Consider the following 56,407-nt stretch of genomic DNA (forward strand, 5'->3'; position numbering starts at 1 on the left):
CCAGCATGATACTCAAAAGATCAGGTGTGAAACCGGGCCAGGGAGCATCACTAATGCTCATAATGGAGCCATCAATAAAGCTTTGAACCTCATACCCCTCTTCATGTGCCGGGATGTATATATCATCTCCTCTGCGTTCCAGTTTTATTCCCAACTTTCTAAAAGTCGCCGGGATTATTCCTAAATGATCCCAGGAAACATTTTTAATGGTGATCTCGCTTTTTGTCATTGCAGCCAGCCCTATCCAGGAACCTATCTCTACCATATCGGGCAGCACGGTATGGGTGCAGCCTTCAAGAGCTTCAACCCCCTCTATTTCCAGTAAATTGGAACCAATACCTTTTATATCTGCCCCCATCCTGTTTAGCATTTCACACAACTGTTGCAGATAAGGTTCACAGGCAGCATTGTAAATGGTAGTTTTTCCTTTTGCAAGAACAGCTGCCATCACAATATTGGCAGTACCTGTTACAGAAGCCTCTTCAAGCAACATATAGGTACCTGAAAGTCCTTCTTTTGGAGCTTCTACCCCGTAGAAACGTTCTTCTTTATTATACCTGAATTTAGCTCCCAGCTTGATGAATCCTTCAAAATGGGTATCGAGCCTGCGACGGCCTATTTTATCCCCGCCCGGTCTTGGAATATATCCTTTCCCGAACCTGGCAAGCATTGGCCCCACGATCATAATAGATCCTCTAAGACCACTTCCCTCTTCCTTGAATTTTTGACTTTTTAGATAATCCAGGTCGAGATCGTCACTTTGAAAGGTATAGCTTCCCTTCCCTATCTTTTCAACTTTTACCCCAAGCTGTTTCAGCAGATGGATAAGTTTGTTCACGTCAAGTATATCTGGAATATTGTGGATCGTAACTTTTTCGGGAGTTAACAGTACTGCACAGAGTATTTGTAAAGCTTCATTTTTAGCTCCCTGAGGATTGATCTCTCCCTTTAGGGAATGCCCACCCTCTATTTGAAAAGTTCCCATAAATGATTGTAGGTTTTAATAGCGTTTGCGGCTTCTGGCGCGGTGTGTCTTTTTAACAGGTTTCTTGGGAGCATATTTCTTGTTTCCTCTAAGAAGGTCTGAAGAATCACTCAGGTCCTCTTCGGTATGCTTCACATCTATCCTACCGCCACTTAATTCTCTCAAATGATCAAAGATCACCTTATCATCAACTGTATCTTTGTTCCAGCTTAGATAAGATTTCTTCATATGGTTGGCAATAGTGAAAATAAGGCCTTCCTTTTCGGGGCCGTCTTCCCATTTGTTGGCAACATCGATCATTCTCTTGATATTGTTTCCGTAGAACCTGTACTTCGGAAAATTTTGAGGATAATCCATACGGTCCGGTCTTTCCTCAAGCATCTCGCGGGAAGGTTTTGGGAACGGACTATCAACATCAAGTTTAAAATCGCTGATGATGAATAACTGGTCCCACAGCTTATGCTGAAAATCGGGGACATCCCTCAGGTGAGGGTTCATATTCCCCATGACAGAAATAATCGCCTTGGCAACACGGTTCCTCTCGGTATCATCGGCTATCTCAACGGCGTGTTCCACCATCTTTTGAATATGTCGGCCATATTCCGGAATGATCAAATGACTCCTTTCAGAGTTATATTCTAATTCGTTTGTCAAAATGCTTAGTTATGTTAAGGTGATAATATACTGTAGAAGTTTATCGCCTGCAAATTAATAAAATATATTCAAGGATCACCTCCCTGACAAAATTATTTGGAACCTTAAACCAAAAATTCTATAAAGAGATCACCCCTTCTATCTTAATCCCCACTTCTTTATACTTGGCGATCACCGCATCGGGGTTTTTCATACGCACATTTACTGAAACACTTGTGTACTTTCCATTACGGGACTGCGTGGTCTTGATCACCGCACCCATGTTGTCAAAAATGGTTTGTATTTTCTCAATTTTAACCTCACTGGTAGGGACGATGAATTTATATAAATAGATCGTTGGCCACATCTCTGTATCATGCAACTGGGCCTTTAGTTTTTTGTAAAATTCTTCAGGATCTTTTGCTTCGCTCATAATTCTCTTTCTTCATGTTTTAAAATACAAAGATACATTTAAAGATCTATTTTTTAAATCGGATGCAAATGCCGAAATTTGCCCCGTGAAGACCAGGAAGATAGTTATAACCGGTGGCCCCGGTACAGGAAAGACCTCTGTAATACAGGCCCTGGAAGAAAGCGGGTATTATTGTTTCCACGAAGTTTCCCGTGAGATCATTAGGGAGGCGAAGGAAAAGGGGATCGATCAAATGTTCCTGGAAGAACCCCTGCTCTTCAGTGAAATGCTACTGGAAGGAAGGATTAAACAGCACCGGGAAGCTGAAAATACTGGTGGCAATCTGGTCTTTCTTGACCGCGGAGTACCAGATGTGGTGGCTTATATGAATTACTCCGGAAATGATTATCCCCCGGTGTTTAACCGTGTTTGCAAGGAATTCCTCTACGACGAGGTTTTTATCCTGCCTCCCTGGAAGCAGATCTATACTGAAGACGATGAACGTTATGAGTCTTATGAACAAGCCGTGGCCATTCATGACCACCTTGCTCAAAGCTACCATTACCATGGCTACAGGCCCATGGAAGTTCCCTGTGGAAGTATAGAAGACCGTACCTCATTCATCCTTGACCACCTTGTCTAATCCTGAAGCAATATTAAAAAAGTACTGGGGGTTTGACACTTTCAGGCCTTTACAAAAGGAGATCATTTCTGAAGCTCTCACCGGCAAAGATGTGGTGGCTTTGTTACCTACAGGCGGTGGTAAATCCCTCTGTTTCCAGGTACCCGCCCTACTCAAACCCGGGATCTGTATTGTGGTTTCCCCTCTCATCGCCCTTATGGAAGACCAGGTGAACGCACTACAGGCAAAAGATATCAAAGCCATGGCACTTACCGGCGGAATTCCGTTTGCTGAGGTTGACACGATGCTCGATAATTGTATCTACGGAAATTATAAATTTCTCTACCTCTCCCCCGAGCGCCTTCAACAGGAACTTGTGCAGGAACGTATCCGGCAAATGGATGTTAACCTCATTGCCGTAGACGAAGCCCACTGTATTTCCCAATGGGGCCACGATTTCAGGCCGGCCTACCGCAATATTGCTTTACTTCGGGGGCTGAAACCTGAAGTACCTGTAATGGCTCTTACGGCCACTGCAACACAAACAGTGGTAAAGGATATGGCCACGCAGCTGGAATTAAAAGACCCGGCAATTCTTCAGAAATCATTCCTGCGGGAGAATCTTGCCTATATGGTAAAAGAGGTTCAGGACAAGAATTACTACCTGGAACAACTGCTGCAGGAACATTCAGATTCCGGGATCATCTATGTAAGGAGCCGAAAGGCAACCATTGAGATCGCTGAATTCCTTCAGAAAAAAGGTGTTTCCGCCACCTCTTTTCACGGCGGACTTCAAAAGGACGAAAAATCAAAAAGACTACAGAGCTGGCTAAAAGACGAACACCGAATTATGGTTGCCACCAGCGCTTTCGGGATGGGTATAGACAAACCCGATGTGGGAACAGTGGTACACATGAACCTTCCCGAGAGCCTGGAGAGTTACTTCCAGGAAGCGGGAAGGGCAGGCAGGAATGGTAAGGCAGCCAAAGCAGTGATCCTGACGAACCAAAGTGATATTCCCCTTTTAAAGAACCAGTTTTTGAATACGCTTCCTTCCGTAGAAATGATCAAACTGGTCTTTCGTAAACTGGTTGCTTATTTCAGGGTCGCCTATGGAGAAGGAGAAGGCACCGTACATCATTTTAATTTCTACGAATTCTGCAGTAAGTATGAACTTAATACCCTGCAGGCCTATAACGCCATCTTACTGCTTGACAGAACCAGCGTGCTGAGTCTTTCTGAGCAGTTTCAGAAAAAAACAAAGATCAGGTTTGCGGTAACCAGCCGGCAGCTGTCATTCTACCTTGAAGCAAACCCTAAATTCGAAGCGGTTACCAAAGCAATACTTCGCACCTATGGAGGTGTTTTTGATGCCCCTGTGGAGATAAATCTTCAAATTGTGTGCAACAAGGCGGGTACGACCCAACCTGAAGCGGCGAAACTACTGGAACGGCTTCAACATGAAAATATAGCCGAGTTTGAGCATGACCAGCATGATACCCGTGTTACTTTCCTGGTGCCACGGGAAGACGACATCACTATCAATCCGCTCATTCCCTACATCAGGTTACAAATAGACACCAAAAAGGAAAAGATAAACGAGGTCCTGAAATATGTGGGCAATAATAACCGTTGCAGAAGTGAGCAGTTGCTCCAATACTTCGGGGAGACAAGGACCTCGCCTTGTGGAATTTGTTCTGTATGTAAACCTTCCGAAGAAAAACTTACCCGTGAGCTCATGAAAAAGATCTATTTTAAGATCATTGGTCTGCTGGAAGAAAAAGAGCATAGTTCCCGCGAATTCACAGAAAAACTTGAATTTTCAGAAAAGCACGTTTTAAAAGTACTGCAGGTACTGGTAGAGAAAGGGGCTTTGGAGATCACCGCCGGAAATAAATACAAACTGAAACATCTATGAGAAAATTAAGAATCGTCTTCATGGGTACACCCGATTTTGCGGTACAGACCTTAAAAAGTATTGTGGAAGCAGGATATGAGGTCGTAGGAGTGGTTACCGCTCCAGATAAACCCGCCGGAAGGGGAAGAAAGTTACAGGAATCTGCCGTCAAAAAATATGCTGTTAAAAACGACCTGAAGGTTTTGCAGCCAACAAATTTAAAATCAGCGGGGTTCCTGGAGGAACTTAAGAACCTCAAGGCAAATTTGCAGGTAGTGGTAGCCTTCAGGATGCTGCCAAAGGTGGTATGGGAAATGCCTGAGTTTGGCACTTTAAATCTTCATGCCTCCCTCCTTCCCCAATACCGTGGTGCTGCACCTATCAACTGGGCGATCATTAACGGTGAAAGGGAAACGGGTGTCTCTACCTTCTTTATAGATGAGAAGATCGATACCGGGGAAATGATCCTGCAGGAAAAGGTGGAAATAGATCCTGCAGAAAATGCCGGAAGCCTGCATGATAAATTAATGGATACCGGAGCAAACCTTGTACTGGATACGCTCAGGTCTATTGAAAAGGGCAATTTAAAGACCACTTCTCAAAAAGATGCGGCTAATCTTAAACCCGCTCCTAAACTTACACGTGAGAATACCCGCATAAACTGGGAAAAACCATTGGACGAAACCTATAACTTCATTAGGGGTTTAAGTCCATACCCTGTAGCCTGGACAGAATTGATGAATGGTGACGAACCAATGATGCTTAAAGTATATGGAGCCACTAAACAGGAAGAAGAACATTCTGAAGAAACAGGAAAGATTCTCGAAGCAGATAAGGAAGTGAAAATTGCAGTTCCCGGAGGTTATATTATTCTGAAGGAAGTTCAACTCCCCGGAAAAAGAAAAATGGCCGTTAAAGATCTTCTGAACGGATATAAATTTTCCCCAACTGCAAAAGTTCTGTAAACCCTTATAGACACTGAAAAGAGAGCATTTCGATAAAAATCAACAAAGGTTATCAACAATTTAGCGAAGTTATTAACAATTCTTCTCATTTCCCTTGCCATTACTTGCATGGCAAAGATTTCCATATAAATTTGTAGAGCATATTAATAAAAGTTTAACCAACAACTATTAAAAACTCGAATTATGAACAAAACAGATTTAATCGATGCAATGGCAGAAAACGCCGGAATTTCCAAAGCTGCAGCAAAGAAGGCTTTAGAATCTTTTCTTGGTAACGTAGAAAAGTCCCTTAAAAAAGGAGACCGCGTTTCTTTAGTAGGTTTTGGATCTTGGTCAGTATCTAAAAGAGCTGCAAGAGAAGGAAGAAACCCACAAACCGGAAAGACAATCAAGATCGCCGCTAAGAATGTGGTTAAATTTAAGGCAGGAGCTGACCTACAGAAGGCTGTAAACTAGTTTTACCTTAAACGCTAAAAAAATATTAAACTCTCCCAATTGGGAGAGTTTTTTTGTTAAATAATGTCAAGTCTCATTTGAACCTGATGATTAATTTTTTAGATTTAGAAGAAAGATTGCAAAATCAGGAAAATTATGACTACACTAAAACCCGCCAAAGGACATTTATTAATTGCAGAGCCATCCATCACCGGAGATCTTTCCTTTAACCGGTCGGTGGTTTTGCTTGCTGATCACACAGAGAGCGGTTCTATTGGATTTATCCTGAACAAAGTGCTCGATTTCACACTTCAAGATCTTATCCCTGATATCAAGGGTAACTTCAGAGTTTATAATGGAGGGCCTGTTGAACAGGATAATCTTTATTTTATTCATAAAGTTCCGGACCTGATCCCTGACAGTATTGAAATAGCTGCCGGAATTTACTGGGGTGGCAACTTTGAAGTAGTCAAAGGTCTGATTAACGAGGATCTAATTACAGAGAATGAAATTAAATTTTTCCTGGGCTATTCCGGCTGGGATTGTGAGCAGCTTAACGAAGAACTCAATGCACACACATGGGTAGTTACAGAGAATAAGGATCACAAGGATATTCTCAACAGGAAACCACGTACGTTCTGGAAAGATAAGATGATGCAATTGGGCGGCAGTTACGTGATCTGGTCCAATGCCCCTGAAAATCCTTCCTACAACTAAACGAGCCTCGCCTGCACATTTAATTTGGAGAGCAGATCTTTTGCTACCTCCATTTTAAATTCCTTTTTCCTGTATTTACTTACAGGTTGAATTCCCATGACCACATTTGTAATGAACAACTCATCTGCCTTTTGCAGTTCAAAAGGAGAGATCGATTCTTCAACGAGAGTATAACTATCCAGTTTTTTTGTGATCTCTACTATCTTACCTCTAATTATCCCTTTTAAACAACCATCTGTCACCGGCGGGGTCTTTATTACATTTCCCTTAACCAGGAAAAGATTGCCATTCAAAGCTTCAATAACACTTTTGTGCTCATTGAGCAAAAGACAATTTGCGTAATCGTTTTCTGCGGCAAAGATGCTCCCCAATACATTGATAGCTTTGTTGTTGGTCTTTACCCCTGAGAGAAGCCCACTATTTACATAATGGTCCTTAAAAAGTTCCACCTCGTAAAATTCATCATTCAGTAAGTAGAACGGATCAGGAAGTGGTTCAGCGATCGCAACATATTCTATATCATTAGTTTGAGGACGATAAAAACCACCTTCTTTTCGATAGACGGAAAACCTGATCCTCGCAGGGGAGTCCTGTAGATTATTGGCTTCTAACAGGTCTTGAATCTCCTGCTCCAGGAACTCGGGTGAAAAAGAAGAAGGGATCTCCATTCTCATGATCCTCATGGAAGCCATTAATCTAAAGTAGTGGTCTTCCCAAAAAATGAGTTTCCCATTAATTGCCCTAATGGTTTCAAATACTGAATCCCCATAGTTGAAGCCCCGGTTTTTCACAGAGAGGACGGCTTCACTGGAAGCCACAATTTTTCCGTTTACATTGGTCATAAAAAAAGCCCGTTTTTGAACGGGCAAAGGTACTATTTATAATAGGATTTTCTAAACGGAGCCAAGGACTTGTTTAAGGTCTGAGATCATATTCTCCCAAAGCATTTTTCCCTCGTCTACCTCACCTTCTTCGGCAAAATCTGTTACCATAATGGAGACGTCCTTCGTAATCTCGTCAACCTGAATACGAAGTTCAAAATAATAAGGTTCATCCTCGTCTGCCATCCAACGGAATTTCACTCTCTCCCCATTCTTCTTGCTGAGAAGTTTAGCTTGTTCCTCGCTTCCATCCCATATGAAGGTGAACATTTCCCCACGGGAATTCACATTGTCAGCATACCATTCACTTAGTCCCGAAGGAGTTGATATATAATTATACAGTAAAGAGGGGGAAGCCTGGATTGGAAACTCCATTTCATACTTTATCTTGTCGTCCATTCTTCGGTTTTAATTGTTTCGGGCAATATAATTATTAATTGTGAACCCCGAAAAAAATCAAAATAAATATTTTTACAAAAGATAGTTTGCTACACGGTATTTTGTTTTTATATTTGCACCCGCTAAAAGAAACCAGATGCCTTACAGGCAAAGGTTTCAGGCGATATGGCGAGGTAGCTCAGTTGGTTACCCGCCCGTACCGAACAGTACGTTCGGGCGGGGAGCGTCGGATTCAAAACGATAAATAATGGCGAGGTAGCTCAGTTGGTTAGAGCGTCGGATTCATAACCCGGAGGTCACGAGTTCAAATCTCGTTCTCGCTACACCTCAAAAAAGCCCCTTTTAGGGGCTTTTTTATTCATTTTATTTATTGAACCGTGTCTCTTGAAAAACGGTGGTGTGGGAAAACTAAACGCTTCTCACCTAAGGAGAAGATCACTTCGCCTCTTTTAAAAAATCCCTGAGAATATATTGCAGGATACCCCCGTTACGATAATAGGCAACTTCGATCTCAGAATCAAGTCGCGATTTGGTCTTGAACTCAATTTTTTCACCCGATTCCTTTTCAGCGACCACATGGATAATCTTACCGGGGTGCAGTTCATCTGCAATTCCTGTAAAACTGAATTTTTCACGGCCTTCTATTCCGAGAGATTCTGAAGTTTGCCCGTCCATAAATTCCAGAGGCATCACTCCCATTTGCATAAGGTTACTGCGGTGAATACGTTCAAAACTTTCTGCAAGGACTATTTTTATCCCCAAAAGATTGGTGCCCTTTGCAGCCCAGTCCCTCGAAGAACCGCTACCATATTCCTTTCCGGCAATAACGATCAACGGGGTTTTATCTTCAGCATACTTCATGGCAGCATCAAATACCGTCATGGTCTCATTGGTGGGGAAATAAGTAGAATATCCACCTTCCTTGTCAGTGATCCTGTTCTTGATCCTTACATTGGCAAAGGTACCCCGCATCATCACTTCATGATTTCCTCTACGGGAACCATAGGAATTAAAATTCCTCAACTCCACTCCCTGGTTTTTCAGATATTTCCCTGCCGCAGAATTCTCTCCGAATGCTCCGGCAGGAGAAATATGATCAGTAGTAACAGAGTCCCCCAATAATAACAGGATTCGCGCATCCTTAATATCCTGGAGATCTTCAGGGGTTTCAGAAAGATCCTTAAAGAATGGAACTTCTTTAATATAAGTGGAATCATCTTCCCATACGTACTGCTTACCTTCTGCAGTAACAAGGTTTTTCCATTGGTCTTCCCCTTCAAAGATCACGTCGTATACCTCTTTAAAATCCTCCACCCGCATACTGTCCTTAATGGTTTGGTTGATTTCTTCCTGGGTAGGCCATATGTCTTTAAGATGAACCGGCAGGCCATTTGGATCGTATCCCAAAGGATCATTGATAAGATCAATATCTACACGGCCCACTAATGCGTAGGCGACCACCAGCATAGGCGACATTAGGAAATTCATTTTCACCTGGGGATGGACCCGGGCCTCAAAATTGCGGTTTCCTGATAAAACCGAAGCAACCACCAGTTCATTTTCATCAACCGCATCTGCGATATGTTTAGGGAGCGGTCCGCTATTCCCAATACATGAAGTACAACCGTAACCAACAGTGTGGAACCTGAGGGCATCCAGATCTTCAGACAAACCTGACCGATCCAAATAGGTGGTAACTACTTTCGAACCGGGAGCCAGACTGGTCTTAACCCAGGATTTGGTGCGCAGTCCCCTCTCCAGTGCCTTACGGGCAACCAAACCTGCCCCAACCATCACGGCCGGGTTAGAGGTGTTGGTGCAACTGGTAATTGCGGCAATAACAATATTTCCATCACTAAGATGGTATTCGGCATTTTTGTATTTTATTTTTACAGAACGAAGTGCTCTTTCATTTTCTACTGTCACTTCCGGGGAACCATGTTCTTCATTGTCCGTGAACTGGGTTTGAGAGCCTCCCTCTGCAAGCCAGCGGTTTTCCTGCCGGTCTTCTAAGGGAATATAATGTCTCAGGAATTCTTCTTTTAGCAATTCCTGAAACTTGACAGCCAGATCTTCTACAAAGATCTTGTCCTGCGGCCTTTTTGGCCCGGAAACAGTAGGTCGTAAACTACTCAGGTCCAGTTCTGCAATTTCGGAATACTCAATATTTTCATTCCCGGTTCGCCAAAGGAGATTGTCCTCACAATATTCCCGCACCAGCGCGATCTGCTCCTGAGACCTGTTGGTCTTTTCCATATAATCCAGTGTCTGGTTATCTATAGGGAAATAAGTCACCGTACATCCAAATTCCGGAGACATATTGGAGATGGTCGCCCTGTCTGTCACTGTGAGATGATCCAGGCCTTCCCCAAATACTTCCACAAATTTTCCCACTACCCCCACATCGCGTAAAAGTCTTGTGATGGTAAGCACCATATCTGTAGCGGTACATCCTTCCGGTATTTTACCGGTTAGCTTAAGTCCTACCACCTGGGGACAGGTAAAGTATACAGGTTGGCCCAGCATGGCTGCTTCGGCCTCTATTCCTCCTACTCCCCAGCCCAGGACACCAATCCCGTTCACCATTGGGGTATGGGAATCTAAACCTACCAGGCTATCAGGGAAAGCCCAGCCATCTCTTTGCATAACCCCTTTAGCGAGGTATTCAAGGTTCACCTGGTGACAAATTCCCATTCCGGGAGGTACTACTGTGAAATTATTAAGACCTTTCTGACCCCACTTGAGCAGTTTATACCGTTCACTGTTACGCTCATATTCGCGTTCCACATTTTTGCTTTCGGAATAATTTGTTCCGAAGAAATCTACCTGGACCGAATGGTCAATAACAAGATCTACAGGAATAACCGGGTTGATCTTGGTACCGTCACCTCCTTTTCTGGTCACTTCAGATCTTAAAGAAGCTATATCTACCACCGAAGGTACACCGGTAAAATCCTGCATAAGCACACGGGCAGGTTTGAAAGGAATTTCCTTGTCGGTGCCTTCAGAAGCCCAGTTTGAAAGCGTATCCAGATGTTCATCTGTAATAGCAAAACCATCGTGATTTCTTAATGCATTTTCAAGTAAGATTCGAATGGAAAAGGGCAGCCTGCCAACATTTACACCCTTATCTTCAAGTTTTCTCAGTGAGGCAATCTTATAATCCATAGTCTTACTTTTTAAGTTAATATTTATTCTTCTTAATCGGGCAATTAGTTTTTTTTCAATTAGCTGCGTTAGGGAGAAAACTAAAGATAAGAAGAAGCTGATTAAATCCCGACCTATTTCACTTTTTTCATAACAAAAGAGCGGTAAATGTTTGACAGCAGATGAAGCGTTTAATTCGTTCCGGGCCCAATGATGGAAAAATTTATTTTTCAAAAGGAGTTAAAATCAAGGCTGATCTAAAAGAATTTCCATGTGCAAAATTTTTAATTTCTTTCCTAAAGAAAATGTAAATTGTAATCAGGAAAAATCACCTGAAACCTGTTCCATTTCAAATGAAAAATCATCAGCTAATCCTGTTGTTTCTCATAGCTTCAGCTTTGGTCAACTGCAATAATAAACCGCAAACTCAATATCCAATGGAAGAAAAGGAAAACCTGCCAAAAGAATCAGAGAAAGACACAACTCCCCGAGTGACAGGGATAGGAGGAATCTTCTATTTTTCCGAAGACCCGCAGGAAGCAAGAGAATGGTATTCCAAAAATTTAGGATTGGAGACTAACGAATGGGGGTCATCCTTTGAATTCAGAAATGCACATAGACCCGAAGAAATAAATTATTTACAATGGAGCCCTTTTAAACAAGGGAGTGAATATTTTGCGCCTTCCAAAAAAGAATTCATGATCAATTACCGGGTTCAAAATATTGAAGGCCTGGTCAGGAAACTTAATGAAAATGGGGTGACTATTATTGATTCAATTGAAGAATTCGATTACGGTAAATTTGTTCACATCATGGATCACGAAGGCAATAAAATTGAATTATGGGAACCTGTTGACAGTGTCTTTACTGCAATGGGAGGAAAAACAACGAAATAGAATAAACCAATCCAATACTTAAAATGAAAAAAATTTTCTTTTATACTGCAATGCTGGGCATCATGATCTCTTGTGAGAAGAATCCTGAGGCTGAACTCGACCAGGCCCAGGAAACTGTAACAAAAATATATCTTCAGGAACAAAAGATGAGTGCGGGAGAAGTTTCCCAACAGGAACACAGGAGGCAGGTAGATTCCCTCTATAAAGAATTAGAAAGGCTGAATGAGAATCTTAATGAGGAAGAAAGGGAGCAGCTGGAAGCATTTGCCCGTGAAAGATTTCTCAAGCTTTTTCCGAAAAACGCTTCCGCTGAATAAATTTTTGTAAGGTTAAACCAGGATCAACCATTTATCCAAACTTCATTTTTTACTCCCGGAAAAATATTTTTTCTGAAATGAGCGGTGAGGATTCAGGTGAAAAATCGCCTGAATTCCTATTGCCGAAAATTTTTTAATTTTCTGAAATGCCCTTATCTTATAGGAAAATTACAAAATGAAAAAAAAGAGATTAGGAAATACGGGATTATACATTCCACCAATTGTCTTTGGAGGCAATGTTTTTGGCTGGACACTAGATGAACAGCAATCATTTGATATCCTTGACAGGGTGCTTGCGATGGGATTCAATACCATTGACACTGCCGACTCCTATTCCCATTGGGCTCCCGGCAACAAAGGCGGGGAATCTGAAACCATTATTGGAAAATGGATGAAAGCACGGAAAAACCGTGACCAGATCATTATTGCAACCAAGGTAGGTTCCAATCCCGGGAAAGAAGGAAGAGATGTTTCCAAAGAATATATTTTAAGAGCTGCGGAAGAATCCCTGCAACGCCTGCAGACAGATTATATAGACCTGTATTTTACCCACTGGGACAACGAATCTATGCCTGTGGAGGAAACATTGGCAGCATATAAACAATTAATTGACGAAGGAAAAATTGGACATATAGGTGCTTCCAATTTGAGCCCGGAAAGAATTCATGAATCGATGGCAGCGGCATCTGAGAATCATCTGCCTAAATACGAAGTCCTGCAACCGGAGTATAGCCTTATGGAACGAAAAAAGTTTGAAGAGGGATACTGGGAAATTGCGAAGGAATATGATCTGGGGGTTCTCTCCTATTTCTCGCTGGCCAGTGGATTCCTAACCGGTAAATACCGAAAACAGGAAGATATAAAGGGTGACCGCACCCATATCGTGAAAGATTATTTCAGTGAAAAAGGCCACAGGATCTTAGAAGTTCTTGACAACTTATCCAAAGACAACAATACCTCTAACGCAGCAGTAGCCTTAGCCTGGATCATGCAACGTCCCTGCATAACGGCTCCCATTGCAAGCGCAACAAAACCAAAACATTTAGAAGCTTTTAAAGATGCGGTAAGCCTGCAACTTTCACAGGAAGAGATAAACCGGCTGAACGAGGTAAGCGGGTAAAAAATTAAAGTTTATCGAAAAAAATCCTATTCATATCGCAATGACTCAATAGGGTCTTGTTTTGCTGCTTTTGCAGCCGGGTAACTTCCGGCGAGGACGGCTACGAGAATGGTAATGGCGGTTGCCCAAATAATGGCCATCCACGGGGTCGTGAAATCGAATCCGGCGGCTGAAGAGACCGCAAAACCTATCAAAATCCCCAGGATGATCCCAAAGAATCCTCCCAACTGACCTATGATCAAGGTCTCAATAAAAAATTGGGTTGCGATTGTATTCTTTTTCGCACCTAAAGCTTTCCTTACCCCTATCTCACGGGTTCTTTCACTTACTGATACCAGCATGATGTTCATGAGCGCGATAGAGGACCCGAAAATGGTAATAATAGAGATCACCCACGCGGCGAGATTCAGGTACCGGGTAATTGAAAATATCCTGTTGATTAGATCGTCACTACGGGACATTCCGAAATTGTTCTCTTCCACCGGGTTTAATCCGCGAATATTTCTGAACGTCAAAATGGCTTCATCCTGCGCTGCTTCAAGAAATTCCTTGTTTTCAACTTTCACGCTGATATTATAGTTGATATTGGGATCTGTATAAATTGACCTTGCCACCTGTATAGGAATGAGTACTCTGAGGTCCTGATTGTTCCCAAAGGTAGAACCTTTGGATTCCAGAACTCCCACCACTCTAAATTTAACCCCTCTTATGGAAATTATCTTATTCAGGGGATCCTGCCCTTTAAAAAGTCCTTCTACGAAATCTGAACCCAAAATGGCTACACGATTGTTGTTCTCAATATCAAAAATGGTAAAGTCCCGTCCATTATCCACATTTAATCCAGAGTTGGAGGCAAAATTTTCGTTGATACCCAACACCCTGACTTCAGGATCTGTTTTCTCGTTCTCATATTTTACTTCCGCAGAAGAGGTGCCCGTAAAAGAGATAGAGGTACGGGTATATGGGTATTCATATTTTTCCTTGAATTCCTTCACTTCCCGGTAACCCAGAATAGGATTAACCTTTTCCCTGCCGTTGCCTCCCCCGCCATTCACTCTTATTTGCGAGTCATAGCGCTGCAGGTTGAAGGTGTTGGCTCCCATAGAGGCAAAATCACTGGTAATGGTATTTTCAAGCGCAGACACGGCGCTAAGGATACCCACAAGGGCTGTGATACCAATTGCGATGATCATTACGGTGAGGATCGTTCGCAAGAGCTGACTTTTTATAGAAAAAAAAGCGATCCTTATGTTCTCTTTCAGGAGTGGAAACATTCGACAGGTTAAATATGACCATTAGACGCAGAGAGTAACAGGATGTTACACCCTGCCAGTGGAAATATAAAGTCTTACCTGCCGTGGTCCTCTTTAAAATCTCCCGGGATTCCTTTATTTTTCGGATATTTGCCATTCAGGAAAAATTAAAGAAATGGCACAGAAACCTTCTATCCCAAAGGGCACCCGGGATTTTTCACCGGCAGAAGTAGCAAAACGAAACTACATCATAGAGAACATTAGGAACCAGTTCCAAAATTTCGGATTTCAACCTATTGAAACCCCAAGTTTTGAGAACTCAGATACCCTAATGGGAAAATACGGGGAAGAAGGGGATCGTCTCATCTTTAAGATCCTTAACTCGGGTGATTTCCTTAAGAAAGCAGATCCTGCTGCTTACGATGAAAGGGACAGTCTTAAGATCACCTCTTCTATAAGCGAAAAAGCTTTGCGGTATGATCTTACAGTACCTTTCGCCAGGTACGTGGTGCAGCACCGCAATGAGTTGGAATTCCCTTTTAAGCGTTACCAGATACAACCCGTGTGGAGGGCAGACAGGCCTCAAAAAGGCCGTTTCAGGGAGTTTTACCAGTGTGATGCAGATGTGGTGGGAAGTACCAGCCTGTGGCAGGAAGTGGAGTTCGTGCAGTTATATGACGCAGTATTTACGGCACTGGGACTGGAAGGCGTGACCATTAAGATCAATAACAGGAAGGTCCTTTCGGGTTTTGCTGAAGTGATAGGGGAATCTGAAAAGTTGATCGATTTCACTATAGCACTTGATAAACTTGATAAGATCGGGGTAGATGGTGTAAAAAAGGAAATGCAGGAAAAAGGCATTTCTTCGGAAGCCATTAAAAAAATAGAGGAAGTCTTCAATTTGAAAGGAGATTTTTCTGAGAAGATTGGGGTGCTGAAAAATATCCTGTCAAGTTCAGAGATCGGGAAAAAAGGGATCAGGGAATTGGAATTCATTGCTGAAGCAATCGAAGAACTGAAACTGGAAACCGCTAAACTTGACCTGGATGTTACTCTTGCCCGTGGACTCAATTATTATACGGGAGCTATCTTTGAAGTAGCTGCGCCAGATGACGTTCAAATAGGTTCCATTGGTGGTGGTGGCCGTTATGATGACCTGACAGGGATCTTTGGTTTGAACGATGTGAGCGGTGTAGGAATCTCTTTTGGCCTTGACCGTATTTACCTGGTTCTCGAGGAGCTGGATCTCTTCCCTGAAGCCGTTTCAGGAAATATAAAAGCCCTTTTTATAAATTTCGGGGAGAACGAAAGCATGTATTGCCTCAAGGCGATCAAGGAACTCAGAAAAGCCGGGATCGCTTCAGAACTTTATCCTGATGATGCAAAAATGAAAAAACAGATGACCCATGCCAACCGCAGGGAAATACCATTTGTCATCCTTGCAGGGCAGGATGAAATGGATAAAGGTGAATTCACGGTAAAAACCATGCGCACCGGCGAGCAGGATACACTGTCATTAGAAAAACTAGTGGAAAAGATCAGAGACCTTTAATGCCAGGGAAGAGATTCTATAATGTGAAATAACCGGAACTTCTAGTTTTCCAGGTGCTTTTCAAAAAACCCGTACAACTCCCCTTTGGTGATCACAGCTCCCTGTTGAATTAGGGCGAAGATATCTTTATTGCGATCCTCGCTTATGGCTTTTGCCGAGGTATAAAGAGAAACCTGGTCATGCATTAAATTTTGCTGCAGCCAGTTGTAACCATGACGGGTAGTAACATCAACGGTTTCATTTTCTATCTTGATAGCAATGAGGTTGATCGTAACCTCGGTTATCTTGAAGAGGTATATTTGATTGGGTGAAATATGTTCCAGGAATTTCGCCTGGTTCAATACCCCTTCCCAAACCAGGTCGCTGAAGACATCCAGTTCTTCCTCTGCCACTTTTGATTTATTGATCTTGATATCTTCCCACTCATCTGAGGTGATAGACTGGGATGCCAAAAAGTTAATGAATTCCTGATGTAATTCTTCAAACTGTTCTTTGGTTAATCGGGCGTATTTCATGTGGTCTGTAATTCTTTAGAAAATTTTCGGAAAGGTCAAATTTGGTCAAACTCTTTCCGCAGGGAAATAAAAAAGCCTACTTCAAAAGAAGCAGGCTTAATATTATCTGGTAAAGCGATTATGCTTCTGCAACAACATCAAAGTTGAAGTTGGATACCACTTCACGGTGGAAACGCAAGGTAGCTTCATACTGCCCTAAACGTTTGATGTTCCCCCCTGCGATAGAGATATACTTCTTCTCGATCTCAACACCTTCCTTAGCCAAAGCATCAGCAAGGTCCTGATTGGTCACAGAACCGTAGATCTTGTCTCCGGCACCTGCCTTAGCTGTTAATTTGATTTCCAAATTATTCAGCTTATCAGCTTGCTTTTGAGCATCTTCGATCTCTTTTTTCTCTTTATAAGAACGTTGCTTTATAGTTTCATCCAAAACCTTTCTTGCAGAAGGAGTTGCCAGTATGGCAAGACCCTGCGGGATCAAAAAGTTTCTCCCGTATCCAGGTTTTACTGATACAACATCATCCTTAAATCCTACGTTCTCTACGTCTTTTCTTAATATCAATTCCATAATAGCCCCTTTTTATTTTAGTAAATCGCCAACATAAGGCATTAATGCTAAATGACGTGCACGTTTCACGGCAACAGCCACTTTTCTTTGATACTTCAAAGAAGTTCCTGTTAAACGACGAGGCAATAATTTTCCTTGTTCATTTACGAAGCTCATTAAGAAATCAGGGTCTTTATAATCGATATACTTGATACCTGATCTTTTGAAGCGACAATACTTCTTAGCTTTGTTTGTCTCAATATTCAACGGGGTAAGATACCTGATCTCCCCATCTTTCTTTCCTTTCGCTTGTTGTTCTATAGATGACATAACTTACGCTTTTTCTTTGTTTCTATTTCTTCTCTTTTCAGCCCATGCTACAGCGTACTTATCCAGACTAACTGTTAGATAACGCATCATTCGCTCATCTCTCCGGAATTCAACTTCCAAAGGATTGATTGCTTCACCCGGAGCAGTGAATTCAAATAAGTGGTAAAAACCACTTTTCTTGTGTTGAATTGGGTAAGCTAGTTTTTTTAGCCCCCAGTTTTCTTTTGATATCATCTTGGCACCGTTAGAAACAAGAAAATCTTCGTATTTCTTAACTGTTTCCTTTATCTGGTCATCAGATAAAACGGGATTCAAGATGAAAACAGTTTCATAATGATTCATAAAAATTTACTTTAAATTAAATTGGCTGCAAAAGTAGCACTAATATTTCTATTTTCAAAGCAACTTCTAAGGCGCCGAAAGGCCCTTTTAATCGCTGAAATTCAGTTTTCCTTTTATTTGTAAGATTTTTTCATTATTATTGCTAGTACTAACCTATAAATTCAGTGGAAGAAGTATTACTTAAATGCGCGGTAGTTGACGATTCAAGTCTGCAGCGCCTGTCTATTGTCAAGCTGATAAAAGATCATCCAAATCTTAAGCTTGTCGCCGAATACAATAATGCCATTGAAACCAAGAATGGCTTGTTGGACACGGAAGTTGACCTTATTTTCCTGGATATTGAAATGCCAATCCTATCTGGTTTTGACCTTTTAGACGATCTGCCCAATAAACCACAGATCATCTTTGTAACGGGAAAAACCAAATACGCCTTCAAAGCTTTTGATTATGATGCAGTAGATTATCTGCACAAACCTATCTCGAAAGAACGTTTTTTGAATGCGGTTTCAAAATCCATTAACCTTTACCGGTTAAAACATGAAGGTGCTCCCCCTGAAGATGATAATTACATCTTTGTAAAGAGCAACCTGAAGAACAGAAAGGTCTTCCTGAACAAACTAAAGTATATTGAAGCTTTAGGAGATTACGTGAAGTTCGTCACAGAAAAAGATAACTTCGTGGTACTGGCTACCATGAAATCTTTCGAGACCCAGCTTCCTGCAAACAAATTTTTACGTATTCACAAATCCTACATTGTGAATCTTGACAAGATTGAGCGCTACAACAGCCGGAATATTGAGATTGACAAACAGCAAATTCCGTTAAGCCGCCACAAGAAGTCAAACCTTATTGAAGCCCTGGCCGCAAATCAATAAGGATCAATATTTATCACTACCCTTACACTTTTAAATCCTCCAATAGCCCTGAAGCTTTGAAGGATCTTTTCGACTACCTGTTTGGTCTTTCCTAAAGACTGCTTTTGCGGTATCTTTAGAAGGATATTCTTGTAGTACTCATTCCTGATCCTCGCTACCGGCGGGAATTCAGGACCCAGTACGTTTTCCTTAAATGAATTTCTTAAGGATACCGCAAGCCAGTCTGCCCCTTCATTCACCCTTGAATAGTCCCGTCCTTTCAGGGTGATCCTTATCAATCTGTAGAAAGGAGGATATTTATACTGTCTTCGCTCCTCAAGCTGTTCCTTGTACATGTCTGCAAAACTATTAGTAGACACCTGCTGCACTATCTGGTGGTGTGGATTATAGGTCTGAATAAGCACTAATCCCTGTTTCTCTGTTCTTCCAGCTCTTCCCGCTACCTGCAACATCAGCTGAAAGCTTCTTTCATGTGCGCGGAAATCGGGGAAGTTCAGGAGTGAATCTGCATTCATGATCCCCACCAGTCGTACATTCCGAAAATCAAGGCCTTTGGTGATCATCTGGGTTCCTACCAGGATATTGAGTTCTCCTCCTTCAAAGGCGGCAATGATCTTTTCGTAACCGTGTTTCCCACGCGTGGTATCCAGATCCATCCGGCCAATCTTATGCCCCGGAAACAAAGCTTTCAGTTCTGTCTCCACCTTTTCTGTACCAAAGCCTTTGGTAGAGATCTCCACGCTTCCGCAGGCCATACATTTTTGCTGAAGCGCCATGTGATATCCGCAGTAATGACAACGTAACTGATTATTATGACTGTGGAAGGTGAGGCTAACATCACAGTTGGGACATTGCGGGGAGTGGCCACAGGTATTACATTCCATGACCGGACTGAAGCCACGGCGATTCTGGAAAAGGATCACCTGCTCCCCATTTTCTAGAGTTTCTCTGATCTCCCCGAGCAAACGGTCAGAAAAATGGCCTGTCATCCTTTTTTTTCTGTGCTTTTCCTTTATATCCACGATCTCGATCTCGGGTAGCAGAACATCCCCGTACCTCCGGTTTAAATTCACCAGGGAATATTTAGCGTGTTGGGCATTGAAATAAGATTCAAGCGAAGGCGTTGCAGAGCCCAACAACACCTTGGCATTATGCAGGGATCCAAGTACCACAGCCGCATCCCTTGCGTGGTACCTTGGCGCGGGATCATACTGTTTAAATGTCGATTCATGTTCTTCATCAACCACTATGAGGCCCAGAGTGGCAAAAGGAAGAAAGATACTGGAGCGAACCCCTATCACCACACGGGCTTTTTCGCTGTTATTTAAAACATTCTGATAAACCTCCACTCGTTCATTCACCGAATACTTGCTGTGAAAAACAGCGACTTTATCTCCAAAATAATTCTGAAGCCTGGAAATAAGCTGGGCAGTTAGGGCTATCTCCGGCAAAAGGTACAATACCTGTTTTCCTTCTGCCACCACTTTCTCAATTAGCTGAACATATATCTCTGTTTTACCTGAAGAAGTAATGCCGTGCAGCAGGCAGACGTTTTCTGTTTCAAAAGATTGACTGATCTCCTCCAGTGCCAGCTCCTGATACTCATTAAGGGCAAGAGGAGCCTCTACTTGTCCCCCTTCGTATTGTATTCGCTGAGTTTGAATATAGTGCTCCTTCAGCACGTTTTTATCAATAAGTGCTTTAATAACTCCTGCGGAAGACTTGCTTTCTTTACTGAGAGAGGAAACCTTAACAGGCTTTTTATCTTTTGCGGTAAGGGAGAACAGGGTGAAGATCACCTCCTTCTGTTTTGGCGCCCTCTGAAGATCATCCAGTAATCTATGCATCGCATCCTCTTCCTGGTATCTTTCATGCAGACGAACATAACGTTCTGTTTTGGGTTTATACTGTTCGTAGATCTCCTGATTAACCACAACTACCTTTTTCTCGACCAGTCGGTTTATCACCGGAAGAACGGTCTTCTTGTCAAGCACCTGGATAATCTCATTTATCTTCATCGTGGATTGCCGCTGGAGTGCCTCGTATAGCAGGAATTCATCATCTGTCAACGAATCCTCATCCACCCGCGCATCTTTTAAAAGTTCCACTTTGGTTTCACTTTCCAGCAAAAAAGCGCTGGGCACAGCAGCCCGAAGCACTTCCCCTTCAGTACACATATAATAGGAAGCTATCCATTGCCAGAACTTTAGTTGCACCCCCGTGACCAGTGGTTCCTTATCCAGGATCTGTTCAATAGGTTTGGCTTCATAAATCTTAGGATCCTCCTGGTGTACCGCCGCTACAAATCCGGTATAGATCTTTGACTTCCCAAAGGGTACCGCCACCCGCATTCCCGGTCTCAGGAATTCAGCTTCGGCTTGAGTAATGCTGTATGTAAAATGCTTTTCAAGAGGTAAAGGCAGTATTACGTTAATGAAATGAGGCATATTCTCGGGAAGATTTGAAACAAAAATAAAGGGTTTTGGGGACAAAAAAATAAACCATCCTAAAAAGAATGGTTTATTACAATGTTTTCCTTAAAAGCTTCTATTTGGATAACAGGTCATTTTTAAGACCGTCATCTGCAGGACGATTGGATAACCAGATCCCGAAAAGTGCTTTTTTAAATTCCTTACCGGCAACCACTCCCTTTTGCTCGCCGTTCTTGTAAGCTACTACACCACCTTGTGAAGGAAGGTAAACCAGGTCAAATATATCATTCTTCTTTATATCTTCCCTAAAGAAACCAAGCATGGTATTGATCTCATCCTGTATAGGAGCCGTATTCCCATTTGTGGAATTTTCAAAACCTTCAGTCACTGCATCTACCATTTTATCACTTGAGATCAATTTGGAAACGATGTGAAGTTTTATTGACATGGGCTTTTCTGAATTAAGCACCACGTTCGCGTCACTGGACTTTTCACTCAGGTAAAGGCCGGCAGCATATAAGTCTATCCATAATTTTTCTCTCACCCCTGCTCCATTGAGCGTTAGGGTCTTTCCGTGGAAAGTTTCACTTGCAGGCAGTTCTGCACCTCCAACCTTCATCTGTGCAGTAGCAGTAGAAGCTACCACCATCGCCATCAATAATAAAAAGTGTTTTTTCATAGTTATAGTTTAAGTAATAATATTATTTTTTTCTTAGTTTGATCAAAGAAGCATTTAACTCGAATCCCAGCAGCAATATATTAGAATTAATCCATATATACACCATAAGGATTAGTAAGGCACCAATTGAGCCGTATAATTCGTTATAAGCCGAAAAATTCTCAATATACAATCCAAACAGGAATGTGGTGACAATGATCAAAAATGTACTAAATAAGGCACCAACAGAAAAGAACCGGCTTAATCTTCCTTCTTTTGTCCCATAATAATACAAAGTTGCTATCGCAATATATACCATGCTCACAAAAACAATATACCTGCCAATATCAGCCCATATTACCGAATCATCTACAACCCCGAGACTTTTTAAGTCTTCTGTAAGAAAGGTAAGGTAAATGGTTACTACAACAGTAGTTAGCAATAATAGCGCCAGAATTATTGATACCCCTACAGCGATGATATACTGCCGTATGATCGATCTGTTTACACGGGTATGATAAGAAAACTCAAATCCCGTAAATACCGCATTCACCCCATTTGCCATTAAGAAAATAGAAAGCAAAAAGACCAGGGAAAGAAGCCCTCCCCTTTTCCTGGCAGCAATGTCATAGAAGATATCATTAAAGAATCCCGTAGTTTCTGGTGGAAGCAGGGAATCGACAAAATCCAGGAACTGTATCTGGAAATCATCAATAAAATTAATAAATGGGATAAGGTTAAGAATGAACAGCAGAAACGGAAATAAGGCCATAAAGAAACTGAACGAGATCGCACTGGCCCTGGCAGAAAATGTGCCTTTGACGATCCCCGCATAAAAGATGATTGCAAGATCATATAAGGAAAGACCTACCATTCCGGGAAGGATGATTCCTTTGGCCTTGGAAGATAACCAATGACCAATTGAATCCTTCTCTTTCTTTTTTACCTCCTCCTCGCTCATTAACTATACTGCCTTTAGACTGAGATCAAGGTTATGCACAGAATGAGTCAATGCTCCACTGGAGATATAGTCGACCCCACATTCGGCATAAACACGGGAAGTCTCGAGGGTGATCCCCCCGCTCGATTCTGTTTGGCATTTACCGTCTATCATAGCCACTGCCTTCCGGGTTTGTTCATAGGTAAAGTTATCAAGCAGGATACGGTATATACTTTCTGAAGCAAGTATTTCTCTTATTTCCTCAAGATTTCGGGCTTCTACTATGATCTTTAGGTCCAGATCATTTTCCTTTAAGTAGGTTTGGGTTTTTTTAATGGCTTTTGTAATACCCCCGGCGAAATCAATATGATTGTCTTTTAACATGATCATGTCATATAATGCAAACCTATGGTTCTCCCCCCCTCCTATTTTGACCGCCCATTTTTCAATGGCCCTTATCCCCGGTGTGGTCTTTCTGGTATCAAGGATCTTTGTTTGGGTCCCTTCGAGCCTGTCAACAAATCTCCGGGTCTTTGTAGCGATGGCGCTCATTCGCTGCATTGCATTAAGAACCAGTCGTTCGGCTTTCAATATAGATCTTGATGCACCCTGAACATAAAAAACAATATCCCCTCTTTTTATACGGCTTCCGTCTTCCATAAGAACCTCCATGGTCATGGCAGGGTCTACCTTTTCGAACACCCGCCTTGCAAAATCAACTCCCGCAACTATTCCTTCATCTTTGACCAGAAGTTTAGCCTTTCCCATGGCTTCCGCAGGAATACAAGCCAATGAACTGTGATCGCCGCTACCAATATCTTCCCTGAGGGAATTTTCAATAATTATTTCAATTTCCTTTTCAAATTGTTCTTTTGAGATCATTGCAGTCCTTATTTTTGCTAAAGTTACAAAGTAAACACTAATTTAACATCATGACCATTAAATTGCTGGCCATAGGAAAAACCGACGATCCCGCCCTGCAGGGACTTATCGAAACCTATGTGAAAAGACTGGAGCACTACAACAAATTTGAGCTTGAGATCATCCCCGATCTTAAAAAGACCAAAAGCCTTACCCGGGAGCAGCAAAAGGTCATGGAAGGCAAACTGATGCTCAATAAAATAACGCCCTCAGACTTCCTGGTCCTCCTGGATGAAAACGGGAAACAATATTCTTCAGAGGGATTTTCAGAATACCTCCAAAAAAGGCTTAACAGCGGGATGAAGCAATTGATTTTTATAATAGGTGGGCCCTACGGTTTTTCCGAAGAAGTCTATGCCCGGGCCAATGGTAAATTATCCCTCTCAAAAATGACCTTTTCACACCAGATGGTAAGACTGTTCTTTACCGAGCAGCTATACCGTGCCTTTACCATTTTAAAGAACGAACCTTATCACCATAAATAATTATGACTTCAGAAAACTCAAAAGTCCGACTGGTCTTCGCCACCAATAATCCTAATAAGATAAGAGAAATAGGGACTCTTATTCCTCCGCATTTTGAGATCCTGTCACTGGAGGACATTGGCTGTAAAGAAGACATCCCTGAAACAGCAGACACTATAGAAGGGAATGCTTTTCAAAAGGCAAATTACATTAAAGAAAACTATGGGTATGACTGCTTCGCAGATGATACGGGACTGGAAGTAGAGGTGCTGGATGGCGCTCCAGGTGTTCATTCTGCCCGTTATGCTGGTGAAGAAAGGAACAACGAAGCCAATATTGACCGGCTCCTGAAGGAATTAAAAGATAAAAATAACAGGGATGCCCGTTTTAAAACAGTTATCGCTTTGATCCTTGAGGGGAAGAAATACAGTTTTACCGGAATATGTTCGGGAACTATCATTTCTGAAAGGAGAGGAAAAGAAGGATTTGGCTATGATCCTGTGTTTCAACCAGAAGGATATTCGCGCACATTTGCAGAAATGAGCCTGAATGAAAAGTCCAAACTAAGTCATCGCGGCCGCGCAACCCGCCAATTGGTTGACTTTCTTAGCCAAAAGACCTCCTGAATTTTTATGCTATAAGCTGCTAACTTATCCGTACCTTTGCCGCTTATTAGATATTTATGAACAAATTTGAATTATTAGGATTGAATGACGCTTTATTACAGGCTATCGAAGACATGGGCTTCGAAAGTCCGAGTGAAGTTCAGGAAAAAGCAATCCCTATTTTATTACAGCAGGAGACCGATATGGTGGCTCTTGCCCAGACAGGAACCGGAAAAACCGCAGCATTTGGTTTCCCGCTTATCCAGAAGATCGACACGAATAGTAAGAGAACACAAGGGCTTATTCTTTCCCCAACCCGTGAACTTTGTTTACAGATCACCAATGAGTTAAAGAACTACTCGAAACATTTCAAAGGTCTTAATACCGTTGCCATCTATGGTGGAGCGAGTATCACAGACCAGGCGAGCCAGATAAGGAAAGGGGCACAGATCATTGTCGCCACTCCCGGGCGTATGCAGGATATGGTTAACAGGAAACTGGTAGATATATCTTCTATTGAATACTGCATCCTTGATGAGGCAGATGAAATGTTGAACATGGGCTTCTTTGAAGACATTACGGCAATTTTGTCTCACACACCTGCTGAAAAAAGCACCTGGTTATTTTCGGCTACTATGCCGAAAGAAGTTTCTATCATCGCGAAGAAATTTATGCGTACTCCTGTAGAAATTACAGTAGGAACAAAAAACATGGGAACGTCAAACGTTTCCCACGAATATTATTTGGTGAATGCGAGAGATCGTTATTCAGCACTTAAACGGCTGGCAGATGCGAATCCCGATATCTTTTCGGTGATCTTTTGCCGTACAAAAAGGGATACCCAAAAGGTAGCCGAACAATTGATCGAAGACGGTTATAATGCTGCTGCCCTTCACGGGGACCTGAGCCAAAACCAGCGTGACCTGGTGATGAAAAGTTTCCGTGCGAGACAGATCCAGATGCTGGTAGCTACAGACGTTGCTGCCCGTGGGATTGATGTTGAAGACATCACACACGTGATCAACTACCAGTTGCCCGACGAGATCGAAACTTACACTCACCGAAGCGGACGTACAGGAAGAGCCGGAAAAAGCGGAGTTTCCATGGTCATTGTCTCCAAAAGTGAAGCACGAAAGATCAAGAGTATTGAAAGGATAATAGGTCAGAAATTTGAAAGGAAAGATATTCCTGATGGTAGGGAGATCTGTGAAGTACAGCTTTTCCATCTTGCCAACGAGATCAGCAAAACTGAGATCAACCACGAGATAGACCGTTACCTTCCAAGTATCAACGAATTATTTGAAGGGCTTTCAAAAGAAGAACTTTTGAAGAAGTTCTTCTCTGTTGAATTCACCAGGTTCTACAATTACTACAATAATGCCCAGGATCTTAACGCAAAAGTTTCAGGTGACGTAGCAGAAGATGAAGGAGATTCAACGAGATTCTTCATCAATGTTGGCGCAAAAGATGATTTTGACTGGATGAGCCTTAAGGACTTCCTTAAAGCTACTCTTGACCTTGGAAGAGATGATGTTAACCGTGTAGAGGTCAAAGACAGTTTCTCATTTTTCAATGTACCCAGCGAAAAAGCTAATGAAGTTCTTGCCATTTTTGAAGACTTTAAACTTCACGGCCGCAACATTAATGTGGAGGTGACGAAGAAGAGCTCAGGAAAGGACCGCGGAAGAAAAAAGAGCTTTAGAGGTGATGATGACCGTAAAGGTCGCAGCTTCGATAAACCATCTGGCGGGAGAAGTAAAAGAAGATCATCAGATGCACCCTCAGGAGGCCGAAGAAGATCCTCTGATGACGGAGGTGCTGGAAACAAAAGCAAAAAAAGCGGAGGAAGAAGCAATAGTATTGCAAGCTCAATCAACAGGCGACGTTCAAAAAAATAAGGCCTGAAAGCAGTTTGGTACAGTTTTTAGGAACTATAATGCATCCTAACGAATAGCATGAAACATTTTTTCGCCCCTCTTTTTTTCCTCATTGGTTTTCTGTCTTATGGGCAGGATACCACCACTGTGGTTACCGGAAAGGTTCTGAATGCAGCCAATGATATCCCTATTGAAAATGCACACATCGTGAATTTGAATCAGGTGAAAGGGGCTATCACCTCTCCTGAAGGGGATTTTGAGATTCCGGCTGCCGTAAATGATACCTTATATTTCTCTTATCTTGGATTCAAACCAATTCGGGTGAGGGTGACCAATGACTGGTTAAAATACGGAGTGGTAAAAGTGAAGATGACCGAACTGGGGATAGCTCTTGAAGAAGTGGTGGTGAGCCCCATTCAATTGACAGGTTACCTGGAGATAGATGCCAAGAACATTCCTATTTACGAGAATTACCGATACAGTATTTCGGGACTGGATAAAGGTTATGAAGGGGGTGACAGGAGCCCGGGCGCAGTTTCAAAGGTACTGGGCGCCGTGTTTAACCCTGCAGATGCCCTTTATAATATCTTCGGAAAGCAACCTAAACAAATGAGGAAGCTACGGGAAATGAAACAGGATGACGAGATAAGACAACTTCTGCAAAGTAAGTTTGACCGTCAAACCCTTATGGCTGTATTACAAATTGACAGGATGGATATTGATGAAGTGCTTAGAAGGTGTAATTACTCCAAAGACTTTATAAATTCTGCCAATGATCTGCAGATCCTTGATGCCATGAGTGGCTGTTACGAAGAATACAAGGTACTTAACAGGTAATCGTTCCTGTGACAAAAATATGATCCGGTAGTGAAAGCTTCCGGATTTTTTTATTCAATTTTTTTCAACTTTCGAATGGTAAATTTGAGGTCCGGTAACCATTAAAGGTATTAAGACTTTTTCTCAAGCAGGTTCTTGAGATTCTCAAGGCCGGCTTCAAAATCTTTACCCAGAGCCCGGTCCATTCCGTAGAAAAGCATCATGACCGATGCGGGGAATTTATGAGTACCCCTTACTCCCCAAACCATTTTGGTGCGGTTTGGCTCCACTTCCTTTACCGCCATATAATTCATGGAAAGTGATTTGTAAGGCCGTAGAAACAACAGTTGGGTCTCCAGCAACTTTCCCTCCCTCACTTTGGTTATCTTTTGGATACCTTCAACAGTATTGGTTCCTTTCCAGTAAGATGAAGCGCCTTCTTTCCCGTCTTCTCCCTTGAATTTAATGAGATATTGTGGGTCATTCAGGAACCAGGGCATCCATAAAGGCTGCTTTTTAAGCTGTCTTATAAAAGCATAAACTTCTGCCTTGGGCTTGTTGATAACCACCGTTCTGCTTAGGTCGTATTCTTTCCGGGACCAGGCATGGAGAAAGGCTACGAAAGTGATAAGCCCAATAATAACATAAAAGAAAAGCGTCATACCTTTTTCTAAACGGGTTCTAAATGTAATTAATTAATGTGATGCCTGAAAGCGTCTGATAATTTCCTCTGAATTTTTTATGGTCTTCTTTGCCCACTCCATTCTCTTAAAGAATTTTTCATCTTCAGATAACTGCCAGTTCACATTACTTCTTCTTAATCTGAAGGTTATCTCCTGTAAAATGATCGCTGCTGAAACTGATATGTTCAAACTTTCGGTAAATCCGTACATGGGAATTTGAATGAATTCATCGGCTTTTTCCATAACTTCTTCTGAAAGTCCGTCTGTTTCTGTTCCAAAGAAAAGAGCCGCGGGTCTTGTGATGTCAAAATCCTGAAGCGGAATCCCCCGATGCGGCGAGGTAGCTACTATTCTGTAATCTTTATGCCTTAGATCGGCAAGACAAGCCTCTGAGGAATTATAACGGTTAATATCCACCCACTTCTGTGCCCCCATGGCGATCTCGCGGTCAATTTTTTTCACATTCACCTCTTCGACCACATGGATATTCTGTATTCCAAAAACGTCGCAACTTCTTATTACCGCACTGGTATTGTGAAGCTGGTAAACATCTTGAGTAGCCACGGTAATATGGTTCGTTCTCTGCTCAACTACCTTTTTAAAAAGCTCCTGTCTTCTAGGTGTAAGAAATGATTCCAGGTATTCGAGCAGTTGGGGGTTCAGGTCCATGTCGCAAAAATATGAAATCTGCCTGAATAAAGGCTGTATCCTGCCCCCATATAGTGGTCATTGCTGCTATGATTTTTCAAAAATTTTACTTACATTTTTCTCTACAAATTCTACAGAAAATGAAAAAAATTGTGGTTCTCACCGGTGCGGGTGTAAGTGCAGAAAGCGGCATCAATACCTTTAGGGATGCTAACGGCCTCTGGGAAGGCCATGACGTGATGGATGTTGCGACCCCAATGGGGTGGGAACGAAATCAGGAAATGGTATTGGATTTCTACAACCAACGCCGCAGGCAGTTAAAAGAAGTACAACCCAATCCTGCCCACAATGCACTTAAGGCATTGGAGGAAAAATACGAGGTCCATATCATAACCCAAAATGTAGATGACCTGCATGAAAGAGCCGGAAGCAGGAATGTGGTGCACCTGCACGGAGAACTCAATAAAGCCCGCAGCACTTTTGATGAGAACCTGGTCATGGACTGGGAAGGGGACATCAAACCCGGTGACTTCTGTGAGCACAACCACCAGTTGAGGCCTCATGTGGTATGGTTTGGAGAGGCGGTCCCTATGATGGAAAAGGCCATAGATATTACTTCGGAAGCTGATATCCTTATAATAATAGGTACTTCCATGCAGGTATATCCTGCAGCCGGACTCATAGATTTTATCAGGGAAGGTACCCCGGTATATTTCATTGATCCAAAACCCTCAGTTGCGGAAAATAAAAATCTGAAGGTTTTTTCTGAAAAGGCTTCAGTAGGCGTTCCCAGGTTGGTAGAGAAGCTTTTGGAGCAGGAATGATCTCACCGGAGTATTACCGGAAAAATAAGCTTTTGCAGATTGACCTGAAGCTGTATCTTTACCCTTTAATTCTATAAAAGAGACCAATGACGGCCCTGCAAGCTATTTCCCCTATTGACGGTAGGTATTACGAAAAAACAAAAGGACTCATCTCCTACTTTAGTGAGGAAGCCCTTATCAGGTATCGGGTGAAGGTTGAAATTGAGTATTTCATCGCACTCTGGAAACTGGGACTTCCGCAGTTAAAAAAGGTAGATCCCGCTGTCTTTCCAAAACTCAGGGATATTTATAAAGATTTCTCATTAGAAGAGGCCCGGGAGGTCAAAGAGATCGAAAAGGTTACCAATCACGACGTAAAAGCTGTTGAATATTTCATCAAAGACAGGTTTGAAAAACTGGATTTGTCTGACTATAAAGAATTTATACATTTTGGGCTTACTTCCCAAGATATTAACAACACAGCGGTTCCTTTAAGCATCAAGGATGCTATGGCAAAGGTATACCTTCCTGCACTTGATGAACTTGTAAATAAATTGAATGAGCTTTCAACTGACTGGGAGAGTATCCCCATGTTAGCCCGTACCCATGGACAACCTGCCTCTCCTACCCGCTTAGGTAAGGAGATCAAAGTTTTTGTAATAAGGCTTCAGGAACAAATGAAATTTTTAGCCAAAATTCCTTTTGCCGCTAAATTTGGCGGTGCCACAGGGAATTTCAATGCCCATAAAGTTGCCTATCCACTTATAGACTGGAAGAAATTTGGGACAGATTATGTGGAGGGAACCCTGGGATTATACCATTCCTTTCCTACCACCCAGATCGAACATTACGATCATATGGCTTCTCTTTTTGATGCCTTGAAAAGGATCAACACCATCATTCTAGACCTTGATAAGGATATCTGGTCTTATGTATCTATGGATTATTTCAAACAAAGGATCAAAAAGGGGGAAGTTGGATCCTCGGCTATGCCGCATAAAGTGAATCCAATTGATTTTGAGAACAGCGAAGGGAACCTGGGGATTGCTAATGCCCTTTTTGAACATCTTGCTGCCAAACTTCCGGTTAGTAGATTACAGCGGGATTTAACGGACAGTACAGTTCTAAGGAGCATAGGAGTACCTTTTGGGCATACCCTCATTGGTTTTGCTTCCACTCTTAAAGGTTTGAATAAATTGTTGCTGAATGAAGCCAAAATTGATGCCGATCTGGAAAATAACTGGGCTGTAGTGGCAGAAGCCATTCAAACCATATTGAGAAGAGAGGCTTATCCGCAGCCGTATGAAGCGCTTAAAGGTCTTACCCGTACCAACGAAACGATCAATAAAGAAAGTATTTCAAAATTCATCGATCAGCTGGATGTTTCCGAAGAAATAAAACAGGAACTCAAGATGATCACTCCACAGAATTACACGGGGATATAAAAAAAGGCTGTTAAAATTTGAACAGCCTTTGATTTTTCTTTTTCAATAAGATTTAATCTTTGAACATTCCACCCAGAGGTGGCAGTCCCTGCACATCAAGCTCTCCTTTCTCGAAAGACTTGAGAAGCCTGATCAAGGAATCAGGATTCATATCGTCACCGGTCACCCGGGCAATTCCGAAACCTTTTTCCTCATCAGAACCAAAAACAATGAGTTCATCAATAGCATCTTCCTCGCCCATGTAATAGAGTTCGGCCCTTTTGTCTCCGCCCCCGTAGCGCATTAATTGTTTGTATTTTCCTGATTTAAGGATCTCAGCCAGTTTTTGTTTTTCTTCTTCATAGACGGCCTGGTTCTCCATTTTTTTAGGAAAACCCAGTAGATTTACCTTTTTAATCGTTTGGAGTGTAGCTTTTTGCTCGGCATTTAATTTTGAATTGTCCCCTGTCAACAAACTGGCAGGTATATCAAAAGCGATAAATTCATTACTGTTCTGGTTCTCCACGTAATATTCCTGAAGAGTTGTCTCATTGTTACAGGAAACAAGCCCAAGGCTTAGAAGGACCAATATTAAAATTGCCTTTTTCATGACTAATTGGTTTCAACGTTCTTTAATTCGTCCCCTCCCGGTATTTTAAAATCATTGGCCAGTTTTGATACCTGGGCCAGGTTGATCTCGCCGGTAATATTCAGGATAACTGAAAGAGGTTTATTTTTTTCCTCCCCTTCCATATACATGAACAACTGGCTCACGTAATCATCGGTCTTACCGGGTTTGTAATAGAACTTTACGGTCTTGCCATCTTCAGTAACTCTCATTAATTCCTGCAGTTTACCCGATTTTAAATAAGCGGCTACATCAGTTGACATTTGCTGCCGCACATTATCCTTGGTGGTTGAAAAAACACGCATTTCCTGCAGATTCTCGATAAGGTCTATGTAAGCCTGGGTTTCAGGATCGTCTGCATTAAGATCGATCTTAGTCAATAACTTGAACATTTTACTGGTTATGACTACAGCATCCACTTCTTTCATATTCTCATATTTTTCGAAGTTCTGAGCACCTGAAAGAAAGGGCATTAATAAGGCCAATAAGGCGAAGGTTAACTTTTTCATGATTATTTTTTTAAGGGTTTTTGGTGATTTTATTTGTTGTATCGTTAAATTCCTGAAGGTATCCAAGGTCTTCAGTTCCGGTATTCATATAGGTGGAGATCATCTCCAGGGCTTCTTTGGTTTTTTGCATGGCCAGCTCGGGATCGTCATAAGTACCAAATTCATTTACCCGGTTATTTTGCTGAACCACAACTCCCATTAAAATGACTATTGAGGCGGCAACCGCTACCAACGAGTAGACCCTTTTTCTTCCCCAACTTACATAGCTCACTTTACCTTCAAAAATTTCTTCTCTTGCGCTTCCGAAGTAGCTGAACAAGGGAGCATATTCCAGAAGATGGGGCGCTACATTGCCTGAAGTGAAGTAGGCCTGCAGCCTGGCTTCTTCTTTTAGAGAAGTCTCTGCTTCAAGATACTTCTCCAACAGCCGTTCAATTGCTTTTAATTCCATAGCGGTGTCTTTTAATCATTTCTTCTTTTATTTTTTTGCGGGCGCGGCTTAAAGCTACCCTTATCGCTGTTTCTTTCATATTTGTCATCTCAGCGATCTCTTCATAATCATATTGTTCAACTTCCCTTAACTGGATGAGAATCTTTTGTTGCTCTGGCAACTGTTCGATCACTTTTTTGACCCAGTCAAGATCATCCCGCACCTCCACTTTATGTTGAAGAGAAGACTCCCCACTATCATAATTACTGTGTACAATGCGCAGGTTGTTGTTTTGCTTAAGCTTTAACTGGTCGAGACAGTAATTTTTAGTTACCGTCATGGCAAAAGCTTCCAGGTTGTTATACGAACTCAACTGCTTTTTTCGACTCCATAATTTCAACATCACCTCCTGGGTCGCATCTTCAGCAGCCTCTTTGGAGACCAGGAGCCTTAGGGCAAGCCTGTACATCTTGTCCTGCACCGGTTTCATGAGATCTATGAACGTATGCTGTTTCATTTTTGATTGGTTGGTGGAGGCTTTTTTACTGCCTCTTACCCTTACGACGGTTACTATTCAATTTTGTTACCAAATAATTCCAAATTTTATTTTTTTCCGAGTAAATTTAATGGCCATCTAAATATACAATTATGAGACAAACCTCTTACCTGCTGCTTTCCCTCTTTCTTCTTCTTGGTTTCACCGCCTGTCATGATGATATGGATGATGTTCTGAGACCGGCAAGTTCCCTGGAAATAAAAAGATTTATCTGGAGAGGCATGAATGATGTTTACCTTTATAAAGAGGATGTACCAGATCTTGCAGATTCCAGGTTCGCTAACCAGCAGGAACTGGATGATTTCCTAAAAACCTTCTCTTCCCCTGAGGACCTTTTCTATAACGGACTGGTGGCAGAGCAGGACGATTTCAGTTTTCTGGTGGAAGATTACCTTGAACTGGAGCGCTCCCTGGACGGTATTAATGTTACCAATGGGATGCAATTCGGGCTTATTCGTTACACCTCCACTTCCGAAGAAGTCTTAGGATATGTGCGTTATGTGCTACCGGGTACATCTGCGGAAGAAAAAGGGATCCAAAGAGGCGACTATTTTAATACTGTTGATGGGGTGCAACTAACGGCAGATAATTTTTCCCGACTTCTGGAACCGGCTACCTATACCATAGGATTGGCCAAAATTGAAGGTGATGTGATCTCTTCAACCGGAGAAACTGTGACCCTTGAAAAACATGAATATACCACCAATCCCGTTTATATTGCGACCACCATCGACACTCCCGAAGGTAAGATAGGATACCTGATGTATAACGGCTTTACCGGAAATTTTGATAAGGTGTTGAATGAGACATTCGGAATGTTCAAGACAGAAGGTATTACAGATCTTGTGGTAGACCTAAGGTACAACAGCGGCGGCTCTGTTGAATCTGCCAAGGACCTTGGGAGTATGATAACGGGGCAAATTAATGATGAGATATTTTATACTGAGCAATGGAACCAGGATTACCAGACCTATCTGGAAGAAAACCAACCTGAATCGCTGGAAAACCGGTTTGACAACAGGATATCCAACGGCAACACCATCAACAGCCTGGGCCTTAACAGGGTTTATGTGATCACCACCCTTCGTACTGCCTCTGCCAGTGAATTGCTAATCAACGGGCTGTCCCCTTACATAGAGGTGGTACAGGTTGGGGAGCGAACCGTTGGAAAATTCCAGGCCTCCACTACGCTTTACGATTCACCCGACTTTAGGCGGAAAGATGCGAACACCGGTCACACTTATGCCATACAGCCATTGATCTACAAAACCGTCAATGCATCAGGATATACAGATTTTCACGAAGGATTGCTCCCGGATATTGAACTTAAGGAGGATATTAGAAACCTGGGGGTTCTGGGTGATCCCGAAGAACCACTTTTACAGGCTGCACTCAATGCAATTCAGGGCCTTCCGCAGCAATTCTCAACTCAGAATCACCTCTTTAATGAGATAGTCGGAGAAAGCGGAATGAAGGATCTGTTATATCAAAAAATGTTTACAAAAGAGGGATTACCGTTATCTGCCCAAGAAGTAATGAATTAACACTTTTTTAAGAAAAAATTTTGGAAGCTATTTCCGATTGGATTAGCTTTAGGACTTTAAATAAAAAACTGAAAATGAAGAAATTATTTTTACCTGTGTTTATGGCCGGGCTACTCTTTACCTCCTGCGCCAAGGATGAGATCGACAAGGAAGTAGAAAAGGTGGAAGAAAATCCTGTTGAGACAGAAAATACTGAAGTAGAGAGCTTTATATACCGGGGAATGAACAACATTTACCTTTATAAATCTGAAGTTCCTGCTCTGGCTGATGATTATTTTAGTTCTGTTGCTGAAAAGAATGAATTCCTGATCGCAGCGAACAGTCCTGAAGACCTTTTCGAAGATCTCCAGGCCTCCCATGACCGCTTCAGCTTTATGACCAGTGATTATGTGGCTTTGGGAAAACTTCTTGGTTCCGGGGTCGCAAAATCCAATGGGATGGATTACGGACTGTATGTATTTTCCAATGCTCCTGATAATATATTTGGCTGGGTTCGATATGTTCTGCCTGGTACTTCAGCAGAAGAACAAGGAGTGAAAAGAGGGGATCTCTTTACGGAAATAGATGGCCAAAAATTAACTGTTGATAATTACAGGAATCTTTTGGGACAAGACAGTTATTCCCTTAGGATCGCTGAGATTTCTGAAAATACGATCTCTGATACAGATAAGGTAGTGGATCTGGTAAAAGTTGAAATGACTGAAGATCCCATATTTCTTTCTGAGGTACTTGAAATAGAAGACAAGAAAATCGGGTATCTTATGTACAACAGTTTTACGCCTAGTTTTGACAGTAAACTTAATGGGGCCTTTCTCGACTTAAAGGCCCAGGGAGTTACCCACCTTATTCTTGACTTAAGGTACAACAGTGGTGGTAACGGAGAATCTGCTGTGGACCTTGCGAGTATGATCACCGGGCAGTTCAACGGGAAAGTGATGACCACGTATGTTTATAACGATGATTACCAGGATTATTATGAGAACAATGCACCCCACGTGCTGGTGAGCCTTTTCAATGATGAAATCAGAACGGGAGAAGCCATTAACAGTTTAGGTCTTACTGAGGTGTATGTTCTAACCACCAAAAGTTCTGCTTCTGCCAGTGAATTCGTGATCAACGGTCTAAATCCCTATATCGAGGTAATACAGATTGGTGAAAATACCAGTGGAAAATACCAGGGTTCTTACACTCTACATGACTCACCTAATTTCTCACTTACTGATAGCAACGGAAAGTTTCATGCCAACCCAAATCATACCTATGCTATTCAACCATTAGTGGTTAAATATGCCAACAGTGTGGGTACGACCGATTTTGTGAACGGGCTTGCTCCAGATATGAAAGTGGAGGAAGACCTTAATGATCTGGGAGTTCTGGGAGATCCTTCCGAAAAATTGTTACAGGCAGCTATTAATGCCATTCTTGGAAATCCTCAGGAAGAAATGTCGGCTACAGCAAAAAAAGCCATGGATAAATTCAAATTTATTGGAGAAAGCAAAATGTTCAGGCCAAATTACCAGAGACTGTACCTTGATGAACTTCCTCCCCTTCCTATCCAGGAATAGAAAAAATATTTCTTTAGTTAAAAAAAATCCCGCAAAGGCGGGATTTTTTTATAACCAGATCTTTTGAAAATTTCTATTCATTAAAATAGATCCCGTTTGGATTGATCCCGGTTTCAAAAGAGCCGGTTAGATTTCCGGAGAGATCATAGATCAAAAGTCTTCCGTTGCCCGTGAAGTCTGTAGTGGCTGAGGTAGCAAAGATCCTTGAATCTTTAACCTCAAAACCATATAAAACCGCAACATTTTCCATGGAGAAAAGAGGAACATCGGGAAGTTGTTCTTCGCTGGTATCCAGGGAATAAACTTCTTTTCCAACAGTATAATACAGGGAGCCTTCATCAAATCTCAATTTGGAAGGATGATCGGTTATATTGGGAAAGTTATACTCCTTTGTTGAAGTTAGGTCTGAAAGATCAAATTTACTGATCCTGCCTGCAGTCTCGTTCTGGGTATAGGCAGGTAAGCCGCTGGCCAACACCCACAAATTGCCATTTTGGATAAGCAGCGATTCAGGTTGATCTCCCACCATGAGGGTTTCTTCAACATTTAAGGTTGCAGCATTGATGACAGATACAATATTATTAAAATTGTACCCTCCAACATGTGCCACGTACACCTTTCCGTTTTCAGAAACCACTCTATCAGGTCCTTCCGCAACACTTACAGATCCTTCTACTGCAAAACTCCGTGCATCGATCACTCTTACGAAGTCGTCATCAGGATCATAGCCATCTCCCCAATTGGTTACAAAAGCTTTTCCTTCAGAAAAGGTGATAAAACGGGGATTTTCAAGACCGGTTGATATCGTCGCAATACGGCTAAAGGTTTTTCTGTCAACTACCTCGATCGTATTTGAAACATTCAGCACCACAAAGGCCATATCTTCAAAAAACCCAATACTTTGAGCGACATCTCCCAAGGGCAAACCTTCATTTTCATTTTGAAATACAGTGTGGGTGATATTTTCCATTTCTGGATCAAGGTAGGATACCGAAGAATTCCCCGAACCATAATTCCCTTCATTCAGGATAAATGTCCCATTAGAAAAATCCTCCCCTTCTTTTTCGGGCAGACCGGGTTCATCTTCTGTACTGCAGGATAAGAATCCAGTAATTAAAACCAGTAATAGTAAATATTTGTTTTTCATCATGATTAAAATTTAAAGGTTAGTTTGGTGTTATAGGATCGCCCTGGCATGGGTCGTGAAGGCATGCTATGATAATTCACATCCCAAAGATTTAGTACCTCTACCCCCAGGCTAATAGTTTTCAATAGGTCATAATCCACTCCAATATTGGAAAGCAGATAACTGTCCAGAGAATAATTATTATCTGAAGAGGTATATACCCTGCCTGTATTCAAGAACTGGTAGAAGGCTGAAAATTTCCTGAATCCATACCCTGCTGAAGCCGTCAATTTATGCCGGGGAACATAGATCAACATTTTTCCCGTGGTTTGATCTTCTGAATGGGTGTAGGCGTAGGTTCCGGAGAAGAGAAATTGATGTTCCCCATATTCTTTTTCCCATGCGGCCACTGCTTCCAGCCCATAGTTGCGAACGCTTTTTGTATTTTCCGGTTTCCACAGCCCATCGGCACCCGGGATCCAACGCAAAAGATTGTCGATCTCCATCACAAAACCGGTAAGACTGATTTTCAGATCTTTTAATTCAAGGTCCTGGCCAATTTCTGCCTGTAAGGATTTTTCTGGTTCCAACTCCCGGTTCCCGCCTGCATACCAGAAAAGGTCGTTAAAAGTCGGGATCCTGTAGTTTTTTGAAAAATTCAGTTTTACCCGGTAAGAATCGGTAACCTCATATCCCGAACTCAGTGAAAATAGCAATGGAGAATCATAGGAATCGGTAATTTCTTTGCGGCCGCTTATTTGGTACCTGAAGCGGTCAAGTTCATGTGAAAAAAGAAACCCCAACGAGCCCGTAGTTCTTTCCTGCTCCCCAATATTGGTGCCTTCTCCTGTAGTATGATCCAAATGTGCGATTCCGCTTATTACAATATCCGGAGTCAGCTCATAAGCCAGGTCGTACTTGACAATGCCGGTTTTTGCATTTCCGTACACATGAGCCTCCTGCTCCCTGTTCTCATAGTACCTGTACTTTTCGTCCAGATATGCCAGTCTAAGGTTGGAAGTAAAACTGTTGAACAAACCTTTCCACTCCAAAAGATTCCTGCTGTTGACATCTTCAAACCTGCTTTTCGAAGGCGCCGTAAGGGTGCCGGAAAATCCTCTGCCACCGTCATAGTATTGAGTGTAAAGTTTCAGGGTGTTTTTTTCGTCCAGAATGTGGGCGATGGCCGCATTAAACCCTTTATTTTTGAAATCGCCGTTGACATTGGCCTTTTCTCCATCAGGGTAATTAAAATCATTGTCACTACTGTGTCGGGAAAACTGGAGCTGCACATTTGTATCTTCGGAAGAAAAATCACCATGATAGTCCCCGAAAAAAGTATTAAAACTTCCGTATTTCAGTCTTAGTTCATTTTTAAATCCTTTACCAAACCTGAAGCTGTTGTTCAGGTGAACACTCCCGCCTATTGCGCCGCTTCCGTACAGCACACTTCCACCACCCGACCGTATACCTATGTGATCATACCCCGAAGCAAATAAAGTATTGAAATCTGTTTGCCCGGTGAATTGAGAATTGATGTTGATCCCGTTCCAGATCACGGCGGTTTGGGAAGCGGTGGTCCCCCTGAAGGAAGCAGATGCTACCATGCCGGGACCGTTCTCCTTGAAATGAATAGGACTGTTGAATTTTAGCACAGACATCAGCGAAGGCTGATTATGTTCCAATACAGAATCCTTTAAAACCGTTACGGTATTCCCCGGGGAATTCTTATAAAGCCTCACATCGCTGAGTACAATCTCGGCGAGTAGATTTACAGAATCATTTTGCGCAAACACGGGTGCCCCCTGCAGCAAAAGAAAAAATAAGATGTAGAAATTTCGTTTTTTCATCATCCACCGGCTTTTTTCCCGAAAGCCAAAGGTTTTAAAAGGTTGCATTTGGCAGGTCTCCTGGCTCGCGTCCTTTTGTTTACCTTCCCATCCCTAAAGACAGTGGTATGAAGTTTACAAAGGCATCCCGAAATCACGGGACTAAGCTTACAGTTGCGGGAACAGCTCAGGCTTGTTTGAAGTAAGATTTTAGAAGTTAGAATTTAAGTAATTCTTGTTTTTAAAATCTCTTCGGAAGTTGTTGTTTTACGTACCTCGTAATTCGTACTTCTAACTTCAACTTCCCCTGATTCCCTTTTAATCGACGTTTTTTATTTCTGAAATTATCAGAAAACGATCGAACCAAAATTCAGGCACTAAAGTAAACATTTCAGTTTATCCCGCTTAGAAAAAATTAAATAATCTTACTTTTGAGGCTCAAATGAAACGATATTCCTACATAATCCTGCTGTTCACCCTCACCTCCATAATAAGTTGCAAAACCAAGGAACGTGAAGAGGAAAACATCCTAGAATCAGGGGTAGAGATCCCGGTAAAGTATGCTTCAGGGCTTTCGATCAAAGACCATGGGGATTTCCTGTTGATCTCGGTTAAGAACCCCTGGCCAAAGGCTGATAAGACCTACCGTTATTTACTTGCTGAAGAAAACGCAGAAATACCTGAAGGACTTCAATACGACCAAAAGGTGAACATCCCCGTAAAAAAAATTGTGGTCACTTCTACCACCCATATCCCTTCTCTTGAGATCCTGAATGAGGAGGAAAAACTTACAGGTTTCCCCGGGCTGGAATATATTTCTTCGGAAAAGACCCGGAATTTGATATCTGAAGGAAGGATAAGGGAACTGGGCAGGAATGAAGCCCTCAATACCGAAGCTCTTCTGGACCTTCGGCCCGATGTGGTGGTTGGTTTCTCCATTGACGGAAGCAACAAAAGTTTCAATACCATTCAAAAAAGCAGAATTCCGGTGATCTTTAATGCCGACTGGACCGAGAACTCACCACTGGGCAAAGCCGAATGGATCAAATTCTTCGGGGCGCTCTTCGGAAAGACCCAGGAAGCAGAAGCCTTTTTTGAAGAGGTAGAAAAAGAATATCTTGACGCAAAGAAACTTGCCCAAAAAGCAGAAGAAAGACCCACCGTTTTAACCGGCGCAATGTACAAGGACCAGTGGTTCTTACCGGCGGGAAACAGCTGGCAGGCCAGTTTCCTTAAAGACGCCAATGCAGATTACCTTTTTAAGGACACCGAAGGCACCGGGAGTCTCTCCCTTTCTATTGAAACCGTTCTGGCTCGTGCAGCTAATGCCGAGTTTTGGGTAGGCCCGGCCCAGTTTGGAAAGTATGAGGAATTGGAAGCCGCTTCCTCGCATTACGGGGAATTTTTGGCATTTCAGAACAAAAATATTTTTACCTTCAGCAGTGAAAAAGGCGAAACCGGAGGTGTTATTTTTTATGAACTGGCCCCTAACCGGCCAGATCTTGTTTTGAAAGATCTCATCTCGATTTTTCACCCTCAACTGTTACCCGATTATAAAACCACTTTTTATAAACCTCTGGAATAATTGCAGAATACCCGCGCCTATAAGATCAGCCTGTTGCTACTGCTGCTAGTCACCTTAGCTGTATGGTTCCTGAACATTAGTTTAGGGTCTGTAAGTATACCATTTGACGAGGTGCTAGCGGTGCTTTTTTCTTCGGAGAGAAGTGAAAGTAACTGGCAGTATATCATTATGGAATACAGGATCCCGAAAGCCCTTACTTCTGTACTGGCAGGATCTGGGCTGGCGGTGAGCGGAATGTTGATGCAAACCATGTTCAGGAATCCCCTGGCAGGCCCGTATGTTCTCGGGTTGAGCAGCGGCGCCAGCCTTGGAGTTGCGCTGGTATTAATGGGCGCTTCCCTCTTCGGGGGATTGGCCACCGTCGCGATCTTTTCCAGCTGGGGATTGGTTATCGCTTCAAGCGTAGGCAGCTTACTGGTGTTGCTGGCCGTTATGCTGGCTTCAATCCGTTTAAAAGATACTATGGCCATCCTTATCATTGGATTGATGTTCGCCAGCTTAAGTTCGGCAGTGGTAAGCGTTCTGGCCTATTTTAGTCCGGCGTCGCAGCTGCAGCAATATGTTTTCTGGTCCTACGGAAGTGTGGGTGACCTCTCGTGGAATGAATTGGGGGTGTTGTTCTTTTTCTGGGTGTTGGGAACCGGCCTGGCCGTTTTCAGTATAAAGAACCTTAATACCCTATTGCTGGGGGAGCAATATGCCAAAAGTCTTGGCATGAACATAAGCAGGAACCGGGCGATCCTCATAATCTCCACCAGTTTTTTAGCGGGGAGTATCACTGCTTTCGCTGGCCCTATAGCCTTTGTGGGACTAGCGGTTCCCCATTTGATAAGACAGGTCATCCCAGTGAATGACCATAAAATATTATTACCTGCAGTAATTCTTGGTGGCGCCATTCTAATGCTGCTTTGTGACATTGTTGCGCAGTTGCCGGGGAGCGAGCACACATTACCTATCAACGCGATCACTTCCCTCGTAGGTGCACCGGTAGTGATTTGGCTCCTGGTTCGTAAAAGAAAATTCCTGTTCTAAAATGGAAAATTTGACATCAAATATTGTCCTTAGAACCGAAGATCTGAAGATCGGGTTTGAAAAGAAGCACCTGCAAACGGTGATCGCTTCGGGGATAAATATTGATGTAAAAGAAGGGGAACTGGTGGCGGTCATTGGGGTAAACGGGGTGGGAAAATCCACTTTTCTGAGGACCATAAGCGGGGTGCAACCTGCACTGGCCGGTAAAGTCTTCATCAATGCTGAAGACAGAAATAATATCCCTCCGGCAAGACTGGCAGCTCTTATTAGTCTCGTTTTAACTGAACAACCCCTTTCCAAAAACCTGGGGGTAGCCGAACTGGCAGCTCTCGGTCGGCAGCCATACACCAACTGGCTTGGCACTCTTTCCGAAGAAGACAGAAAAAAAGTGAAACATGCGCTAAACCTGGTTAAGATTGACCACATTCTGCACAAAAAATGTTACGAACTTAGTGACGGCCAATTCCAAAAGGTTTTGATCGCCCGGGCGCTGGCCCAGGATACGTCAATCATGATTCTGGATGAACCTACCTCCCATCTCGATATGTACCACAAGGCACAGGTATTGAAACTCCTTAAGGAACTAAGCGTAACCACCAAAAAAGCCATTATTTTTGCTACCCACGAGATCAACCTGGCTTTGCAGCTGTGCGACAGGATAATCCTTATGAAACCTGATGGCGTCATTGAAGGCAGTCCTTCTGAGCTGATCGAAAAAAGAGCTTTTGAAAGCATTTTTCCTTCAGACCTTATCTTTTTTGATCCCTCCACCCAATCCTTCAGAATAAAAACCTGAAAACAGTATCTTTGAAGAAACCGGTTATTTATGAATGAACTCTCTCTCATTGGAATTTCCTTCCTCATCCTGCTCTTTGGAGGTCTAATTGGTTTTCTCATTAGTAATTTCAGGAATAAGGGGGTGCAAAATACCCTTAGAGAAAGGAATAATCAGGTAAACCTTCAGTTTGAGAATTATAAGGAGCAGATCCAGCAACAGGTGATCCAGCTGAAGGAGCAAAGCAAGGAAACCAAAGAAGCTATCGAAAAGCAATTTTTGGATGCCTGTAAGGAGCGGGAAATGATAAGGGAGGAAAAGGAAATTTTCAGGAACCAGCTTACCCAAAGAAATTCTGAATTACAGAATTTGCAGGAAAAACTGGAGGAGCAAAAAGGCGAAGTAGAGAAACTTCAGGAGAAATTCACCAAAGAATTTGAGAACCTCGCGAATAAGATCCTGGATCAGAAGTCAGAAAAGTTTACCACTCTCAATAAAGAGAATATTCAGAGTATTTTGAGTCCGTTGCAGGAAAAGATCAAAACCTTTGAAGAAAAGGTCGAAAAGAATTCAAATGATTTTATTGAACGACATGCACAGCTGGGAAAACAGCTGCAGTTCCTGAATGAGCAAAATATAAAAATTAGTGAGGAGGCCAATAATCTTACACGGGCTCTAAAAGGCGAAAACAAGACACAGGGAAATTGGGGAGAACTTATCCTGGAACGGGTACTGGAAAAATCAGGGCTGGTGAAAGACAGGGAGTATTTTGTTCAGAAAGCTCATCAAACAGAAGAGGGTGGCAAATTACTGCCAGATGTAGTACTGCACTTACCCGGGGACAAACGAATGGTGATCGATTCTAAGGTTTCCCTGGTGGCCTATGAAAAATATGTGAATGAGGAGGACGAGATGGCACGGGCAAAATGCCTTAAAGAACACCTGCGGTCACTGAACAACCACATCCTTGAACTCAGTTCAAAAAAATATGAAGACCTGTACAAGATGGAGTCTCCGGATTTTGTCCTGATGTTCATTCCCGTAGAACCTGCCCTCTACCTTGCCCAAAATTTTGATAATTCTTTCTTTTATACGGCTTTTCAAAAGAACATATTACTGGTCAGCCCAACTACCCTTCTCTCGGTCTTACGGACAATAGATACTTTGTGGAGTAATGAAAAGCAGCAACAAAATGCGATCGAGATCGCAAATCACGCTTCGTCACTGTACCACAAATTTAAGATCCTGCTTGATGACCTGGAAACGGTTGGAAATAGATTAAGTTCAACTTCTACCGCCTATGAAACCGCGATGAAGAAGTTAACAGGTCAACAAAACCTCATCAAGGATATCGACAAACTTGAAGCACTGGGAATCTCCCCAAAACAAAAACTTTCTCAAAAATGGATCTCCAGGGCAGAGGCAGGAAACGGAGAAGAACCCCAAAATCTCTTGAACTAACCGCTTATGAAAAAATACTTTTTTACCGCTCTACTTTTCAACTTTTTGATCCTAACCGGCACTGCTCAAAATGGCTATTTTCCAACTTCGGGAGAATGGCAGAAAAAAGAAGCGGCTGAATACGGAGTGAACCTCACAAAAGTCATTGAGTTCGCAGAAAATAACGAATATTCCGAGTCCAGAGATCTGCGACAGGCGATCCTTAAGGGATTCATGAATGAACCCTATCACGAGCTGCTGGGACCGGTAAAACGTCGTGGCGGACCTGCCGGTCTTATTATAAAAGACGGGTATATTATAGGGGAATGGGGAGATACAGAAAGGGTGGACATGACCTTTAGTGTGACGAAAAGCTTTCTGTCAACCACGGCTTTGATCGCGTTGCAACAAGATCTTATTGATGATGTGAATGATCTGGCGAAGAAATACGTGTGGGACGACACTTTTGAAGGGCCCCACAACAGCAGGATCACATGGAAACATTTGCTCCAACAGACTTCAGACTGGAGTGGAGAACTCTGGGGTAGTCATGACTGGGCAGACAGACCGGCAAAAGATGAAAGTATCGATCAATGGCGAGGCAGAAAACTCAATGACCCGGGCACTTTTTACAAGTACAATGATGTACGGGTAAATGTGCTTGCCTATTCCTTGCTGCATGTTTTCAGAAAGCCGCTTCCACAGGTTTTAAAAGAAAAGATCATGGATCCCATTGGGGCATCCTCCACCTGGCGCTGGTATGGTTATGAAAATTCCTGGGTAACCATAGATGGTCTAAAAATGCAATCGGTTAGCGGAGGAGGTCATTCCGGCGGGGGCATGTTTATCAATACCAAAGATATGGCCCGGTTCGGGCTTCTGTTCCTTAACAATGGGGAATGGAGCGGCAAACAGCTTATTTCTGAGGATCTGATTTCTGAAGCCATGGAACCTTCCACAGTAAACCCCAGATACGGCTACATGTGGTGGCTTAACGCTACAAATTGGGAGAAGGTACCCGAACATGTTTTTTACGCAGCAGGTTTTGGAGGGAATTTCATAATTATTGACCGCAAAGAAAACCTCGTGGTGGTGACCCGATGGCTGGAGCCATCAAAAATTGAAGATTTCATGAATCTTCTTTATGAAAATCTATAACTAAAAACCAATGAGAAAAAAATTTAAGTCTATTGACGAATCGCGGGTAACCATTTCTGAACTCATGCTCCCCTCCCACTCCAACTTCAACGGAAAAATACATGGGGGCTATGTTTTGTCATTATTGGACCAGATCGCTTTTGCCTGCGCCTCAAAACATTCTGAAGTATATTGTGTTACGGCGAGTGTGGACACCGTAGATTTCCTGAAACCTATTGAGATAGGCGAGCTGGTGACCATGAAAGCTTCTGTGAATTTCGTAGGTTCCAGTTCGATGCTAATCGGGATTAGGGTAGAAGCTGAAAATATCCAGACTGGAGAAGTAAAACACTGTAATTCCTCTTATTTTACGATGGTTGCTAAAGACAGCGAGGGGAATTCTGTACCTGTACCGGGGCTGATCCTGAAATCTTCTGATGACATAAGAAGGTTTGCGAAAAGCATTAAACGTTATGACAACAAGAAAAAGCGCCGAACAGAATTCCATGAAACAGATTTTGTTTCTGAAGAACACCTGCATATCGTCGAAGGCTACAACGTACAAATAGAGCTATAATTGAAATTTAACGGGTTCATAATTACCCTGCTCCTGGCGATAATTGTCGCCTACCTCCTGCCCCGTGGGCCTGAGGTTCTGCCTTTAAAAACAATAACTGATATTGGTATAGGCCTTATCTTTTTCTTCTATGGCCTTAAATTGTCCCCGGCTGAATTTAAACTTGGGTTTTACAATTATAAGGTACATATCCTTATCCAGCTAAGTACATTTATTCTTTTTCCACTGCTGGTTTTGATCTTTATCCCATTCTTTGAAGGCGGTACAGATTCTGACCTATGGCTGGCTCTTTTTTTTCTGGGAGCCTTGCCATCTACAGTGAGTTCTTCTATTGTGATGGTCTCCCTCGCAAAAGGAAATATTCCAACTGCCATTTTCAACGCCAGTCTCTCGGGTCTGATAGGTGTGGTAGTAACGCCTCTTTGGATGTCCTTGTTTTTGAAAGGCTCAGCGGATTTCGAATTTTTAAGTGTCTTTCAGAAGCTTTTCCTGCAGGTTATCCTGCCATTGGTAATTGGATTGTTTCTTCAACGATTCTTCGGAGGCATGGCTCGAAAAAACAGTACCCGAATCAGCTTTTTTGACAAGTCGGTGATCGTCCTGATCGTCTACTCCAGTTTCAGCGCGGCATTTTCTTCCAAACTTTTTTCCTCTGTGGCACTCCCTGAACTACTGAAACTTACAGTGCTGGTTATTGTTTTATTCTTTGTGGTATACTTCGGAATTGGATACGTCTCCAAACTTATGAATTTGAGCACAGAAGACCGAATCACTGCCAAATTTGCGGGCACCAAAAAATCCCTGGTCCACGGTTCAGTAATGGTTAAGATCATTTTTGGAAACAGCGCCAGCAATGCCCTCTTCCTGCTGCCAATCATGCTATACCACATTCTGCAGTTATTGGTGATCGCGGTTTTTGCCGAAAGGTACCGCTTACGCGATACCAGTGAAGCAGCTAAAAACCTTAAAATCTAGCAATAGTTTCCTCTTTTCTTTTCCTCTTTTTTGTGAAAAACTTGATAAATGGTTAAAACCATTTATATTTAAACAACAACCCTTTAGCCCCGGGTTTAAACCCGGGGCTACCATAAGCACCGAATCATCTGAACCGTTTCAACGGTTTATTCATTGTAATCAAAAATTTATCTATGTCTCATTCATTTAACAAGATTTGGATCCACGCTATTTGGGCAACTAAGGAAAGGCAACCCTTAATTAAACCTTCAATTGAGAAAAGAGTTCATAATATGATTAGCGAGCAACTATGCGAAATGGAATGTTCCGTAAGAATCATAAATGGCATGCCAGACCATGTTCATTGTTTATTCCTGCTCAATTCTCAAAAATCCATTTCAGAAGTAATTAAACAGATTAAGGGAAGCAGTTCTCATTTCATTAACCACAACAACTTTATATCCCAAAAGTTTGCATGGCAGACCGGTTATGCCGCATTTTCCGTTTCCGAATCGGTGATCGAAAAAGTTTCTGATTACATACAAAATCAAAAATCTCATCATCAAAAGAAATCCTTTCAGCAGGAATATCAAGAAATTTTAGTACTCTACGGCTTTAATAATAAATAGAATAGGTCGCAAAAAAATTTTGAGAGGGAGCGGTGTAGACTCCGGTTTCTAATATTATTCCTTTAGCAGAAATAATATTTAAAACCGTAAAAATTCAGCTACAGAAGCTACATTAATGGTGAAGAGTATCCACCCCATCACGAGCAACAGTCCGCCAAGGGGTGTTACAGGTCCCAGAAATGCCATTTTTCGATCTCTTGACGAACTAAGTACGAGTCCATAAATACTAAAGGAAAAGAAGAATACCCCCAGGATGAGAAACCATCCCATAAGATTTTGAGAGAAACCTATAAAAGGGAAGATCACTCCTGATAGAATAAGTAATAAGGCGTGATACATTTGGTATTTCACACCGGTCTCAAAACTTTTCAACTGCTCCTGTGTCAAAAATTTCTTAAGGCCATGAGCACCAAAAGCACCAAAAATGACCGCAAGGGCACCGTATATTCCGCCTATGATCAATACTGCTTCTTTCATACTTTTTAAGGTTTGATTCGTGTAAAAATAAGAATGCCACCTTGAACCAGGTGGCATTCTTCAAAAATTTATTTTATTACTATTTAGTCAGGTACATCTTTCTTCTCGAATACAGCTCATAAAAGACATCGTCTTTCAGGCTGTCAATGAAGAGGATACTTTCTCCTGTACTTTTCATCTCAGGTCCCAGCTGTTTGTTCACATGTGGGAATTTATTAAAAGAGAATACCGGTTGCTTAATGGCATAACCATCAAGTTTGGTACTGTATTCAAAATCAGTCACCTTGTTTTCACCAAGCATCACTTTGGTAGCATAATTCACGTAAGGTTGACCGTAAGCTTTTGCTATGAAAGGCACTGTACGTGAAGCACGTGGATTGGCTTCAATGATAAACACTTTGTCATCTTTAATGGCAAACTGAATGTTTATTAATCCAACGGTGTTCAGCGCAAGAGCGATCTTTTTGGTGTGATCAACTATTTGCTGCATTACCAGGTCACCAAGGTTGAATGGAGGTAAAGTCGCATTTGAGTCTCCCGAATGAATCCCACAAGGCTCTATGTGTTCCATGATCCCAATGATCTGTACGGTTTCCCCGTCGCAAATGGCATCGGCTTCTGCTTCTATCGCACCGTCAAGATAGTGGTCCAGAAGCAATTTATTGTTAGGTATCTTCCGAAGAAGATCAACCACGGTCTCTTCAAGATCTTTTTTATTGATCACGATCTTCATTCCCTGACCTCCCAGCACGTATGAAGGACGTACGAGAATAGGAAAATCAAGTTCATCTGCAAGTGCCAGGGCTTCATCAGCCGTTTCTGCCACTCCAAATTCAGGATAAGGGATATCATTCTTTTGAAGTAGTTTGGAGAAGGATCCACGGTCTTCGGCAAGGTCGAGGGAATGGTAACTGGTCCCCATGATCTTTATTCCGTAGCGATCCAGTTTCTCGGCAAGTTTTAGAGCGGTTTGGCCTCCCAGCTGCACTATCACCCCTTCAGGTTTTTCATGCCGAATGATGTCATAGATATGCTCCCAGAAAACCGGTTCGAAATATAATTTATCGGCTACGTCAAAATCGGTAGAGACAGTCTCGGGGTTACAGTTGATCATGATGGTTTCATAGCCACATTCATTAGCTGCCAAAACTCCGTGGACACAACAATAGTCAAATTCTATCCCCTGTCCTATTCGGTTAGGACCCGATCCCAATACTACAATTTTCTTCTTATCTGTAACCTTACTGTCGTTTTCCACATATCGCTTTCCTTCTTTTGTCTGGATTTCAGCCTCAAAAGTGGAATAATAATAAGGTGTCTCTGCTTTAAATTCTGCCGCACAAGTATCTACCAGTTTGTAGATCCTTTTCACCCCAAGCTCTTCTCTACGTGAATACACCTGGCTTTCAAGGCAGCCCACCATGTAAGCGATCTGCCTGTCTGCAAAACCTTTTTGTTTCGCTTCCAGCAACAGATCCTTTGGCAAAGTGTCTATCCTGTACTTAGAGATCTCGACTTCAAGTGCGTACAATTCCTCATATTGCTTGAGGAACCACATGTCAATTTTTGTGATCTCGTGGATCCTGCTGAGGGTAATTCCCAGTTGAATAGCATCATATATTACAAAGACCCGATCCCAGCTTGGATTCTTAAGTTTGTCGATGATCTGGTCGTAATTGGTATATCCTTTCCCGTCAGCTCCAAGTCCGTTACGTTTTATCTCCAGCGACTGCGTAGCTTTATGCAAGGCTTCCTGGAAAGAACGCCCAATTCCCATCACTTCTCCTACAGACTTCATCTGTAGTCCAAGGGTACGGTCACTTCCTTCGAATTTATCAAAGTTCCACCGAGGTATTTTCACGATCACATAATCCAGGGTTGGCTCAAAAAGAGCAGAGGTAGATTTGGTGATCTGGTTTTCAAGCTCATCCAGGTGATATCCAATGGCCAGTTTTGCAGCGATCTTTGCTATCGGGTATCCGGTAGCCTTTGATGCAAGGGCTGAAGATCTTGATGTTCTGGGATTGATCTCAATGGCCATGATCTCTTCCTTTTCATCAGGGCTTACCGCAAACTGTACATTACAGCCTCCCGCGAAGTCTCCAATATTCCGCATCATTTTGATGGCCAGATCCCTCATCCTTTGGAAACAGGTATCACTAAGGGTCATTGCCGGTGCAACGGTAATAGAGTCTCCTGTGTGGATTCCCATGGGATCCATGTTCTCAATAGAACAAATGATCACCACATTATCGTTTTTATCACGCAGTAGTTCCAGTTCATATTCTTTCCACCCGAGCAATGCCTTATCGATCAAAACTTCATGGATAGGTGAAGCCTCGAGACCTGCTGTTAACAGTTCATCAAAATCTTCTTCACTATGCACAAAGGAGGCACCGCTTCCACCAAGTGTAAATGAAGCTCTAATTACCAGCGGAAATCCAAATTCCTGGGCCACTTCCTTACCCTTAAGAAAAGAAGTCACTGTTTGAGCTGGGGCCACACCTACACCTAAGCGTACCATCAACTGCTTAAATTTTTCCCTGTCTTCGGTAATGTTTATCGCGTCTATATCGACCCCAATCAACTTAACATTAAAGTCCTGCCATATTCCTTTTTCCTCTGCTTCTATACAAAGGTTCAGTGCAGTTTGTCCACCCATGGTGGGTAGCACCGCGTCAATATCGGGATGGTCCTTCAGGATTCCAACAATTGATTTTGTTGTAAGAGGTTTTAGATACACATGATCTGCCATTGAAGGATCGGTCATGATAGTGGCAGGATTTGAATTGATCAATACCGTTTCAATACCTTCTTCTCGCAACGATTTGAGGGCCTGTGCCCCGGCATAATCAAATTCACAGGCCTGGCCTATAATAATTGGACCAGAACCTATGATCAGTATTTTCTTTAGGTTTTCGTTCTTTGGCATTAGAAAAAAATTTGTGTGGTGTTTGTAAAAATAAGAACCTATAGGGTATAAAAAAAGGCGCTACCTTAAAAAGTAGCACCTTTAATATTTTCGGGAATTATCATTTAGTGTTTATGCCTGTTTTCAGAGGAAACCGATAATTTCTTTCTTCCTTTGGCTCTTCTACGTGCAAGTACTTTTCTTCCGTTAACACTCGCCATACGTTCTCTGAAACCGTGCTTGTTTTTTCTTTTCCTCTTTGATGGTTGAAACGTTCTTTTCATGATAATTTATCTTTAATCTTCTTTGAAATCGCTTTGAAAAATTGTTATAAGACCTCTCCTTAAAACTGCGGGCAAATATACAAAGAGTTTTTACTCCCGCAAACCCTTATATAAAATAATTTCCAATTGTTTTTCTTACCTTTGCGGCCTTCAAAACTACATAAAAAAATGTTCAATAAAATTTTCAAATTAATCATTGCCGGGATACTTATTTTGGTGTCCATCTGGCAATTTGTTGAAGGAAACATAGGTAACGGTATTTTCTTAGTTCTTCTGGCCGGGATCTTCATATTTTTATATTACAAGAATGAAATGATCCTGATGGCTTTTTTAAGGCTAAGAAAGCAGGATTTTCCAGGTGCTAAAAAATGGCTTGATAAAATCAAGGACCCCGAAAAAGCATTGACCCAAAAACAACAGGGGTACTATTGGTACCTTCACGGACTTATGGTTTCACAGACCAACATGACCCAGGCTGAAAAATACTTCAAACGCGCCATCAAATTAGGACTCTCCATGAGCCAGGATCTGGCTATGGCGAAACTAAATCTTGCCGGGATCGCCATGACCAAACGCAGAAAAAGAGAAGCCCAGATGCTTCTACAGGAAGCCAAAAAACTGGATAAGCACAAAATGCTGGATGAGCAGATAAAGATGATGAAGCAGCAAATGAAGAAGATCTAGAAAACATCTATTTTATAAATCACCAGTCCTACAAAATGATGCGGTATTTCATCTAGTATCTAGGTTGTTAATCGAATAAATTTGAGCTGAAGAAACCTTTCGCCTACATTCGTGAAAAGTTATAGGTCCCCCTCAAAAATGTCGAGATTAATTCTCTTATTTATTTTTTTCATATCCGTATCAGTTTTTGGTCAGCACGATCAGGTCTCCTTTTCTGAAGCAATTTCCACTCACCTTCCCAAGTATAAAATAAAAGCAAACAAAGCTTATCGAACCCACAATGTGGAACGTGCTGAATTTCTGTTTGATTCCCTGGTAAATTACTGTTTAAAAGGCAGCAAACTGGATAATTTCAAAGTAAGAGACCTTAAAAAGAAGGTGGTTCAGCTAGATGAGTTCAAAAAACCCGTTTACCTCATCACATATGCATCATGGGTTATACCTACTGAAGGAGAGATACCTGCACTAAACAAACTGGCTGCAAAATATAACGATCAGGTAGATTTCGTAATTCTCTTTTGGGACAACCGGACCACGACCAAAGAACTCGCAAAAAAATATCATAAGAATATTAAAGTCCTCTACGTTGATGAAATGCAGAACAATAGTTCTTATGTGGTTAAAATGATGAAACATTCCCTCGGCTTCCCTACCACCTTTCTTCTCGATAAAGAGAAACGGATCACGGACATAAGACGAAGTGTCTCTCACCCATACGGAATAGAATTTGAACGCTCGTTCGATCTTAATTATGATTCCTTCTCCAAAGCGATCTCTCTACTGCTCATAAATGAAAGCAGTCGCTATTCGAATAATACTAAGGAAAGTCTTACCCCTTAAAAACTTCGGTGTAGCACAAAAATCAGTGTCAAAACCTGAAGGGTTTCTTTTCAGGGCTTCCAATAAACCTCTTTAAAAAGAATTAGATAAACTATCTTATGGAAGGTAACCCCATGTTCCTGTTGACCTCGTCCTACTCAGGAGCTGCATAATAACCATCCTGAGGCAATTCTATTTGGTATTCCTTTCCTGACTTATTATTGAGATGAGTTTCCCTCAACCACGGATTGTGGAGTTTCAGTATCTTATAATTGATATTATATTTTTTAGCAAACTGAGCGAAATCAGTAACTGCCGTATCGACCTTTACCTTGTAATTAGGAACCGGCTGATACAGATCTTTGGGTCTGAAATTGAATCCATATTTCTGGGGATGGTTCAGGATCTCCTTTAAGGCGAGTATCCTGAAAACATATCTTCCCGTTTCCTCTCCCAGGAGCAAATCGTAATAATCTTTAACATCCTGTCTTTCGCGTTGCCGGTCCACTCCGTAATTTCCTGCATTATAGGCCGCTGCTGCCAGTGTCCAGCTTCCGAAGCGTTCTTTTGATTTTTTAAGGTAATCTGCTGCTACCCTGGTTGACTTTTCAAGATGGTAGCGTTCATCTACATTGTCATTAATCTCGAGGCCATATTCTTTCCCGGTAGCTTCCATTATTTGCCAGAAACCGCGGGCACCTGCAGGTGATACCGCGTTTGTGAGTCCGCTCTCTATCACCGCCAGATATTTAAAATCATCGGGCACACCGTATTCTGCAAGAATTGGTTCAATAACCGGAAAATATTTATTGGCCCGCTTGATCATAAGCAAGGTGTTGGATTGCCAGTAGGTGTTAACGAGCAATTCACGGTCCATGCGCTCATAGATATCAGGGATCTCCACAGGTACAGATTCGCCTGCAAATTCAAGATCCTCCGGCATAGCGAGGGCATAGACATTATAATCATTGATCATTTTCTTCTCCTGGTTCTCATCGCTGGGAGCATCCTGTACGGCATTAATACCTAAACCAACTGCCACCATCAGACTTCCTCCTATAAGTATGTTCTTCAATTCCATTCCTAATTATTTATAGATTTATCTTTTTTTTCTTCAACTGCCCTGTTAATATTATTTCTTCCAGATTTTCATTGAACCACTTAAAGCGATTAAGGATCATAATGTGGGTACCTTCGGGAACAGTTATGCATCCCTTGATGTATTTATAAGGAAATATCTCATCCCTATCGCCGTGTATATGTATAACTCCAGGTATTGGTTCGGGCTGGTCCCAGCACACCATTTTTTCAATGGCCCAATCCAGGTAACGGGTATCTGTGATCGACATGTACTTTTTATAAAGCTCCAGGCGCTTCTTTACAAAGTCCCCAACGGCTATCCTCTCAAAAGCATCCAGGTGGCCAACCAAAGAGGTAGGTAACACTCTGAAAAGCCCGGTAAACCGCGCATACCTCATTCTACGTGGCAATTCCTGTTCCGTTTTTACACTTGAAATAATAATTACCCTTTTGGTCTTTATGAAATCGGCCATTTCCTGCACGATAACTCCACCGAAAGAAACTCCTATCAAAACAGGGTCTTCATGTTTTACGCGTTCGCACATTCTGTAGGCATAATCTTTAAGATCCTCTTTAGGCTTTGGCAGGAGCCAGTCCAACCAATGGATCTTGAATCGGTCTTCGGGCAACCTAATCTTTTCAAAGATGGTAGGATTTGCTGCCAGGCCAGGCATGCAATAGACATGAATAACAGGGGATTTCTTCATTTTTTACAGCGCTTCGGGCTGAAAATTCGCACAAAAAGGTTAACTTTATCTTCAAATTTAAAGGAAATTCTTTGCCTCCTGTAAATTTTAAGACAAATTTTTTCTTCCCTAAATCCCGACTGCCAATATTGGCTTCGGAAACATTCAAAAATGCCTTAATTAAACGTGGCTGATTTTTTGATAATAAAAAAGTAAATACATGGAAACCATGAATACCGAATTGACTATAATAGACAATGAGTTCTTACGCCAGTTTGAGTGTGAACTGGATGGGGAACTTGCAAAGATTGAATACGCACAGCAAGACCGAAAGATCTTCCTTACCAAACTGGTAATGAGTGATGAACTTAAAGAAAAAGGTTACCTGGAACCATTCATCACCGAGGTGCTTGAATACCTACGTGAAAAGGGAACCCGGGTAATGCCTACCAGCCCGGCCGTAGCCAGGTTCATGAGGAAACATCGCAGAAAATATAAGGATATGCTACCAGTTGGTATTAATATCTAAACCGCAGCAGGCTCTTTTTCATAGCTAAACCTTACAAGCCCATCCTCATCAATCTTTTCAAGAATGATATTGTGAAGGGTGTTTACCAATTCGGGGTTCCAGGGGGTCTTCACTTTTACATAATTCTCTGTGAATCCATGAATATAACCCTCCTTGTTCTCGCCTTCGAACAGAACGGTTTTTGATTTCCCTAACTGTGATTCATAGAAAGCTCTTCTTTTCTTAGCTGATAGTCCACGCAACATCTTACTACGCTTTTTCCTCACTTTTAAAGGTACTACCTCCTCCATCTCTGCAGCAAGAGTGTCACTCCTTTCAGAATAAGTGAATACATGAAGGTAAGATACTTCCAGTTCATTCAGGAAATTATAGGTTTCCAGGAATTGCTCATTAGTTTCACCGGGGAATCCAACGATCACATCCACACCAATACAGGCGTCGGGCATGGCTTCCTTTATACGGGTTACCCTGTCAACATATAACTCTCTCATATAACGCCTACGCATGGCTTTGAGGATCTCATTGCTACCGCTTTGCAGGGGAATGTGAAAGTGTGGAACAAAAGCTTTGCTTTGGGCCACAAAATCTATGGTTTCGTTCTTAAGTAAATTAGGTTCGATGGAGGAAATGCGGAGTCTTTCAATTCCTTCTACCTCATCAAGGGCTTTCACCAGGTCAAGAAAGGTATGCTCATGTGTCTTATTCCCAAATTCCCCTTTTCCGTAATCTCCAATATTAACCCCGGTAAGCACGATCTCCTTAATATTTTTTTCGCTGATCTTCCTGGCATTTTCCAGTACATTCTCAAGAGTGTCACTCCTCGAAATACCCCGGGCCAACGGGATGGTACAGTAGGTGCATTTGTAATCACAGCCATCCTGTACCTTTAGAAAGGCACGGGTTCTGTCTCCAAAAGAGTAGGATCCAACATAAAAATCGGCTTCCTCTATTTCACAGGAATGGATCGCCCCAAAATCATTTTTAGTGAGATCGTTCAGGTAGTTGGTGATCTTGAATTTTTCAGTAGCACCCAAAACAAGGTCTACCCCGTCTACAGCTGCCAGTTCTTCAGGTTTTAACTGTGCATAACAGCCCACAGCAATAACAAAAGCATTCTCATTAGCCTTTTGGGCATGCTTGACTATGGTCTTAAAACGTTTATCTGCATTGTCTGTGACAGAGCAGGTATTGATCACATAAATATCTGCTGCCTCGGTGAAATCTACCCTTTGAAAACCCTCATCCTTAAAGGATCTTGCTATAGTAGAGGTCTCTGAAAAATTCAACTTACACCCAAGGGTATAAAAAGCTACTTTTTTTGGTTCTCCCATTACTTCTCTTTCGGAAATTTCTGCACCCAATCTGCAGAATTTCAATTCTTTACTCATGTGCTTCAAAAATCTCTTTTTGAAGGTTGCAAAGATACCAACTTTCAGTCAATGAACAATTATTAATCAGCAATCAACCATCACTGCTTACTGCCTCAACTCGCAATATCAAAAATTCAAGC

Annotated in this window: 57 protein-coding genes, 1 tRNA gene, 1 pseudogene and 1 riboswitch (1 of these 60 running past the window's edge); of the genes and pseudogenes, 30 read left to right on the forward strand and 29 right to left on the reverse strand. The window is 42.2% G+C overall.

The genetic code is table 11. From position 1 onward, the window contains the following. The 3 genes from murA to ACFSTG_RS13955 form a co-directional block, all read right to left on the reverse strand. On the reverse strand, positions 1-985 hold the 5' portion of the coding sequence (murA, locus tag ACFSTG_RS13945; protein WP_380754331.1) for a UDP-N-acetylglucosamine 1-carboxyvinyltransferase. Its footprint begins 332 nt before the window's first position; the window shows 985 of its 1,317 coding nt (coding positions 1-985); the start codon lies at positions 983-985; the stop codon falls past the left edge of the window. 15 nt (positions 986-1,000) lie between these two features. After that, positions 1,001-1,639 carry a DUF4290 domain-containing protein gene (locus tag ACFSTG_RS13950; RefSeq protein WP_380754336.1) on the reverse strand — a complete coding sequence of 213 codons (639 nt, stop codon included), beginning with the start codon at positions 1,637-1,639 and terminating at the stop codon, positions 1,001-1,003. 118 nt (positions 1,640-1,757) lie between these two features. Further along, positions 1,758-2,051 (reverse strand): DUF493 family protein, encoded by a 294-nt coding sequence (locus tag ACFSTG_RS13955; protein WP_380754339.1) that lies wholly within the window; start codon positions 2,049-2,051, stop codon positions 1,758-1,760. Between the two features lie 85 nt (positions 2,052-2,136). On the opposite strand from ACFSTG_RS13955, the gene ACFSTG_RS13960 reads away from it, so the two are divergent. The 5 genes and pseudogenes from ACFSTG_RS13960 to ACFSTG_RS13980 all read left to right on the forward strand — a co-directional run bounded on the left by ACFSTG_RS13960 (position 2,137) and on the right by ACFSTG_RS13980 (position 6,666). After that, complete coding sequence (locus tag ACFSTG_RS13960; RefSeq protein WP_380754342.1) at positions 2,137-2,673, forward strand: AAA family ATPase; 537 nt, start codon at positions 2,137-2,139, stop codon at positions 2,671-2,673. After that, a complete protein-coding gene (locus ACFSTG_RS13965; RefSeq protein WP_380754345.1) occupies positions 2,657-4,570 on the forward strand; it encodes a RecQ family ATP-dependent DNA helicase in 1,914 nt (637 codons plus the stop codon). The genes ACFSTG_RS13960 and ACFSTG_RS13965 overlap by 17 nt, the downstream gene beginning before the upstream one ends. Further along, complete coding sequence (gene fmt / locus ACFSTG_RS13970; protein WP_380754348.1) at positions 4,567-5,514, forward strand: methionyl-tRNA formyltransferase; 948 nt, start codon at positions 4,567-4,569, stop codon at positions 5,512-5,514. Before ACFSTG_RS13965 ends, fmt begins: the two co-directional genes overlap by 4 nt. Positions 5,515-5,688: 174 nt before the next feature. Further along, positions 5,689-5,970 (forward strand): annotated as a pseudogene (locus tag ACFSTG_RS13975) (HU family DNA-binding protein); the annotation flags it as partial. Between the two features lie 135 nt (positions 5,971-6,105). Beyond that, on the forward strand, positions 6,106-6,666 hold the full coding sequence (locus ACFSTG_RS13980; protein ID WP_380754351.1) for a YqgE/AlgH family protein: 561 nt from the start codon (positions 6,106-6,108) through the stop codon (positions 6,664-6,666). On the opposite strand, the gene ACFSTG_RS13985 is transcribed toward ACFSTG_RS13980, so the two are convergent. Together ACFSTG_RS13985 and ACFSTG_RS13990 are read right to left on the reverse strand one after the other, a co-directional pair. Continuing rightward, positions 6,663-7,508: an aminotransferase class IV gene (locus ACFSTG_RS13985; RefSeq protein WP_380754354.1), complete on the reverse strand. Its 846-nt coding sequence runs from the start codon at positions 7,506-7,508 to the stop codon at positions 6,663-6,665. The two genes, ACFSTG_RS13980 and ACFSTG_RS13985, sit on opposite strands and share 4 nt — an antisense overlap. Before the next feature lie 51 nt (positions 7,509-7,559). After that, entirely contained in the window at positions 7,560-7,946 is a 387-nt protein-coding gene (locus tag ACFSTG_RS13990; RefSeq protein WP_380754357.1) for an START-like domain-containing protein, read from the reverse strand. Between the two features lie 249 nt (positions 7,947-8,195). Here ACFSTG_RS13990 and ACFSTG_RS13995 point away from each other — a divergent pair. Further along, positions 8,196-8,269 (forward strand) — tRNA-Met (locus ACFSTG_RS13995). A 112-nt stretch (positions 8,270-8,381) separates the two neighbouring features. Here ACFSTG_RS13995 and acnA read toward each other — a convergent pair. After that, entirely contained in the window at positions 8,382-11,114 is a 2,733-nt protein-coding gene (gene acnA / locus ACFSTG_RS14000; RefSeq protein ID WP_380754360.1) for an aconitate hydratase AcnA, read from the reverse strand. A 332-nt stretch (positions 11,115-11,446) separates the two neighbouring features. Here acnA and ACFSTG_RS14005 point away from each other — a divergent pair, with 332 nt between their 5' ends. The 3 genes from ACFSTG_RS14005 (at position 11,447) to ACFSTG_RS14015 (ending at position 13,426) form a co-directional block, all read left to right on the forward strand. After that, positions 11,447-11,989 (forward strand): VOC family protein, encoded by a 543-nt coding sequence (locus ACFSTG_RS14005; protein ID WP_380754363.1) that lies wholly within the window; start codon positions 11,447-11,449, stop codon positions 11,987-11,989. A gap of 23 nt (positions 11,990-12,012) precedes the next feature. Further along, a complete protein-coding gene (locus ACFSTG_RS14010) occupies positions 12,013-12,306 on the forward strand; it encodes a hypothetical protein (RefSeq protein ID WP_380754366.1) in 294 nt (97 codons plus the stop codon). 175 nt (positions 12,307-12,481) lie between these two features. Then, complete coding sequence (locus ACFSTG_RS14015; protein ID WP_380754369.1) at positions 12,482-13,426, forward strand: aldo/keto reductase; 945 nt, start codon at positions 12,482-12,484, stop codon at positions 13,424-13,426. A 26-nt stretch (positions 13,427-13,452) separates the two neighbouring features. Here ACFSTG_RS14015 and ACFSTG_RS14020 read toward each other — a convergent pair whose 3' ends face one another. Next, complete coding sequence (locus ACFSTG_RS14020; protein WP_380754372.1) at positions 13,453-14,700, reverse strand: ABC transporter permease; 1,248 nt, start codon at positions 14,698-14,700, stop codon at positions 13,453-13,455. A 154-nt stretch (positions 14,701-14,854) separates the two neighbouring features. Here ACFSTG_RS14020 and hisS point away from each other — a divergent pair, with 154 nt between their 5' ends. Then, positions 14,855-16,231 (forward strand): histidine--tRNA ligase, encoded by a 1,377-nt coding sequence (gene hisS, locus ACFSTG_RS14025; RefSeq protein ID WP_380754375.1) that lies wholly within the window; start codon positions 14,855-14,857, stop codon positions 16,229-16,231. Between the two features lie 41 nt (positions 16,232-16,272). Here hisS and ACFSTG_RS14030 read toward each other — a convergent pair whose 3' ends face one another. The 4 genes from ACFSTG_RS14030 to rpsF form a co-directional block, all read right to left on the reverse strand. Then, the gene (locus tag ACFSTG_RS14030) at positions 16,273-16,746 is read right to left on the reverse strand and encodes a DUF6495 family protein (protein ID WP_380754378.1); all 474 of its coding nucleotides are present in this window, start codon (positions 16,744-16,746) and stop codon (positions 16,273-16,275) included. A gap of 118 nt (positions 16,747-16,864) precedes the next feature. Further along, positions 16,865-17,314 carry a 50S ribosomal protein L9 gene (gene rplI / locus ACFSTG_RS14035; protein WP_380754381.1) on the reverse strand — a complete coding sequence of 150 codons (450 nt, stop codon included), beginning with the start codon at positions 17,312-17,314 and terminating at the stop codon, positions 16,865-16,867. Positions 17,315-17,326: 12 nt separating this feature from the next. Next, positions 17,327-17,623: a 30S ribosomal protein S18 gene (gene rpsR, locus ACFSTG_RS14040; RefSeq protein ID WP_029036469.1), complete on the reverse strand. Its 297-nt coding sequence runs from the start codon at positions 17,621-17,623 to the stop codon at positions 17,327-17,329. A 3-nt stretch (positions 17,624-17,626) separates the two neighbouring features. After that, a complete protein-coding gene (rpsF, locus tag ACFSTG_RS14045) occupies positions 17,627-17,965 on the reverse strand; it encodes a 30S ribosomal protein S6 (protein ID WP_380754384.1) in 339 nt (112 codons plus the stop codon). Positions 17,966-18,129: 164 nt separating this feature from the next. Here rpsF and ACFSTG_RS14050 point away from each other — a divergent pair, with 164 nt between their 5' ends. Beyond that, on the forward strand, positions 18,130-18,840 hold the full coding sequence (locus ACFSTG_RS14050; RefSeq protein WP_380754387.1) for a LytR/AlgR family response regulator transcription factor: 711 nt from the start codon (positions 18,130-18,132) through the stop codon (positions 18,838-18,840). Here the strand turns inward: ACFSTG_RS14050 and priA are convergent. From priA to nadC, 4 genes are all read right to left on the reverse strand, one after another. Beyond that, a complete protein-coding gene (priA, locus tag ACFSTG_RS14055; RefSeq protein WP_380754390.1) occupies positions 18,834-21,287 on the reverse strand; it encodes a replication restart helicase PriA in 2,454 nt (817 codons plus the stop codon). The two genes, ACFSTG_RS14050 and priA, sit on opposite strands and share 7 nt — an antisense overlap. Before the next feature lie 100 nt (positions 21,288-21,387). Further along, complete coding sequence (locus ACFSTG_RS14060; RefSeq protein WP_380754393.1) at positions 21,388-21,951, reverse strand: chalcone isomerase family protein; 564 nt, start codon at positions 21,949-21,951, stop codon at positions 21,388-21,390. Positions 21,952-21,973: 22 nt separating this feature from the next. Beyond that, a complete protein-coding gene (locus tag ACFSTG_RS14065; RefSeq protein WP_380754396.1) occupies positions 21,974-22,891 on the reverse strand; it encodes a YihY/virulence factor BrkB family protein in 918 nt (305 codons plus the stop codon). Between the two features lie 3 nt (positions 22,892-22,894). Further along, positions 22,895-23,752, reverse strand: coding sequence for a carboxylating nicotinate-nucleotide diphosphorylase (gene nadC / locus ACFSTG_RS14070; protein ID WP_380754399.1), 858 nt, complete (start codon positions 23,750-23,752; stop codon positions 22,895-22,897). Positions 23,753-23,802: 50 nt separating this feature from the next. Here nadC and rlmH point away from each other — a divergent pair, with 50 nt between their 5' ends. The 4 genes from rlmH to ACFSTG_RS14090 are packed head-to-tail and all read left to right on the forward strand — an operon-like array spanning position 23,803 to position 27,574. Continuing rightward, the gene (gene rlmH / locus ACFSTG_RS14075; RefSeq protein ID WP_380754402.1) at positions 23,803-24,276 is read left to right on the forward strand and encodes a 23S rRNA (pseudouridine(1915)-N(3))-methyltransferase RlmH; all 474 of its coding nucleotides are present in this window, start codon (positions 23,803-23,805) and stop codon (positions 24,274-24,276) included. Positions 24,277-24,278: 2 nt separating this feature from the next. Next, entirely contained in the window at positions 24,279-24,881 is a 603-nt protein-coding gene (locus ACFSTG_RS14080) for a non-canonical purine NTP diphosphatase (RefSeq protein WP_380754405.1), read from the forward strand. A gap of 56 nt (positions 24,882-24,937) precedes the next feature. Beyond that, positions 24,938-26,758 carry a DEAD/DEAH box helicase gene (locus ACFSTG_RS14085; RefSeq protein WP_380754408.1) on the forward strand — a complete coding sequence of 607 codons (1,821 nt, stop codon included), beginning with the start codon at positions 24,938-24,940 and terminating at the stop codon, positions 26,756-26,758. Positions 26,759-26,815: 57 nt separating this feature from the next. Continuing rightward, entirely contained in the window at positions 26,816-27,574 is a 759-nt protein-coding gene (locus tag ACFSTG_RS14090) for a carboxypeptidase-like regulatory domain-containing protein (protein ID WP_380754412.1), read from the forward strand. A 110-nt stretch (positions 27,575-27,684) separates the two neighbouring features. Here ACFSTG_RS14090 and ACFSTG_RS14095 read toward each other — a convergent pair whose 3' ends face one another. After that, the gene (locus tag ACFSTG_RS14095) at positions 27,685-28,215 is read right to left on the reverse strand and encodes an SRPBCC family protein (protein WP_380754419.1); all 531 of its coding nucleotides are present in this window, start codon (positions 28,213-28,215) and stop codon (positions 27,685-27,687) included. Between the two features lie 33 nt (positions 28,216-28,248). Further along, on the reverse strand, positions 28,249-28,905 hold the full coding sequence (locus ACFSTG_RS14100; protein WP_380754425.1) for a TrmH family RNA methyltransferase: 657 nt from the start codon (positions 28,903-28,905) through the stop codon (positions 28,249-28,251). A 119-nt stretch (positions 28,906-29,024) separates the two neighbouring features. Here ACFSTG_RS14100 and ACFSTG_RS14105 point away from each other — a divergent pair, with 119 nt between their 5' ends. Both ACFSTG_RS14105 and purB read left to right on the forward strand, forming a co-directional pair. After that, positions 29,025-29,708 carry an SIR2 family NAD-dependent protein deacylase gene (locus tag ACFSTG_RS14105; RefSeq protein ID WP_380754431.1) on the forward strand — a complete coding sequence of 228 codons (684 nt, stop codon included), beginning with the start codon at positions 29,025-29,027 and terminating at the stop codon, positions 29,706-29,708. An 86-nt stretch (positions 29,709-29,794) separates the two neighbouring features. Next, complete coding sequence (gene purB / locus ACFSTG_RS14110) at positions 29,795-31,132, forward strand: adenylosuccinate lyase (RefSeq protein WP_380754437.1); 1,338 nt, start codon at positions 29,795-29,797, stop codon at positions 31,130-31,132. A 52-nt stretch (positions 31,133-31,184) separates the two neighbouring features. Here the strand turns inward: purB and ACFSTG_RS14115 are convergent, their stop codons facing one another. From ACFSTG_RS14115 to ACFSTG_RS14130, 4 genes are read right to left on the reverse strand one after another with little or no spacing between them, the layout of a single operon-like run. Then, complete coding sequence (locus ACFSTG_RS14115) at positions 31,185-31,721, reverse strand: DUF4252 domain-containing protein (protein ID WP_380754443.1); 537 nt, start codon at positions 31,719-31,721, stop codon at positions 31,185-31,187. Between the two features lie 2 nt (positions 31,722-31,723). Further along, entirely contained in the window at positions 31,724-32,248 is a 525-nt protein-coding gene (locus ACFSTG_RS14120; RefSeq protein WP_380754447.1) for a DUF4252 domain-containing protein, read from the reverse strand. A gap of 10 nt (positions 32,249-32,258) precedes the next feature. Continuing rightward, positions 32,259-32,699 (reverse strand): hypothetical protein, encoded by a 441-nt coding sequence (locus ACFSTG_RS14125; RefSeq protein ID WP_380754450.1) that lies wholly within the window; start codon positions 32,697-32,699, stop codon positions 32,259-32,261. Then, positions 32,680-33,195 carry an RNA polymerase sigma factor gene (locus ACFSTG_RS14130; RefSeq protein WP_380754453.1) on the reverse strand — a complete coding sequence of 172 codons (516 nt, stop codon included), beginning with the start codon at positions 33,193-33,195 and terminating at the stop codon, positions 32,680-32,682. Before ACFSTG_RS14130 ends, ACFSTG_RS14125 begins: the two co-directional genes overlap by 20 nt. A 131-nt stretch (positions 33,196-33,326) precedes the next feature. Here ACFSTG_RS14130 and ACFSTG_RS14135 point away from each other — a divergent pair, with 131 nt between their 5' ends. Together ACFSTG_RS14135 and ACFSTG_RS14140 are read left to right on the forward strand one after the other, a co-directional pair. Next, positions 33,327-34,778 (forward strand): S41 family peptidase, encoded by a 1,452-nt coding sequence (locus ACFSTG_RS14135; protein WP_380754456.1) that lies wholly within the window; start codon positions 33,327-33,329, stop codon positions 34,776-34,778. Between the two features lie 74 nt (positions 34,779-34,852). Then, positions 34,853-36,343, forward strand: coding sequence for a S41 family peptidase (locus tag ACFSTG_RS14140; protein ID WP_380754459.1), 1,491 nt, complete (start codon positions 34,853-34,855; stop codon positions 36,341-36,343). 73 nt (positions 36,344-36,416) lie between these two features. Here ACFSTG_RS14140 and ACFSTG_RS14145 read toward each other — a convergent pair whose 3' ends face one another. Together ACFSTG_RS14145 and ACFSTG_RS14150 are read right to left on the reverse strand one after the other, a co-directional pair. Beyond that, positions 36,417-37,493, reverse strand: coding sequence for a YncE family protein (locus ACFSTG_RS14145; protein ID WP_380754462.1), 1,077 nt, complete (start codon positions 37,491-37,493; stop codon positions 36,417-36,419). 2 nt (positions 37,494-37,495) lie between these two features. Next, on the reverse strand, positions 37,496-39,322 hold the full coding sequence (locus ACFSTG_RS14150) for a TonB-dependent receptor plug domain-containing protein (RefSeq protein WP_380754465.1): 1,827 nt from the start codon (positions 39,320-39,322) through the stop codon (positions 37,496-37,498). Positions 39,323-39,352: 30 nt separating this feature from the next. Then, a riboswitch (cobalamin riboswitch) is annotated at positions 39,353-39,681 on the reverse strand. Positions 39,682-39,740: 59 nt separating this feature from the next. Here ACFSTG_RS14150 and ACFSTG_RS14155 point away from each other — a divergent pair. From ACFSTG_RS14155 to tnpA, 8 genes are all read left to right on the forward strand, one after another. Next, complete coding sequence (locus tag ACFSTG_RS14155) at positions 39,741-40,883, forward strand: ABC transporter substrate-binding protein (RefSeq protein ID WP_380754468.1); 1,143 nt, start codon at positions 39,741-39,743, stop codon at positions 40,881-40,883. Continuing rightward, complete coding sequence (locus tag ACFSTG_RS14160; RefSeq protein ID WP_380754471.1) at positions 40,884-41,915, forward strand: iron chelate uptake ABC transporter family permease subunit; 1,032 nt, start codon at positions 40,884-40,886, stop codon at positions 41,913-41,915. It begins immediately after the preceding gene. Position 41,916: 1 nt separating this feature from the next. Then, entirely contained in the window at positions 41,917-42,711 is a 795-nt protein-coding gene (locus tag ACFSTG_RS14165) for an ABC transporter ATP-binding protein (RefSeq protein WP_380754474.1), read from the forward strand. Positions 42,712-42,741: 30 nt separating this feature from the next. Beyond that, positions 42,742-44,151, forward strand: coding sequence for a DNA recombination protein RmuC (rmuC, locus tag ACFSTG_RS14170; protein ID WP_380754476.1), 1,410 nt, complete (start codon positions 42,742-42,744; stop codon positions 44,149-44,151). Between the two features lie 6 nt (positions 44,152-44,157). Beyond that, positions 44,158-45,288: a serine hydrolase domain-containing protein gene (locus ACFSTG_RS14175; RefSeq protein WP_380754479.1), complete on the forward strand. Its 1,131-nt coding sequence runs from the start codon at positions 44,158-44,160 to the stop codon at positions 45,286-45,288. A 10-nt stretch (positions 45,289-45,298) separates the two neighbouring features. After that, positions 45,299-45,844 (forward strand): acyl-CoA thioesterase, encoded by a 546-nt coding sequence (locus ACFSTG_RS14180; RefSeq protein ID WP_380754481.1) that lies wholly within the window; start codon positions 45,299-45,301, stop codon positions 45,842-45,844. Beyond that, complete coding sequence (locus tag ACFSTG_RS14185; RefSeq protein WP_380754483.1) at positions 45,845-46,819, forward strand: bile acid:sodium symporter family protein; 975 nt, start codon at positions 45,845-45,847, stop codon at positions 46,817-46,819. Between the two features lie 173 nt (positions 46,820-46,992). After that, positions 46,993-47,427, forward strand: a complete 435-nt coding sequence (gene tnpA / locus ACFSTG_RS14190) for an IS200/IS605 family transposase (protein WP_380754486.1) — start codon at positions 46,993-46,995, stop codon at positions 47,425-47,427. A gap of 78 nt (positions 47,428-47,505) precedes the next feature. Here tnpA and ACFSTG_RS14195 read toward each other — a convergent pair whose 3' ends face one another. From ACFSTG_RS14195 to rpmH, 3 genes are all read right to left on the reverse strand, one after another. Beyond that, entirely contained in the window at positions 47,506-47,904 is a 399-nt protein-coding gene (locus ACFSTG_RS14195; RefSeq protein WP_380754489.1) for a DUF423 domain-containing protein, read from the reverse strand. A gap of 79 nt (positions 47,905-47,983) precedes the next feature. Beyond that, a complete protein-coding gene (gene carB / locus ACFSTG_RS14200) occupies positions 47,984-50,836 on the reverse strand; it encodes a carbamoyl-phosphate synthase large subunit (RefSeq protein WP_380754492.1) in 2,853 nt (950 codons plus the stop codon). A 104-nt stretch (positions 50,837-50,940) separates the two neighbouring features. Further along, positions 50,941-51,099, reverse strand: a complete 159-nt coding sequence (rpmH, locus tag ACFSTG_RS14205; RefSeq protein WP_013071475.1) for a 50S ribosomal protein L34 — start codon at positions 51,097-51,099, stop codon at positions 50,941-50,943. A gap of 168 nt (positions 51,100-51,267) precedes the next feature. On the opposite strand from rpmH, the gene ACFSTG_RS14210 reads away from it, so the two are divergent. After that, positions 51,268-51,783, forward strand: coding sequence for a DUF2892 domain-containing protein (locus ACFSTG_RS14210; protein WP_380754495.1), 516 nt, complete (start codon positions 51,268-51,270; stop codon positions 51,781-51,783). A 138-nt stretch (positions 51,784-51,921) separates the two neighbouring features. Beyond that, complete coding sequence (locus tag ACFSTG_RS14215; protein WP_380754498.1) at positions 51,922-52,623, forward strand: TlpA family protein disulfide reductase; 702 nt, start codon at positions 51,922-51,924, stop codon at positions 52,621-52,623. Between the two features lie 133 nt (positions 52,624-52,756). Here ACFSTG_RS14215 and ACFSTG_RS14220 read toward each other — a convergent pair whose 3' ends face one another. Together ACFSTG_RS14220 and ACFSTG_RS14225 are read right to left on the reverse strand one after the other, a co-directional pair. After that, positions 52,757-53,683 carry a lytic transglycosylase domain-containing protein gene (locus ACFSTG_RS14220; protein WP_380754501.1) on the reverse strand — a complete coding sequence of 309 codons (927 nt, stop codon included), beginning with the start codon at positions 53,681-53,683 and terminating at the stop codon, positions 52,757-52,759. A 10-nt stretch (positions 53,684-53,693) separates the two neighbouring features. Beyond that, positions 53,694-54,389 carry an alpha/beta fold hydrolase gene (locus ACFSTG_RS14225; protein ID WP_380754504.1) on the reverse strand — a complete coding sequence of 232 codons (696 nt, stop codon included), beginning with the start codon at positions 54,387-54,389 and terminating at the stop codon, positions 53,694-53,696. 208 nt (positions 54,390-54,597) lie between these two features. Here ACFSTG_RS14225 and ACFSTG_RS14230 point away from each other — a divergent pair, with 208 nt between their 5' ends. Continuing rightward, entirely contained in the window at positions 54,598-54,897 is a 300-nt protein-coding gene (locus tag ACFSTG_RS14230; protein WP_380754746.1) for a GNAT family N-acetyltransferase, read from the forward strand. Here ACFSTG_RS14230 and mtaB read toward each other — a convergent pair. Then, positions 54,894-56,228 carry a tRNA (N(6)-L-threonylcarbamoyladenosine(37)-C(2))-methylthiotransferase MtaB gene (gene mtaB, locus ACFSTG_RS14235; protein ID WP_380754750.1) on the reverse strand — a complete coding sequence of 445 codons (1,335 nt, stop codon included), beginning with the start codon at positions 56,226-56,228 and terminating at the stop codon, positions 54,894-54,896. The genes ACFSTG_RS14230 and mtaB overlap by 4 nt on opposite strands. Positions 56,229-56,407 lie beyond the last annotated feature (179 nt).

The organism is Salinimicrobium flavum, assembly GCF_042684505.1.
GTDB lineage: Bacteria > Bacteroidota > Bacteroidia > Flavobacteriales > Flavobacteriaceae > Salinimicrobium > Salinimicrobium flavum.

What these genes read in the sequence shown, in the direction of transcription:
- ACFSTG_RS14020 (WP_380754372.1), bottom strand. Translation starts at nt 14,700, where the DNA reads ATGTTTCCACTCCTGAAAGAGAACATAAGGATCGCTTTTTTTTCTATA.
- rpsR (WP_029036469.1), bottom strand. Translation starts at nt 17,623, where the DNA reads ATGTCATCTATAGAACAACAAGCGAAAGGAAAGAAAGATGGGGAGATC.
- ACFSTG_RS14115 (WP_380754443.1), bottom strand. Translation starts at nt 31,721, where the DNA reads ATGAAAAAGGCAATTTTAATATTGGTCCTTCTAAGCCTTGGGCTTGTT.
- ACFSTG_RS14140 (WP_380754459.1), top strand. Translation starts at nt 34,853, where the DNA reads ATGAAGAAATTATTTTTACCTGTGTTTATGGCCGGGCTACTCTTTACC.
- ACFSTG_RS14135 (WP_380754456.1), top strand. Translation starts at nt 33,327, where the DNA reads ATGAGACAAACCTCTTACCTGCTGCTTTCCCTCTTTCTTCTTCTTGGT.
- rplI (WP_380754381.1), bottom strand. Translation starts at nt 17,314, where the DNA reads ATGGAATTGATATTAAGAAAAGACGTAGAGAACGTAGGATTTAAGGAT.
- ACFSTG_RS14220 (WP_380754501.1), bottom strand. Translation starts at nt 53,683, where the DNA reads ATGGAATTGAAGAACATACTTATAGGAGGAAGTCTGATGGTGGCAGTT.
- purB (WP_380754437.1), top strand. Translation starts at nt 29,795, where the DNA reads ATGACGGCCCTGCAAGCTATTTCCCCTATTGACGGTAGGTATTACGAA.
- ACFSTG_RS14095 (WP_380754419.1), bottom strand. Translation starts at nt 28,215, where the DNA reads ATGACGCTTTTCTTTTATGTTATTATTGGGCTTATCACTTTCGTAGCC.
- ACFSTG_RS14230 (WP_380754746.1), top strand. Translation starts at nt 54,598, where the DNA reads ATGAATACCGAATTGACTATAATAGACAATGAGTTCTTACGCCAGTTT.
- ACFSTG_RS14155 (WP_380754468.1), top strand. Translation starts at nt 39,741, where the DNA reads ATGAAACGATATTCCTACATAATCCTGCTGTTCACCCTCACCTCCATA.
- ACFSTG_RS14225 (WP_380754504.1), bottom strand. Translation starts at nt 54,389, where the DNA reads ATGAAGAAATCCCCTGTTATTCATGTCTATTGCATGCCTGGCCTGGCA.
- ACFSTG_RS14125 (WP_380754450.1), bottom strand. Translation starts at nt 32,699, where the DNA reads ATGGAATTAAAAGCAATTGAACGGCTGTTGGAGAAGTATCTTGAAGCA.
- ACFSTG_RS14175 (WP_380754479.1), top strand. Translation starts at nt 44,158, where the DNA reads ATGAAAAAATACTTTTTTACCGCTCTACTTTTCAACTTTTTGATCCTA.
- ACFSTG_RS14195 (WP_380754489.1), bottom strand. Translation starts at nt 47,904, where the DNA reads ATGAAAGAAGCAGTATTGATCATAGGCGGAATATACGGTGCCCTTGCG.
- ACFSTG_RS14080 (WP_380754405.1), top strand. Translation starts at nt 24,279, where the DNA reads ATGACTTCAGAAAACTCAAAAGTCCGACTGGTCTTCGCCACCAATAAT.
- ACFSTG_RS14065 (WP_380754396.1), bottom strand. Translation starts at nt 22,891, where the DNA reads ATGAGCGAGGAGGAGGTAAAAAAGAAAGAGAAGGATTCAATTGGTCAT.
- ACFSTG_RS14005 (WP_380754363.1), top strand. Translation starts at nt 11,447, where the DNA reads ATGAAAAATCATCAGCTAATCCTGTTGTTTCTCATAGCTTCAGCTTTG.
- ACFSTG_RS14120 (WP_380754447.1), bottom strand. Translation starts at nt 32,248, where the DNA reads ATGAAAAAGTTAACCTTCGCCTTATTGGCCTTATTAATGCCCTTTCTT.
- ACFSTG_RS14145 (WP_380754462.1), bottom strand. Translation starts at nt 37,493, where the DNA reads ATGATGAAAAACAAATATTTACTATTACTGGTTTTAATTACTGGATTC.
- ACFSTG_RS14180 (WP_380754481.1), top strand. Translation starts at nt 45,299, where the DNA reads ATGAGAAAAAAATTTAAGTCTATTGACGAATCGCGGGTAACCATTTCT.
- ACFSTG_RS13990 (WP_380754357.1), bottom strand. Translation starts at nt 7,946, where the DNA reads ATGGACGACAAGATAAAGTATGAAATGGAGTTTCCAATCCAGGCTTCC.
- fmt (WP_380754348.1), top strand. Translation starts at nt 4,567, where the DNA reads ATGAGAAAATTAAGAATCGTCTTCATGGGTACACCCGATTTTGCGGTA.
- priA (WP_380754390.1), bottom strand. Translation starts at nt 21,287, where the DNA reads ATGCCTCATTTCATTAACGTAATACTGCCTTTACCTCTTGAAAAGCAT.
- nadC (WP_380754399.1), bottom strand. Translation starts at nt 23,752, where the DNA reads ATGATCTCAAAAGAACAATTTGAAAAGGAAATTGAAATAATTATTGAA.
- ACFSTG_RS14130 (WP_380754453.1), bottom strand. Translation starts at nt 33,195, where the DNA reads ATGAAACAGCATACGTTCATAGATCTCATGAAACCGGTGCAGGACAAG.
- rmuC (WP_380754476.1), top strand. Translation starts at nt 42,742, where the DNA reads ATGAATGAACTCTCTCTCATTGGAATTTCCTTCCTCATCCTGCTCTTT.
- ACFSTG_RS14100 (WP_380754425.1), bottom strand. Translation starts at nt 28,905, where the DNA reads ATGGACCTGAACCCCCAACTGCTCGAATACCTGGAATCATTTCTTACA.
- ACFSTG_RS14090 (WP_380754412.1), top strand. Translation starts at nt 26,816, where the DNA reads ATGAAACATTTTTTCGCCCCTCTTTTTTTCCTCATTGGTTTTCTGTCT.
- ACFSTG_RS14015 (WP_380754369.1), top strand. Translation starts at nt 12,482, where the DNA reads ATGAAAAAAAAGAGATTAGGAAATACGGGATTATACATTCCACCAATT.
- ACFSTG_RS14085 (WP_380754408.1), top strand. Translation starts at nt 24,938, where the DNA reads ATGAACAAATTTGAATTATTAGGATTGAATGACGCTTTATTACAGGCT.
- ACFSTG_RS13985 (WP_380754354.1), bottom strand. Translation starts at nt 7,508, where the DNA reads ATGACCAATGTAAACGGAAAAATTGTGGCTTCCAGTGAAGCCGTCCTC.
- acnA (WP_380754360.1), bottom strand. Translation starts at nt 11,114, where the DNA reads ATGGATTATAAGATTGCCTCACTGAGAAAACTTGAAGATAAGGGTGTA.
- tnpA (WP_380754486.1), top strand. Translation starts at nt 46,993, where the DNA reads ATGTCTCATTCATTTAACAAGATTTGGATCCACGCTATTTGGGCAACT.
- rlmH (WP_380754402.1), top strand. Translation starts at nt 23,803, where the DNA reads ATGACCATTAAATTGCTGGCCATAGGAAAAACCGACGATCCCGCCCTG.
- ACFSTG_RS14215 (WP_380754498.1), top strand. Translation starts at nt 51,922, where the DNA reads ATGTCGAGATTAATTCTCTTATTTATTTTTTTCATATCCGTATCAGTT.
- ACFSTG_RS14150 (WP_380754465.1), bottom strand. Translation starts at nt 39,322, where the DNA reads ATGATGAAAAAACGAAATTTCTACATCTTATTTTTTCTTTTGCTGCAG.
- rpmH (WP_013071475.1), bottom strand. Translation starts at nt 51,099, where the DNA reads ATGAAAAGAACGTTTCAACCATCAAAGAGGAAAAGAAAAAACAAGCAC.
- ACFSTG_RS13980 (WP_380754351.1), top strand. Translation starts at nt 6,106, where the DNA reads ATGACTACACTAAAACCCGCCAAAGGACATTTATTAATTGCAGAGCCA.
- ACFSTG_RS14010 (WP_380754366.1), top strand. Translation starts at nt 12,013, where the DNA reads ATGAAAAAAATTTTCTTTTATACTGCAATGCTGGGCATCATGATCTCT.
- ACFSTG_RS14030 (WP_380754378.1), bottom strand. Translation starts at nt 16,746, where the DNA reads ATGAAATACGCCCGATTAACCAAAGAACAGTTTGAAGAATTACATCAG.
- mtaB (WP_380754750.1), bottom strand. Translation starts at nt 56,228, where the DNA reads ATGGGAGAACCAAAAAAAGTAGCTTTTTATACCCTTGGGTGTAAGTTG.
- ACFSTG_RS14105 (WP_380754431.1), top strand. Translation starts at nt 29,025, where the DNA reads ATGAAAAAAATTGTGGTTCTCACCGGTGCGGGTGTAAGTGCAGAAAGC.
- ACFSTG_RS13955 (WP_380754339.1), bottom strand. Translation starts at nt 2,051, where the DNA reads ATGAGCGAAGCAAAAGATCCTGAAGAATTTTACAAAAAACTAAAGGCC.
- ACFSTG_RS14165 (WP_380754474.1), top strand. Translation starts at nt 41,917, where the DNA reads ATGGAAAATTTGACATCAAATATTGTCCTTAGAACCGAAGATCTGAAG.
- ACFSTG_RS14210 (WP_380754495.1), top strand. Translation starts at nt 51,268, where the DNA reads ATGTTCAATAAAATTTTCAAATTAATCATTGCCGGGATACTTATTTTG.
- ACFSTG_RS14060 (WP_380754393.1), bottom strand. Translation starts at nt 21,951, where the DNA reads ATGAAAAAACACTTTTTATTATTGATGGCGATGGTGGTAGCTTCTACT.
- hisS (WP_380754375.1), top strand. Translation starts at nt 14,855, where the DNA reads ATGGCACAGAAACCTTCTATCCCAAAGGGCACCCGGGATTTTTCACCG.
- rpsF (WP_380754384.1), bottom strand. Translation starts at nt 17,965, where the DNA reads ATGAATCATTATGAAACTGTTTTCATCTTGAATCCCGTTTTATCTGAT.
- carB (WP_380754492.1), bottom strand. Translation starts at nt 50,836, where the DNA reads ATGCCAAAGAACGAAAACCTAAAGAAAATACTGATCATAGGTTCTGGT.